This is a genomic window from Cyclobacterium salsum, assembly GCF_010119245.1.
Lineage (GTDB): Bacteria > Bacteroidota > Bacteroidia > Cytophagales > Cyclobacteriaceae > Cyclobacterium > Cyclobacterium salsum.
Window position 1 is genome coordinate 1 of record NZ_WNKG01000003.1, and the last position, 57,671, is coordinate 57,671.

General features: G+C 46.9%; 39 protein-coding genes and 1 riboswitch (1 of these 40 running past the window's edge). Of the genes, 23 read left to right on the forward strand and 16 right to left on the reverse strand.

Translation table 11 applies throughout. The annotated features are described in order from the left end of the window. Positions 1 to 324: 324 nt before the first annotated feature. From GJS45_RS05620 to GJS45_RS23930, 3 genes are all read right to left on the reverse strand, one after another. A complete protein-coding gene (locus tag GJS45_RS05620) occupies positions 325 to 1,185 on the reverse strand; it encodes an RraA family protein (protein ID WP_162340500.1) in 861 nt (286 codons plus the stop codon). A gap of 104 nt (positions 1,186 to 1,289) precedes the next feature. Further along, positions 1,290 to 2,036, reverse strand: coding sequence for a 3-oxoacyl-[acyl-carrier-protein] reductase (fabG, locus tag GJS45_RS05625; RefSeq protein ID WP_162340501.1), 747 nt, complete (start codon positions 2,034 to 2,036; stop codon positions 1,290 to 1,292). A 41-nt stretch (positions 2,037 to 2,077) separates the two neighbouring features. Next, positions 2,078 to 2,206 carry a hypothetical protein gene (locus tag GJS45_RS23930; protein WP_262887931.1) on the reverse strand — a complete coding sequence of 43 codons (129 nt, stop codon included), beginning with the start codon at positions 2,204 to 2,206 and terminating at the stop codon, positions 2,078 to 2,080. Between the two features lie 47 nt (positions 2,207 to 2,253). Between GJS45_RS23930 and lpdA the strand changes: the two genes are divergently transcribed. From lpdA to GJS45_RS05655, 6 genes are all read left to right on the forward strand, one after another. Next, positions 2,254 to 3,651, forward strand: a complete 1,398-nt coding sequence (gene lpdA, locus GJS45_RS05630; RefSeq protein WP_162340502.1) for a dihydrolipoyl dehydrogenase — start codon at positions 2,254 to 2,256, stop codon at positions 3,649 to 3,651. A 59-nt stretch (positions 3,652 to 3,710) separates the two neighbouring features. Next, a complete protein-coding gene (locus GJS45_RS05635) occupies positions 3,711 to 4,244 on the forward strand; it encodes an RNA polymerase sigma factor (RefSeq protein ID WP_162340503.1) in 534 nt (177 codons plus the stop codon). Beyond that, positions 4,244 to 5,065: an anti-sigma factor gene (locus GJS45_RS05640; protein ID WP_162340504.1), complete on the forward strand. Its 822-nt coding sequence runs from the start codon at positions 4,244 to 4,246 to the stop codon at positions 5,063 to 5,065. The genes GJS45_RS05635 and GJS45_RS05640 overlap by 1 nt, the downstream gene beginning before the upstream one ends. 95 nt (positions 5,066 to 5,160) lie before the next feature. Continuing rightward, complete coding sequence (locus GJS45_RS05645; RefSeq protein ID WP_162340505.1) at positions 5,161 to 5,610, forward strand: DUF2721 domain-containing protein; 450 nt, start codon at positions 5,161 to 5,163, stop codon at positions 5,608 to 5,610. Between the two features lie 5 nt (positions 5,611 to 5,615). Then, complete coding sequence (locus GJS45_RS05650; protein WP_162340506.1) at positions 5,616 to 6,656, forward strand: threonine aldolase family protein; 1,041 nt, start codon at positions 5,616 to 5,618, stop codon at positions 6,654 to 6,656. Between the two features lie 107 nt (positions 6,657 to 6,763). After that, a complete protein-coding gene (locus GJS45_RS05655; protein ID WP_162340507.1) occupies positions 6,764 to 8,026 on the forward strand; it encodes a replication-associated recombination protein A in 1,263 nt (420 codons plus the stop codon). A 1,065-nt stretch (positions 8,027 to 9,091) separates the two neighbouring features. Here GJS45_RS05655 and GJS45_RS05660 read toward each other — a convergent pair. Further along, the gene (locus GJS45_RS05660; RefSeq protein ID WP_162340508.1) at positions 9,092 to 9,517 is read right to left on the reverse strand and encodes a hypothetical protein; all 426 of its coding nucleotides are present in this window, start codon (positions 9,515 to 9,517) and stop codon (positions 9,092 to 9,094) included. 491 nt (positions 9,518 to 10,008) lie between these two features. Here GJS45_RS05660 and GJS45_RS05665 point away from each other — a divergent pair, with 491 nt between their 5' ends. After that, positions 10,009 to 10,926: a ThuA domain-containing protein gene (locus tag GJS45_RS05665; protein ID WP_162340509.1), complete on the forward strand. Its 918-nt coding sequence runs from the start codon at positions 10,009 to 10,011 to the stop codon at positions 10,924 to 10,926. A gap of 467 nt (positions 10,927 to 11,393) precedes the next feature. On the opposite strand, the gene GJS45_RS23935 is transcribed toward GJS45_RS05665, so the two are convergent. Together GJS45_RS23935 and topA are read right to left on the reverse strand one after the other, a co-directional pair. After that, on the reverse strand, positions 11,394 to 11,522 hold the full coding sequence (locus GJS45_RS23935) for a hypothetical protein (RefSeq protein WP_262887932.1): 129 nt from the start codon (positions 11,520 to 11,522) through the stop codon (positions 11,394 to 11,396). Between the two features lie 130 nt (positions 11,523 to 11,652). Further along, the gene (topA, locus tag GJS45_RS05670) at positions 11,653 to 13,998 is read right to left on the reverse strand and encodes a type I DNA topoisomerase (protein WP_162340510.1); all 2,346 of its coding nucleotides are present in this window, start codon (positions 13,996 to 13,998) and stop codon (positions 11,653 to 11,655) included. Positions 13,999 to 14,167: 169 nt separating this feature from the next. On the opposite strand from topA, the gene GJS45_RS05675 reads away from it, so the two are divergent. The 3 genes from GJS45_RS05675 to GJS45_RS05685 all read left to right on the forward strand — a co-directional run bounded on the left by GJS45_RS05675 (position 14,168) and on the right by GJS45_RS05685 (position 17,291). Beyond that, entirely contained in the window at positions 14,168 to 14,644 is a 477-nt protein-coding gene (locus GJS45_RS05675; protein WP_162340511.1) for a SixA phosphatase family protein, read from the forward strand. Between the two features lie 54 nt (positions 14,645 to 14,698). Then, positions 14,699 to 15,766: an agmatinase family protein gene (locus GJS45_RS05680; RefSeq protein WP_162340512.1), complete on the forward strand. Its 1,068-nt coding sequence runs from the start codon at positions 14,699 to 14,701 to the stop codon at positions 15,764 to 15,766. A 130-nt stretch (positions 15,767 to 15,896) separates the two neighbouring features. Further along, positions 15,897 to 17,291, forward strand: a complete 1,395-nt coding sequence (locus tag GJS45_RS05685) for an MATE family efflux transporter (protein WP_162340513.1) — start codon at positions 15,897 to 15,899, stop codon at positions 17,289 to 17,291. A gap of 959 nt (positions 17,292 to 18,250) precedes the next feature. On the opposite strand, the gene GJS45_RS05690 is transcribed toward GJS45_RS05685, so the two are convergent. The 7 genes from GJS45_RS05690 to GJS45_RS05720 all read right to left on the reverse strand — a co-directional run bounded on the left by GJS45_RS05690 (position 18,251) and on the right by GJS45_RS05720 (position 28,248). Continuing rightward, positions 18,251 to 19,894 (reverse strand): RagB/SusD family nutrient uptake outer membrane protein, encoded by a 1,644-nt coding sequence (locus GJS45_RS05690; RefSeq protein WP_162340514.1) that lies wholly within the window; start codon positions 19,892 to 19,894, stop codon positions 18,251 to 18,253. Between the two features lie 12 nt (positions 19,895 to 19,906). Further along, entirely contained in the window at positions 19,907 to 22,966 is a 3,060-nt protein-coding gene (locus GJS45_RS05695) for a SusC/RagA family TonB-linked outer membrane protein (RefSeq protein WP_162340515.1), read from the reverse strand. Between the two features lie 436 nt (positions 22,967 to 23,402). Further along, on the reverse strand, positions 23,403 to 25,364 hold the full coding sequence (locus GJS45_RS05700) for a CASTOR/POLLUX-related putative ion channel (RefSeq protein ID WP_162340516.1): 1,962 nt from the start codon (positions 25,362 to 25,364) through the stop codon (positions 23,403 to 23,405). A 176-nt stretch (positions 25,365 to 25,540) separates the two neighbouring features. Next, on the reverse strand, positions 25,541 to 25,843 hold the full coding sequence (locus GJS45_RS05705) for a Trm112 family protein (RefSeq protein ID WP_162340517.1): 303 nt from the start codon (positions 25,841 to 25,843) through the stop codon (positions 25,541 to 25,543). Beyond that, positions 25,824 to 26,489, reverse strand: coding sequence for a thiamine phosphate synthase (locus GJS45_RS05710; protein WP_162340518.1), 666 nt, complete (start codon positions 26,487 to 26,489; stop codon positions 25,824 to 25,826). Before GJS45_RS05710 ends, GJS45_RS05705 begins: the two co-directional genes overlap by 20 nt. Next, positions 26,486 to 27,532 carry an AIR synthase-related protein gene (locus tag GJS45_RS05715; protein WP_162340519.1) on the reverse strand — a complete coding sequence of 349 codons (1,047 nt, stop codon included), beginning with the start codon at positions 27,530 to 27,532 and terminating at the stop codon, positions 26,486 to 26,488. Before GJS45_RS05715 ends, GJS45_RS05710 begins: the two co-directional genes overlap by 4 nt. Beyond that, positions 27,529 to 28,248, reverse strand: a complete 720-nt coding sequence (locus tag GJS45_RS05720; RefSeq protein ID WP_162340520.1) for a class I SAM-dependent methyltransferase — start codon at positions 28,246 to 28,248, stop codon at positions 27,529 to 27,531. Before GJS45_RS05720 ends, GJS45_RS05715 begins: the two co-directional genes overlap by 4 nt. 71 nt (positions 28,249 to 28,319) lie before the next feature. Next, positions 28,320 to 28,415: riboswitch (TPP riboswitch) on the reverse strand. 167 nt (positions 28,416 to 28,582) lie between these two features. Here GJS45_RS05720 and GJS45_RS05725 point away from each other — a divergent pair. Further along, the gene (locus tag GJS45_RS05725; RefSeq protein WP_162340521.1) at positions 28,583 to 30,499 is read left to right on the forward strand and encodes a D-arabinono-1,4-lactone oxidase; all 1,917 of its coding nucleotides are present in this window, start codon (positions 28,583 to 28,585) and stop codon (positions 30,497 to 30,499) included. Positions 30,500 to 30,859: 360 nt separating this feature from the next. Here the strand turns inward: GJS45_RS05725 and GJS45_RS05730 are convergent, their stop codons facing one another. From GJS45_RS05730 to GJS45_RS05740, 3 genes are read right to left on the reverse strand one after another with little or no spacing between them, the layout of a single operon-like run. Next, complete coding sequence (locus GJS45_RS05730; protein WP_162340522.1) at positions 30,860 to 31,813, reverse strand: catalase family protein; 954 nt, start codon at positions 31,811 to 31,813, stop codon at positions 30,860 to 30,862. Next, positions 31,806 to 33,218 (reverse strand): Dyp-type peroxidase, encoded by a 1,413-nt coding sequence (locus tag GJS45_RS05735; protein WP_162340523.1) that lies wholly within the window; start codon positions 33,216 to 33,218, stop codon positions 31,806 to 31,808. The genes GJS45_RS05730 and GJS45_RS05735 overlap by 8 nt, the downstream gene beginning before the upstream one ends. Positions 33,219 to 33,220: 2 nt before the next feature. Then, entirely contained in the window at positions 33,221 to 34,540 is a 1,320-nt protein-coding gene (locus tag GJS45_RS05740) for a peroxidase (RefSeq protein WP_162340524.1), read from the reverse strand. Positions 34,541 to 34,812: 272 nt separating this feature from the next. On the opposite strand from GJS45_RS05740, the gene GJS45_RS05745 reads away from it, so the two are divergent. The 12 genes from GJS45_RS05745 to GJS45_RS05800 form a co-directional block, all read left to right on the forward strand. Continuing rightward, complete coding sequence (locus GJS45_RS05745; protein WP_162340525.1) at positions 34,813 to 36,687, forward strand: sulfatase-like hydrolase/transferase; 1,875 nt, start codon at positions 34,813 to 34,815, stop codon at positions 36,685 to 36,687. Between the two features lie 3 nt (positions 36,688 to 36,690). Further along, positions 36,691 to 38,904 carry a metallophosphoesterase family protein gene (locus tag GJS45_RS05750; RefSeq protein ID WP_162340526.1) on the forward strand — a complete coding sequence of 738 codons (2,214 nt, stop codon included), beginning with the start codon at positions 36,691 to 36,693 and terminating at the stop codon, positions 38,902 to 38,904. Next, positions 38,901 to 41,612, forward strand: coding sequence for a glycoside hydrolase family 78 protein (locus GJS45_RS05755; protein ID WP_162340527.1), 2,712 nt, complete (start codon positions 38,901 to 38,903; stop codon positions 41,610 to 41,612). The genes GJS45_RS05750 and GJS45_RS05755 overlap by 4 nt, the downstream gene beginning before the upstream one ends. 122 nt (positions 41,613 to 41,734) lie before the next feature. Next, the gene (locus tag GJS45_RS05760) at positions 41,735 to 42,343 is read left to right on the forward strand and encodes an RNA polymerase sigma factor (RefSeq protein ID WP_162340528.1); all 609 of its coding nucleotides are present in this window, start codon (positions 41,735 to 41,737) and stop codon (positions 42,341 to 42,343) included. 912 nt (positions 42,344 to 43,255) lie between these two features. After that, positions 43,256 to 44,293, forward strand: a complete 1,038-nt coding sequence (locus GJS45_RS05765) for a FecR family protein (protein ID WP_162340529.1) — start codon at positions 43,256 to 43,258, stop codon at positions 44,291 to 44,293. 149 nt (positions 44,294 to 44,442) lie between these two features. After that, positions 44,443 to 47,808 (forward strand): SusC/RagA family TonB-linked outer membrane protein, encoded by a 3,366-nt coding sequence (locus GJS45_RS05770; RefSeq protein ID WP_162340530.1) that lies wholly within the window; start codon positions 44,443 to 44,445, stop codon positions 47,806 to 47,808. Between the two features lie 93 nt (positions 47,809 to 47,901). Further along, positions 47,902 to 49,353, forward strand: a complete 1,452-nt coding sequence (locus GJS45_RS05775) for a RagB/SusD family nutrient uptake outer membrane protein (protein ID WP_162340531.1) — start codon at positions 47,902 to 47,904, stop codon at positions 49,351 to 49,353. Between the two features lie 11 nt (positions 49,354 to 49,364). Continuing rightward, positions 49,365 to 50,705 (forward strand): sulfatase-like hydrolase/transferase, encoded by a 1,341-nt coding sequence (locus tag GJS45_RS05780; protein WP_162340532.1) that lies wholly within the window; start codon positions 49,365 to 49,367, stop codon positions 50,703 to 50,705. A 97-nt stretch (positions 50,706 to 50,802) separates the two neighbouring features. Beyond that, the gene (locus GJS45_RS05785) at positions 50,803 to 52,686 is read left to right on the forward strand and encodes an MBL fold metallo-hydrolase (RefSeq protein ID WP_162340533.1); all 1,884 of its coding nucleotides are present in this window, start codon (positions 50,803 to 50,805) and stop codon (positions 52,684 to 52,686) included. A gap of 223 nt (positions 52,687 to 52,909) precedes the next feature. After that, positions 52,910 to 54,469 (forward strand): sulfatase family protein, encoded by a 1,560-nt coding sequence (locus tag GJS45_RS05790; RefSeq protein WP_162340534.1) that lies wholly within the window; start codon positions 52,910 to 52,912, stop codon positions 54,467 to 54,469. Positions 54,470 to 54,526: 57 nt separating this feature from the next. Continuing rightward, positions 54,527 to 56,152 carry a sulfatase family protein gene (locus tag GJS45_RS05795; protein WP_162340535.1) on the forward strand — a complete coding sequence of 542 codons (1,626 nt, stop codon included), beginning with the start codon at positions 54,527 to 54,529 and terminating at the stop codon, positions 56,150 to 56,152. Between the two features lie 1,024 nt (positions 56,153 to 57,176). After that, positions 57,177 to 57,671, forward strand: partial view of an RNA polymerase sigma factor gene (locus tag GJS45_RS05800; protein ID WP_162340536.1) — the 5' portion only. It continues 126 nt past the right edge of the window; only the first 495 of its 621 coding nucleotides appear in the window; it begins with the start codon at positions 57,177 to 57,179; its stop codon lies beyond the right edge, outside the window.

Consider the following 57,671-nt stretch of genomic DNA (forward strand, 5'->3'; position numbering starts at 1 on the left):
AAGGATATAGTTTCATCCTACGTGGTCAAATTTTATTGGATTTTCCAAGAAGCCCTTTGTAATCCCCCTAACGTATCCGCATTCCCCGAAACGATTCCGTACCCAGGATTGCAAATCCTGTTCATCTGTGGCTCGACATTGCAAATGTCGAACAGCACCGCTCCGCGTGATTTTCAATCACGTGGTACAGATAAAAGGGGATTTGTAATCCCCCTAACGTATCCGCATTCCCCGAAACGATTCCGTACCCAGGATTGCAAATCTTGCTCATCTGTGGCTCGACATTGCAACTGTCGAACAGCGAATCCGTTAAAAGACATCCTCTCAAGGCTTATTGGGGTCTACCGGCAAGCCATGCTTTTTGAAGAAAGTAGCCGGCTCCTCCGGAATTTCTACCGTTTGGTCGTAGGTTCTGCCGGTTTTTTCGAACAGCTCCCTTCTTCCTTTGATATCATCCACCAGCTCCATGTAGGCAATCTGCCCGACCCTGACAGCCACCCTGCGGGGAACGACTACCACCCCATCCGAATCGGCCACGATTACATCTCCCGGGTAGACCGTACATCCGCCCACCACCACGGGCCTTTGTACGTCGATCACTTCATTTCTTCCGATACGTTCCCCTCTTCCCCTTTTGGTATAATCGGTGTATACCGGATTTTTTTGACGGATGATTTCATCAATGTCCCTGACACCACCAGCAGAGACCAGCCCAACCGCTCCTTTCTCCTGCCAGTCCATGATGTTTTTAGAGCCGGTTGATCCGGTGTCATTATCATCTCTGTTGTCCATCACCACTACCGATCCTTCTTTGATGAATTCTCCAAAAGGCTCGGTAGATAGTTGGGAGTACCACATGCCCCGCCATTGGCGGTAAACCTCATAATTTTCAGGTTGGGTTAGGTCTGCTCCGGGATGCATGGGCCTGTTGGTCGGGCCATAGCGGACGGTAACGGCTATTCCGGAAAAGCGGTGTTCCATGGTTTCCACATCCCGCCACAAGGGGGCAATACTAGGATCCATCACTCCCACATCCATATAGCCCACCGTGACCAGGCCATCGACTACGTCCGTGACCCGGGCTCCTTTGTATAATTCGAGCAGCACCTCGTCCGATACATCGGCAGCTTCCTGAGCGTAAGCTGAAGTACCAAAATCAAGATTTACGGCTAACAATAGTACCATTAAGAATGGTATAGATTTGATAGGGAGAAATACCTGGAATGGAAAGGGTGAAAATTTCATGGTTATTTTGAGTTTAATCGTTATTAACGAGCGTTAGGGTGCCATCAGGTAAGCATGGCACCGTTGACCTGAAGGGTCTGTCCGGAAATGTACTTGCTCATATCCGAGCCCAGGAAGATACAGGCATCTGCGACTTCTTCCGGCTTTCCGCCTCGTTTCATAGGTATGGCATCCCGCCAGCTCTGAACGGTTTTTTCGTCCAATACCTCCGTCATTTCCGTTTCAATAAAACCGGGGGCAATTGCATTGCAACGGATATTTCGCGATCCCAGCTCCAGGGCTACCGACTTGCTAAATCCGATGATTCCGGCCTTGGAAGCGGCATAATTGGCCTGCCCGGCGTTGCCTTTGATGCCCACCACCGAAGTGATGTTGATAATGGAGCCGGATTTGGCCTTCATCATGGTGCGGGTAGCAGCTTTTACGGTATTGAAGCAAGACTTCAGGTTGACGTTGATGACCTCATCCCAGTTTTCTTCGCTCATGCGCATCAGCAGGTTATCCCGTGTGATTCCAGCGTTATTGACCAGAATATCCAGTCCACCAAATTCGGAAACGACATCGGCAATAAGTTGCTCTGCTGCCTGAAAATCAGAAGCATCGGAGCGAAACCCCTTGGCCTTGATCCCGTAGGTTGCCAGTTCCTTTTCCAGTGCTTCTCCTTTTTCCACGCTGGACAAAAAAGTAAAGGCCACGTCTGCTCCTTCTTCGGCGAAGCGAATGGCAATGGCCCTTCCAATGCCTTTGGAAGCCCCGGTTACCAGGGCTTTTTTTCCTGTAAGTAATCCCATATTCAAAATTTTTATGTTTTTTCTTTTTCAAAAATAGGTATTTATTCCAAAACATCGGAAAACAGCTCCCAAATAATGCTTTTGCCTTCTTTGGCTTTTTTGTTCTGTTCTATCTTATCATTGCGTTTCTGTCGGCTTTGATTATCAAAACCAAATTTTTTTCTGAACATTATTATTATAAATTTGCATAGCAAAAAAGAAAACAAAATCGAATCATATGTCTTCAACAAAATTTGATGTCATCGTATTGGGCACCGGCCCAGGAGGTTATGTAGCAGCAATCCGGGCCTCACAACTGGGGCTTAAAGTGGCCGTGGTGGAAGCAGAGGAACTCGGAGGAATTTGCCTCAATTGGGGTTGTATCCCTACCAAAGCCCTGATCAAGAGTGCCCAGGTATTTGAATACATCAACCATGCGGCCGATTATGGGATCTCTGTAGACAAGGCCAGTGTCAATTTTGAAGACATGATCAAAAGAAGCCGCGACGTCGCCAATGGTATGAGCAAAGGCGTGCAGTTTTTGATGAAGAAAAATAAAATCGAGCAGCTTTTGGGGTGGGGAAAAGTGAAACCCGGAAAAAAGGTTGAAGTAGAAGACAAAGACGGAAAGAAAACAGAATACAGCGCAGACCACATCATCGTTGCTACCGGTGGTAGGTCCAAGGAATTGCCGGCACTGAAGATCGACAATAAGAAGATTGTGGGTTATCGCAAAGCGATGACCCTCGACAAAATGCCCAAAAAGATGGTTGTGGTAGGATCCGGAGCCATTGGAGTGGAATTTGCCTACGTGTATCATTCCATCGGGGTGGAGGTGACCATCGTGGAATTTTTGGACCGCATCGTGCCAAACGAAGACGAGGAAGTGTCCAAAGCACTGGAAAAAATATACAAGAAAAAGGGCATTGAAATCATGACCAGTGCCGAAGTGACCCAGGTGGATACCAAAGGATCCGGCTGCAAGGTGACCGTCAAAACCAAAGAAGGAGAAGAAAAAATTGATTGTGACGTGGTGTTATCCGCCGTAGGCGTGGTATCCAACGTGGAAAATTGTGGTCTGGAAGATGTTGGAATCCTGGTGGATAAGGGCAAAATCAAGGTGGACGAGTATTACAACACCAATATGCCCGGCTATTATGCGATCGGAGACGTGGTAGCCGGTCCTGCTTTGGCCCACGTGGCCTCCGCAGAAGGGATCATCTGCGTGGAAAAAATTGCCGGTCAAAATCCCCAACCCCTGGATTATAACAATATCCCCGGTTGTACCTACTGTATTCCGGAAATTTCATCCGTAGGCTATACGGAAGCAAAGGCGAAAGAAGCCGGGTATGAACTGAAAATTGGTAAATTCCCCTTTTCAGCTTCTGGCAAAGCATCTGCTGCCGGTGCCAAAGATGGGTTCGTGAAATTGATTTTCGATGCCAAATATGGAGAGTTGCTGGGAGCCCACATGATCGGTTCCAACGTCACCGAAATGATAGCCGAAATCGTCGCCATCCGCAAACTGGAGACCACCGGACATGAATTGATCAAAACAGTACACCCTCACCCTACGATGTCAGAGGCAGTGATGGAAGCAGCAGCGGCCGCCTATGGAGAGGTGATCCACCTGTAATAACAGGTGTAATGCTGGAATTCAAGAAAGATTAACTACCACCTACGGAAAACGTTTTTTTGGAAGAACAGGATTTAATAAAGGGGTTACAGGTCAGTGACCGACAGGTGCAGGAATATTTATACGAGAAATATTCCAGAGCACTGTATGGCATCATCCGTCGGATTATTTTCGACCAGGAGCTGGCCGAGGAGGTGTTTCACGATGCCTTTCTCAAAATCACCAAAAAGATCGGTTCTTATGACGAATCCAAAGGACGCTTGTATACCTGGATGGCCAATATCTGTCGTAATGCAGCCATAGATAAAACCCGGTCCAAAGAATTTTCAAAAAGTAGTAAGACCAATACCATCGATGATTACGTATATGGAATGGAAAGTGAATCCGGAACGGCAGCAACCGTCGATGGAATCGGGGTCAGAGAACTTATGGAAGATTTGAATGAAGAGCAGCGGCTGGTTATGGAGTGCATTTACTTTAAGGGATATACGCATACGGAAGTGGCAGAAGCGCATGCCATTCCCCTGGGAACGGTAAAATCCCGGGTTCGCTCGGCCCTACAGGTATTAAAAAAGAAAGCTGATAAAATCTAGTGGATATCCAAGCCTACATATCGTCCGGTAAATTGGAACTCTTCGTTTTGGGAGACCTCAACGAAACAGAGCAGCAAGAGGTGTTGTCCATGGCCAAAAAATACCCCGAAATCCAAAAGGAGATAGCGGAAATTGAGGCGGCCATGTTTGCCTTCGACCAGGCATCAGGGCCCGAGCCTTCTCCTGCGGTGAAGAATAAGATTTTTGCCAGCCTGGATGCGGAACGGGAATCCGAAGGCACTTCCGATGAGTACCTGGAGAAGGAAGTGAAGTTGTATCCCGCAGCGAATCCGTGGAAACCGTTTGCCGTGGCCGCTTCCCTGACTGCCGTAATAGCAATTGGTGCTGCGGCATACTTTGGGTACCGCTACTATGAAGCGGAAGAGCGCGTTTTACTGGCATTGGAGCAGAACGCCTCCCTGGCCGAAAACCTCCAGCGTACAGAATTTAGATTGGATCAGTTGGATGCGGATACCAAACAGTTACTTTCCGGTAATTTTGACCGGGTACCCATGAAAGGAGAAGGACTTCCCATGCAGGAAGATGCCCGGGTGGATGTCTTTTGGGATAGGGAAAGCCAGGAAGTATTCCTTTCCGTAAATCAACTGGCTTCACTGGACGAGAACAGCGATTACCAACTTTGGGCCATTGGAGAAGACGGTCCCGTGGGAATTGGATTGGTCGATTCGGAGGCCAGGCTAAACCTGCAATCCATGCAGGCTGCCGGTGAAGCCCAGGCCTTTGCCATTACTATCGAGCCCAAAGGAGGCAGTGAGAGTCCTACCCTCGAAAAACTAGTGGTGCTGGGAGAGGTTTCCTGATCGGGTACGTAAAAATAATCGCAGAGACCCCGTCGAATCTTGATGGGGTTTTTATTTTGTTTTAACTTGTGGGCAGAACCTTTTGAAACCCATCCATGGAATTACAATTATCTACCCCCGGCCTGCTTTTTTCAGCCATTACCCTGCTGATGCTTGCTTATACCAACCGCTTTCTGGCCATGGCAAACCTGATTCGGGGGCTTCATAAAAAATACCTGGAAAACAGTGGACAGGAAAAGGTACTGATCGGGCAAATCAAAAACCTGAGAAAGCGACTGAACATGATCAAAAACATGCAGATTTTTGGTGTCTTAAGCTTTTTACTTTGCGTGATTTGCATGTTCCTGCTTTACCAGGAATTCATCCCTGCCGCCAATTGGGTATTTATGGGCAGCATGCTCTGCCTGCTGGTTTCGCTGGCCATTTCCCTGCTTGAACTACAAATATCCACCAACGCGTTGAACCTGGAACTGCTGGACATGGAAGATGTACTCAGTCGGCAGACGGGCTCGGGACTGGATCAATTCTTTACTAAAAAAGACTAATACGAATGGATCAGGAAGATTGGGTCATAGACCTGCGAAGCGACACCCTTACCCAACCCACCCGGGAAATGAAAGAAGCCATGATGATGGCCAGTCTGGGAGACGATGTGTTTGGAGAAGACCCCACAGTCCGCCAACTGGAGGGCAAGCTGGCGGGGATTTTTGGCATGGAAGCGGGCCTGTTTTGTCCCTCCGGTACCATGACCAATCAAATTGCCATCCGGCTCCACACGCGGCCGCAAACGGAGCTGATCTGTCACAAAAATTCCCATATTTACCTGTACGAAGGCGGAGGAATCATGTCCAATAGCCATGCCTCGGTAAAATTACTGGAGGGAGAAGCAGGTAAGATAGATGCAGAAGCCATCCGGGAAGCCATCAATCCCGATGACGATCACGCTCCGGAAACAACGCTGGTATCCCTGGAAAATACCATGAACAAAGGGGGAGGCAGCGTTTATTTTCTCGAAGAAATCCGACCCATCCGGCAATTGTGCAAGGAAACCGGCCTAAAGCTACACCTCGACGGTGCCCGTCTGTTTAACGCCCTGATCCATTCCGGAGAGCGGGCCCATGATTGGGGTAAAATGTGCGACACCATCTCCCTATGCCTCAGCAAAGGACTGGGATGCCCGGTGGGTTCCGTCTTGTTGGGTACTCAGGCAGACATAAAAAAGGCCAGAAAAATACGGAAAGCCATGGGTGGGGGCATGCGGCAGGCAGGGATGCTGGCGGCAGCGGGTATCTACGCCCTGGATCATCACGTGGCCCGGCTGGAGGATGACCACGAACGTGCCCGGGCAGTGGGGGAGATCCTGGGTAAAATTCCCAATGTGGTAGAGATTCTACCTGTGCGTACCAATATCGTTATTGCCCGCTTGGAGAAAGTAAGTCCGGAGTCTTTCCTGGACCAACTGGCCGAAAAAAATATCCAGGCAGTGAAATTTGGAAAAGACCAAATCCGAATGGTCACGCATCTGGACATAGAAGACCGGCACCTGCAAGCACTGGAAAAGCGGCTTTCAACCTGGAAAACCAGGATATGATTTTCATTTAGGCCACTTCTTTACCGATAGGCAAAAGTCAGGTTGCCAAAAAATGGTATTTCCCGGATCGGGCATGCCTTTTGATCAATTCTATTAATAAAGAAAACATGGACCAAACCCCATTGGCGGAGCGAATGCGGCCAACAAGGCTGGAAGAACTGATTGGACAGGAACACCTATCCAAACCCGGAACCTTTCTTTTCAACGCCATTCGTTCCGGTGCTGTACCTTCCCTGATTTTATGGGGCCCTCCCGGAGTAGGAAAGACCACCATCGCCAACATTATTGCCAACGAAGTAAAGGCCCCTTTCTATACGTTAAGTGCCATCAGTTCCGGCGTCAAAGACATCCGGGAAGTCATCCAGAAAGCCCGGTTTCAGCAAGGAGTGGTCCTTTTTATTGATGAAATCCATCGGTTCAATAAGTCCCAGCAGGATGCCTTACTGGGGGCGGTGGAAAAAGGAATCATTCGACTGATAGGTGCTACCACCGAAAATCCTTCTTTTGAAGTGAATGCTGCCTTGCTGTCCCGATGCCAGATTTTCACCTTAAATCCACTGGGCAGGGAAGAACTGGAAGCCATGATGCGGCAGGCCCTGGAAAAGGATGCGGTGTTGAAAAAAGTTACCGTCGAGTTAAAAGAAACCGATGCCTTGTTGCGGATTTCCGGAGGGGATGGCAGAAAGCTGCTCAACCTGCTGGAAATTGTCATCGACAGCTTCCAGGGTGAAAAGGTTGTCATTGAAAACGAAGGGGTCATGAAGGTTGCCCAGCAGAAGGTAGCCTTGTACGATAAATCCGGCGAGCAGCATTACGATATTATTTCGGCTTTTATCAAGTCCATTCGGGGCTCGGACCCCAATGCGGCTGTTTATTGGCTGGCCCGGATGATTGAAGGAGGGGAGGACGTAAAATTCATTGCACGCAGGCTTTTAATCCTTGCCTCCGAGGATATTGGAAATGCCAATCCCAATGCCCTCTTGCTGGCAACTAACTGCTTCCAGGCCGTCAATGTCATCGGTTACCCCGAATCCCGGATCATTCTGTCTCAATGCGTGACCTACCTGGCTTCCTCGCCGAAAAGCAATGCCAGTTATATGGCCATCAATCAGGCACAGGCCCTGGTCCGACAGGAAGGGGACTTGCCGGTGCCCCTGCACCTGCGAAATGCACCGACCAAATTGATGAAAGATCTTGACTACGGAAAATCTTACCGCTATGCCCATGATTTTGAAAATAATTTTGTAATGCAGGAATTCTTGCCGGATAAAATTGCGCATACCAAACTCTACGATCCCGGCAACAATCCCCGGGAAAATGAATTGAGGAAGCAGCTTCAAAAGTTGTGGGGAAAGAAATACGGATACTAGTTTTCCCGGCGGTCCCTTTTCAGGTTACCCCCAATCGATACCAATTAGTAGAAGGGGATAAGGCTGTTCGTAGTTCATTAAACGCCCTTACAGTAAATGGTTCTTTTTTTAAACCATTTAAGGCATATAAGTTTTTATAAGCCTACTAACCTAAGTTCGATCTATTTTCCGTAAAAAACTTTCTATATCGTCACTGCGAACCCTTTTAGCTGGGTGGTGAGGTGGAAAAGGGTGTGGCAGTCTGGTTAAGCTGGAGGTTACCACGGCTTTCTCGACCCAAACATAAGGCTTGAAATGACGATTTTTTGGCAATTTCCCACCCCGATCTCGGGTTTAAAAGTTTTGTCTTTTGTCATTGCAAATGGCCTTTTGAGGAATGGGTTACTCAACTAGTGTAGATTCTCAAATAAAAGGGTTTAGCTGATACTACACCTAGCGGGCTCTCCTCTGTCAATCTGGGATCGACCGTACTACCCAATTTCCAGAAGCGTTATTCTTGGGTGGCATGCCATTCATGTTCAACCCCTTCCGGGGTTGGAGGTGTTTGGTAGTGCATGAGCCGTGGGTTGCACCCACGGTTAGTGTTGTTCAGGCCCTTCAGGCCTGGCTTTTCTGAGAGAATCATCAACAGTCTAAATTGGCACCTATAGAAATTTTTCCCCATTAGCCCAATCACATTTTAGTGAGGTCCCATATAACTCCCCAGGAAATAAGCTCCTATTCGACTCCGAAGCCTGTAGGGCTTCAACAATAATAACCCCAGGCGAAACCCGGGGTTTACGTGCCGATAGATTCTTCCAGCAACCCCGGAAGTGGGTTGAATATTTTTTCCAAAAAAGCCCGGAACCTAGTACGAAATCGTTCAAACGAACCAAATTGTCCTATATTAAAATCGAACTCAGGATAGTAGTATCCCTTACATGTCCTTCCATCCCTTATAGGTTCCATTTTTTCAGAGAATTTTAGGCTCCTATAAGCCTATTCGCATTGCTAACATGTGTATATGGTTCCCTATTTCTAATCCGTTTACCTCACCCCATGATTAACCCGTATCAGTGATCCAGATTAATATTCCTTACGAAAGGTATACCGTAAGCCTACCAGTGCCCGAAAGCTAAAATGAAAGGCATAGAGCGGTGTCGCCTCCAATACCAGGGCAAATTGCCGGTGCTCTTGGATGGGTTTGATGCTCAGCCCAACCGGTACTCCAAATCTGCCTTCATCCATTTCGGAATAGCCGACCATAAGCCCCGCATGCACATTGTACCAATCGGTTTGTTTCAGATTGTAATGCCCCAGGGCTTCCAGGCCCAGGTAGGGGTTTATTTCGCCTCCTGCCAGGATACGGGCCTCTCCGAAAAAGGGATTTTCAGGATCCGTTCCCACACCAATGTGGCTTAAAATCCCTCCCTGATACAAGCCCACCTGTACCTGGGAATAAGCCGTTGAAAAAAGACCAAATACTAAAAATAACAGGAATACCTTTCGCATATAAAGTTGGATTTTGATTAGGCTGCAAATATAATGAAAAATGTCGTTTAAAGAAGTTTTTCGTTTTGGCGCACCTAATGTAGTTGGTGGTAGGAGGCTTGAGTGCCGCTCGGAATCCGTTCTTGCCAGGCTCTTTGACTAGGTCTGGCATGCGTCAAAGCTGTCAGGGGCCCAGGAAAGTTTAGTTTAAAAAGGGCTTATCGAACCAGGTGAAACTCTCCGGAGCCATTCGCCCATTTTTCTCCCGGTAAAAACCGGGATTTCGCTACCTTCAGCCGGAAGGAGGAGGATTTTAACGTAGAACTGGTTTTTTTCCGTTGCGACCATCAATTTTTTGAGCTATCTTCACTTTTCGATGCGCTTCCGACGGCGAAAAACGGTTCCATACACGTTTTGCGCTTAGACGAGAGGGCGAACTTATAAAATTCTTATTCTACAAAGCATTAGTAGATTTACTAACAAGATAACCAATGATTTACCAGGTAATGACAATGAAAAAGACAATTTACACCTTACTTTTCTTTCTTTTTACGGGCAGTATATTTGCTCAGAGCCAAAAAGATTTTCCAGTAACGGAGGAATGGCTTGAGAAAATAGAATCATTGGCCCCTTCCGATACAAGAATACAAGCATCGGTAAAAAAGGTGCTGGTTTTTTCCCAACACACCGGATTTTATCATTGGACGATTCCCCATAATGATGAACTGCTGAAAATAATGGCCAAGAAAACAGGTGCTTTCGAGATTACCATCGCCCGGGATATTGACAGTTTCGACAAGAAGAATTTAAAGCAATACGATGCCGTCATCCTTAATAATTCCAACCCTTCCGGTCCGGATCGGGACCTTTTCGCAGATCTCCTGAAAAAAAATTCCAGCTATGATGAGGCGACCATCGCTGAATTGTCTGCGCAATACGAGAATAACCTAATGGAATATGTAGCCAAAGGTGGGGGATTAATGATCCTGCACGGAGCGATCACGGTGCAAAACAATTCGGAAAAGTTCAGCGCCATGGTGGGAGGGAGCTTTGACTACCACCCCAAGCAACAAGAGATGCACGTGAAAGAGGTAGACTCGAATCATCCCCTGGTACAAGCCTTTGAAGGCAATGGCTTTACCCATATTGACGAACCCTACTTTTTTAAGAATGCCTATTTTGATTACAATTTCAGACCGCTCTTGTACATCGAAGCCGATCAATTAGAAGGAAAAAGAGCGGAAGTCAGCAACAATACCATTTACGTAGCCTGGATCAAAAAACATGGTAAGGGACGGGTGTTTTATACTTCCCCTTCTCATAACGCCCAAAGTATGGACAATCCGGAGTTGCTTCAGTTTTTCCTGGATGGCATGCAGTACGTAGTGGGCGACCTGAAAGCAGATGACAGCCCGATGGAGGTTAATTAAGCTAGCGTTTTCAAATAGAGAGCGAAGGCATTGGTTTCGTGCATCGATCTAACCCGCCAGACGACGGGTCTTTTAGGAATTCGCTTGATTCCTTACCCTTATTTCATCAAAGAGCCGCATCCTTGTTTAGGGGCGGTTTTTTGGTTTTTGCGGTTCCCAACGCCAGACATTCAGACAGGGTACCTCGTCTACTCAGTCCACAAAGGTTTCTTTGATTACCCCCTTCTGGGATCAATAGTATGACCCAATCTCCAGAAGAGTTATGCTTACAACGCATGCAATTCCGATTCAACCCCATCCGGGGTTGGAAGACATTTGGTGATCCACGAGCCGTGGGCTGCACCCACGGTTAGTATTGTTCAGGCCCTTCAGGCCTGCCTTTACTGAGGGAATCAACAAGGACTAAGAAAAGTTTCTAGAAAAAATTACTTCCTATTGAGCCCAATCCAATGGAGTGAAGTCTCGCATCAATTCCCCGGAGACAAGCCGCCATTCGCCTCCGAAGCCTGAAAGGCTTCAACAACAATAACCCCGGGCGAAACCCGGGGATCATGAGCCGGTCTATCCTGCCCGCAACCCGGGAGTGGGTTAAACATTTCGAAAAAGCATTGTATTTTTCGTAACTTTCTTTAAACGCTAACTCCTTGATCTAATGAGCGGTTACAGACAAGTACACTACCCTTCAGTAGTAGGAAATAAAAATAGAAACGAAACCATTCCCAATACTCATTTCTTCGTCTTCTTTTTCGATGCAGCGGCTTTCTTGGGCTTGGCTTTTCCCTTTTTGGCCTCTCCCTGGTTCTCGATTATATCTATGGTTTCGGCATAGGTAAGGGATTCCGCCTCTTTGTCTTTGGGGATCTTGAAGTTGTTTTTACCCATTTTGATATAGGGTCCCCAGCGACCGTTCAGGATCTGTAGTTCGGGGTTTTCGTCAAAGGACTTGATATGCTTTTTGGCATCGGCTTCTCGCTTAGCCTTGATCAGTTCGATCGCTTCCTCCTCGGTGACGGAAAGGGGATCGTATTCTTTACCCAGGGAAACAAACTTCCCATCGTGCCGGATATAGGGACCAAAACGGCCAATGGCCGCTACAATCTTCTTGTCCTCAAAATGCCCCACATCCCGGGGTAATTTGAAGAGTTCCAGCGCATCTTCCAGGGTCATGCTTTCGATAAACTGCCCTTTCAGCATGCTGGCAAATTGTTTTTCCTCGTCTTCCTGCTCACCAATCTGCACCAGCGGGCCAAATTTACCCAAACGGGCAATAATCTTTTTGCCGGTTTTGGGGTCGATACCCAGTTCCTTAGAGGAATTGACATCGGTACGTTTGATGTTTTCCGTTTGCTCTACCTTGGAGTGGAAAGCTCCATAAAAGTTCTGTATCATTTCCTCCCAGGGCTGCTCACCATGGGCAATGTGGTCAAATTCCTTTTCTACCTTGGCGGTAAAGGAAAAATCAATCACATTGGGAAAATGTTCGACCAGAAAATCGTTGACCACCATGGCAATATTGGTGGGAAAGAGCTTGTTTTTCTCTGTCCCGGTGGTTTCGGTTTTATCTGCAGAGATGAATTCCCCGTCTTTGATCACCATTTCGCTGTACTTTCGGGGCGTTCCTTCCCTGGATTCCTTCAGTACGTAGTTTCGCTTTTGAATGGTGGAAATGGTCGGTGCATAGGTGGACGGACGTCCGATACCCATCTCTTCCAATTTTTTTACCAAGGAGGCTTCCGTGTACCGCGCAGGTGGACGGGTAAAGGACTGCCGGCCCTTCATTTCGATCAGTTCCAATTCCTGTCCCACGGTCAAAGGTGGTAGCAGGCCTTTGGCGGTGGATTCTTCCTCGTCTTCCTCGTCCGTGCTTTCCAGGTACACTTTCAGGAACCCCTGAAATTTGATAACCTCTCCGCTGGCGCTCAGGGTTTGATCAGCATTGGAGATGGCGATGGAAACATTCGTTTTTTCCAGTTGGGCATCTGCCATCTGGGAGGCAATGGCCCGCTTCCAGATCAGTTCGTACAGGCGCTGCTCGTTGCGGTCCTTACCGGCTTCGGTGACCGAAAAGTCGGTGGGACGAATCGCTTCGTGTGCCTCCTGCGCTCCCTCGGATTTGGAAGTGAATTTGCGTTTGTGGTGGTATTCATTTCCAAAAGCACCCTTAATTTCGTCCTCAGCACTTTTCAACGCATCCTCGGAAAGGTTCACGCTATCGGTACGCATGTAGGTGATCTTACCGGATTCGTAGAGCTTCTGGGCAATGTTCATGGTCTGTGCCACCGAGAAGTACAGCTTTCTACTGGCCTCTTGTTGCAGGGTAGAGGTGGTAAAGGGGGCGGCCGGTGTTTTTTTCGCTGGCTTGGTTTCCAGGGATTTGATGGAAAAATCGGCCTCCAGGCAATTTTTCAGAAAGGCCTCTGCCTCTTCCTTTTTATCGAATTTCTTGGGCAATTCCGCCTGCAGTTGCTTGCCTTCCACATCAAACAGAGCGGTAATTTTATAAGAGGAGGTGGCATCGAATTTTTCGATTTCCCGCTCCCGGTCCACGATAAAGCGCACGGCTACGGACTGCACCCGGCCAGCGGAAAGGCCCGCTTTTATTTTTTTCCATAATACCGGGGAAAGCTCAAAACCCACCAGCCGGTCCAGAATACGTCGGGCTTGCTGGGCGTTGACCAGGTCCAGGTCGATTTGACGGGGAGATTCCAGGGCCTTGATAATAGCGGTTTTGGTGATTTCCCGGAATACAATTCGTTTGGTATTTTCGTCTTTTAGGTTGAGAACTTCCTTTAAATGCCAGGAAATGGCCTCTCCTTCGCGGTCATCGTCACTTGCCAGGAAGATGGTCTCTGCCTCCTTCACTAATTTTTTTAATTCCCGGATTACTTCCTTTTTATCCGGGCTGACCTCGTAGGTAGGCTTGAATTTATTTTTGATGTCAATCGCATTTTCTCCTTTCGGCAGATCCCGAACATGCCCGTAACTGGAAGTGACTTTAAAGTCCTTTCCAAGATAACCTTCTATGGTCTTGGCTTTTGCAGGGGACTCGACAATGACTAAATTCTTTGGCATGGTTGATTTCGTTAAAGATAAAAGTACATGGGACCAGGTAATTCTCCGCTAATTAAGGCCTAAAAATAGATGTCATATAATTAGCTTCCAAATATTCCTCCCATCCAATTTTTATTGCCCACGTAAAATCTACATATTTAATTTTCAAAGAACAGACCAACGAATGCTTATGGTTAAGGAACTACTATTGGCCCGACACGGGCAGGCGGAAGCTCCCTCTTTCGCAGTGGACGATAAGGACAGGAAACTGACTTCTGCCGGTATGCAACAATTACAGCGGCTGGGGAAATTGCTGGCCATCAACCGTCAAGCCTGCGATTACCTGGTCCACAGTCCTGCAACACGCTGCCGGCATACGGCCGAGATCCTTGCGCGGGAATTGAAAGTCAAAACCCTGGTTTCCGTTTCCAGTATCTATCGGGCCGGGCGGGAAGAATTGCTACGGGTAATCACTGATTTTCCTCCGGGCGTAAATCATGGGATCCTGGTAGGGCATAACCCTGCCATTAGTCAGATGGCCGCCTACCTTACCGGCGAATCCCACCTGGTATTCTCTCCCGGGATGATGGCACGCATACATTTTCAGGAGCTGGATTGGGTCGCGGTATCCAAAGATGCAGGTACCCTGGAGGAAATCCTGCAATAACCCACTTCAGGTTTCTTCGGTTATTTTTCAATTCGTTCAATACAATCCACACACATGTCAGATAGAAATGCGCCTATTACTAATTTTGACCCAAATGGCTTGGGGATCTCAGGAAAATTGTTTGGACTTCCCTTCGAGCCCGAAAACAGCCAATTGACGATACTACCCGTGCCCTGGGAGGTGACGGTGTCTTACAGCTCGGGTACGGCAAGGGGAGCCGCAGCCATTCTTGAAGCTTCCGTTCAGGTGGATTTGTTTCAAGAAGACATCCGCGATGCCTGGAAGCTGGGAATCTCCATGCTGCCGATAGATCAGGATATCGAAGCAGCAAATAACAAGTACCGATTTCTGGCCGAAAACTACATCCAATGGTTGCAGGCCGGTTCGCAGCCGGATCAGGACGAACGTTTTGCAGCCGTTCCGGAAATTATCAACGGTGCCTGCCGGGAAATGAACGATTGGGTGTACCGGCAGGCAAAAGGTCAATTGGATCAAGGCAAATTGGTGGGCTTACTGGGTGGGGACCATAGCACCCCCTTAGGCCTGGTCCAGGCCCTGGCAGAACGAGACGAAGCTTTTGGTATCCTGCAAATCGATGCGCACGCCGATTTGCGGACGGCTTACGAAGGCTTCGAATTTTCCCATGCGTCGATTGCCCACAATTTTCTAAAAATACCGCAGCTGCAGCGACTGGTACAGGTTGGGGTTCGGGATTTCTGCGAACAGGAATGGAATCTCAGCCAAGCCGATGCCCGTTGCCGGATGTTTACCGACAGCAATTTAAAGGAGCAATTGTTCCGGGGCAAAACCTGGGATACCCTTTGCCAGGAAATCATCGCAGAATTGCCGGAGCAGGTATACCTTAGCGTCGATATAGACGGGTTAATTCCCCAGTTGTGTCCGAATACTGGCACCCCGGTGCCCGGTGGACTGGATTACCAGCAACTGATGCATTTAATTAAATTGTTGGTCACATCCGGCAGGAAACTAATTGGATTTGACCTGGTAGAAGTAGCACCTGGTACGGATGGAGGGGAATGGGATGCCAACGTCGGTGCCCGTGTCTTATACCGGATCGCCAATCTGGCCGCCGTCTCGCAGGGCAAGTTGGATTGGGCTTAGTGAAAAAATCCCTCCCGATCAGTGTCGGGAGCGATTTAAGAACGTAATCCCAGTTAATCTAAATTTCCTTTCCTGTGACAAGAGAAAATCCGGCGCAATATTCCGATATTTGCTGCTCAATTTTTTTCTGATGAAAAAGCGCGTTCCTTTCTGGCAATTAATCAGCGAATCCATTCGGGGTAAGGAGCAGGACTATACCCGTATCTCCATAAAAACGGGGATTGTGCTGCTGGCGGTTCCCATGATTCTGGAAATGATCATGGAATCCCTGTTTGCCGTGGTGGACATATTTTTTGTAGGCAGGCTGGGAGAGGACGCCGTGGCCACAGTGGGACTTACCGAGGCCGTACTCACCATTATTTATTCGCTGGGAGTGGGCATCAGTATGGCTGGAACGGCCATGGTGGCCCGCCGCTTTGGTGAGAAAAACTATAAGCGGGCCGGTACCGTTGCTTTTCAATTGCTGCTGGTAGGCGTGGTCGCCTCCCTGGCGTTGGGGATGGGAGGATACGTTTACTCCGGGGAAATACTGGCCATCATGGGAGCGGAATTGGAGGTGTTGCAAATAGGAACGGCCTATACGGAAATCATTTTTGCTGGAAATACGGCCATTATGCTCTTGTTTCTAATCAACGGGATTTTCAGGGGTGCCGGTGCGCCCCATCTGGCCATGCGGGCACTTTGGATTTCCAATGGCTTGAACATCGTTTTGGACCCCCTGTTGATTTTTGGCCTGGGTTCCTTCGAAGGCTTTGGCCTGGTAGGTGCTGCCTGGGCCACCACCATCGGAAGAAGTGTGGGCGTGCTGTACCAGGTATACCATTTGGTGAACGGCAAGCACCGCCTGGTCATTGGCCGGCAAAACCTGAAAGTTCGTTGGGTAACCCTTCAGAAAATCATTCGCATATCCGTCGGGGGAATGGGGCAGTTTCTGGTGGATTCGGCTGCCTGGATCGTGCTTACCCGAATCGCCGCAGAGTTTGGCAGTGCTGCGGTGGCCGGATATACCATTGCCTTCCGGATTTTGCTCTTTAGCCTGATGCCAGCCTGGGGGCTCTCCTCGGCTGCTGCCACGCTGGTGGGGCAGAACCTGGGGGCTGGGAAAGCCTTCCGGGCAGAACTTGCTACCTACCTGACAGCCCGCTACAACTTTATCTTCCTGGCCTGCGTCACCCTTGTTTACCTGCTGTTTGCAGATAGTCTGGCCGGCATATTTGTGCAAGGAGAGGAAGTGAGGGAAATTGCCGCTACTGGATTAAAAGTAACCGTTTTGGGGTATATCTTTTACGCGGTGGGCATGGTCATGGTACAAGCTTTTAATGGCGCTGGAGATACCAGAACCCCTGCTTATATCAATGTGGGAGTGTTTTGGTTGCTGGAAATCCCCATGGCTTATGTCCTGGCAATTACCTTCCATTTGGGTACGCTGGGAATTTTTAGCACGATTGCTTTTTGCCATTCCCTTCATGCTGTAATTGCGTTATGGTTTTTTAGAAAAGGGCGGTGGAAGTTTGCGAAGGCCTGAGCGTATTGAGAGAGGGGCTGACTTTGAGAAATGGAGACAAAGGGGCTGAGTGATTAAGAGAGGGGGAGACGGAGTGACTTTGATTCAGTGGGACTTATAGACAGTGACATGATCGGCGCCCGTGGTTCCTGAGCTTGTCGGACTTTGACGGGCTCAGCCTAAAAAGGAAGCAGAGTCGGACTTCGACAGGCCCAGCGTAAAAAGGCATGATGTGGTGATTGGATGAGCTGACAGTGGCGTCACTGCGAGAATTAACATTTTAAAAAACGCAGAAATCGGGATGACGGTATAATTTTGAAGTGATTATATCATATTGAAAACCAAATACTTATAAAATACGTCATCGGTAGGGTGCAGACGTGAATTAATTCGAATGGTAGTGAACACTCCAGCACCCGCGGCAGTCTGTCGGGGTATGTGCTCGTCACTCGATCTCTATTTCATTTCTAGGACCTACTTGTGGATACGCTTCGGTTCAGATTGCTTCGCTGCGCTCGCAATGACGGTAAGGAGACTAAGAGATGCTGGGACGTAGGGACTTAGCGAGGGGGAGGGGCTTGGCTGCCACAGATAGCGAATAGGTGACGAACAAAAAAACAACCAAAGCCATTACCCGTTGACTTGTCCTCCTGAAACAAACGACGACGGGGTAAAAACAAAACTACCGATCGTTCAGCAGATCGGTAGTTAGGTTAGGTAAAATAGGTATTGATAAGGTAAATAGCTTTGTGAGTTATATCCTTTCAACAATGTAAAGCTAACCAATACGAATGGATTCGGGGGTACTCATTTGTAACCAAATAGGGTATAAAATGTTGCATTGGGCCGAAAAAGGCTGTTCGTTGATTCTGATTGACTTTTGAAAATGGCTAGAATTCGTTTTGAGCTGCTTGCAAAAAAAGCCGACTTACAGGACGAAAGTCGGCTTTGATGTTAATTTGATGAATTAACTCAGGGGTTTAATACCCCTCATTTTGTTCAAGAAAACCGGGGGACCCGCTGGCTGCATCAATTACTCCTTGAGGAATGGGGTATAGCCTGCGGATTGGATTGGAGCTGCTTTTATCAATCCAGGCATTTTCCCATTTTCCAAAGCGGATGGCATCCGTTCGAGCCAGCATTTCGGTGTAGAGTTCGAAGGTTCGCTCCCGGTGAATGATATCAAGGTCTACCTCGCTAAGAAGCTCCGCTCCCCTCGCGGTGCGCAGGGCATTCAAGTCCGCCAAAGCGGCTACCGGATTTCCATTTCTGAATTGGCCTTCGGCTCGCATCAGGTACACGTCACCCATTCTTAAAATGGGAAGGTTTACCCGGCTGCAGCATTGTCCGGTTTGGGCTTCAGGATCGAAGTCGATTTTAAAGGCTCTGGGACCGTTGCTATGCCCCCTGTTGTCACCCAGATCGACTTCGATGGTATACACTACATCTTCACCGGTACGGGTTCGGTTGACCAGTTTTTCGATAACCAGCTCCCCATCCGGCGTGCGTTTGAAGCGGTTGCTCTCGTCCAAAACGATGCCGTACTGCTGACCGAATTGGATGCCTCGGTTCCAACGAAAATCGGATTCCGGGATGGATCCGCCATCAGGCAAATTGCGTTGAAAGAAACGGGGATCTTCGTGATTTCCTTCCCATTTGTTAAAGAAATCGGTTGTCAGGGACACGCCATCGCTGCCCACGGCAAGGATATTGGTCAGAGAGCCGTGGCGGCTTCTGGAAGAGCCAAACCAGGCAAGCCGATTGGAACCACCGGTTGCCAGCCGTTGATCAAAAGCAAAGACATGCTCGGGATGGTCGTGGTTGTCCACGTTCCAGATAGAAAAATAGTCCTCCATTTCTAGCGCATAGTCTCCAGAATCGATAATCTGGCTGGTTAAACTAATAACTTCAGTCATATCTGATTCATCAAAGGTAAATGTGGAGGCATACCGGTCACTGTAGACGGCTTTGTTGAGCAAAAGGCGGGCTTTTATTCCCCAGGCGGCTGCCTTTGAAAACCGTACCGATCCGACCTCTGCCCGGCTGCCCAGCGCAGGCTCTGCCGCATCCAGTTCAGTTAAAATAAAATCAATGGCATCCGCTCCCCGGAGAACCCGGGATAATTGCGGAGTTCCCACGTCTTCCGGTAGTTTTTCAAATGAAACACCGTAAAGGTCCAACAGGTGAAGGTTATAAAAGGCACCCATGGCACGGGCCTCGGCAAGGTACCGATCGGGACCATTGATTTCTTCCAGCGTTTGTCGGGCACCGGCAGCACGGGCCACGCCCTGGGTCAGGTGAGACCAAACGTCCCGAACAGTACTGTGAAATGGCGTCCAACTGTGCTGGTGCATTTCAATGAATATGCCCCCATCAAACCAGTCAGTGCCTCCCCGGAATGGTACAATGGATTCATCTGAGGCAATGGATTGAAGGTTAAACAGCCAATTGTGCTGCCCATAAGTGGAGTTTAACCGGGCATAAACCGGAGCCATCACCAGATCGGGTGCTTCCGGTGCCTCCAAGACGCCTGTGCCTACTGCTGTGTCCAGTATTTCTTCGGATAAATCCGTACATCCGAAGCTAAGAAGTCCTATAAACAAGAGTTTACTAATATTTTTCATGTGGATGGTGAGTTAGAAAGTACAGCTTAGTCCTAAAATAATCGTTCTGGCCGTGGGGTATCGCGTACCGTCGATTCCGGTAGACACAAAGCCTCCGTTTGAGCGGGGCGTATCGACTTCAGGATCGAAACCGGGGTAGTTGGTAAAGGTCAAGAGGTTTTGGCCGGTTAGGGAGAGACGTAACTTTTGAAGCCAGTCTATTCCCATTGTATTAAAGGAATACCCCAAACTTGCGTTGTTCAGGCGTAGGAAATCTCCGTCGTGTATAAATCGGGTGGAGGGAGAGGCCGAGTTGGTACGGCTTTCCTCCGGAAAATCCAGCACGTTCGTGGAGACGTTGTTTCCGGCGACCAGTCGAGGCAGGTTGAAATAGGCATTTTCATCGTTCCAATAGATCTGATTTCCGGCGACCCCGTTAAAATTCAAAACCAGGTCGAGGTTTTTGTACACGAGGCTACTGTAAAAACCGAAGGTACTCGTGGGTAAACCCGATCCGCCGTTAACAAAATCAGCATCGGTAATCAAACCGTCCCCATCCAGGTCTCTGAAGCGGTTGTTTCCGGCTTCATCAAAACCGATCCAATCGTGCACCCAAAAGGTTCCGACCGGTAGCTCGTTCAGGAAACCATTTACCTGTACCCCGGAAAGGCCGGGGCCACCAATCCCTCCGGTACGCAATATGGTGACAGGAAGATTGGTGACATTGTTTCGCAAGAAACTGATGTTTCCTCCCAGGTCCATGGTGAAATCCCTACCGAGGTCTTTTCGGTAGCCCAGGGAAATTTCAATTCCGGAATTTTCGATTTCCATGGGATAGTTGCTCCAAAAGGAAGAAGTCGCCACAATGGGATCCACTCCTGTTTGGGTTTCCCATAGGATATCACTGGAGATTTTCCGGAAAACATCCACCGTCCCGTAGAGGGATTCATTTAGAAAACCAAAGTCCACCCCTACATTGGTTTGAGAGGAAACTTCCCATTTGATGCCCGGATTCTGGAGTCGCACAAAGTTAATCCCCGGAGATACGGGTGCGTTAGGCCCCAAACCTAAGGCATAACCTGATCCGGAGCCGGTATTGACGGTCAGCAACTGTTGGGTAATGTAGGAGGGAATGTCCTGATTCCCCGTTTGTCCCCAGCCAGCTCTCATTCTCAGAGAGGACAAGGAAGAACTGGACTTCAGAAACTCCTCGTTGGATAGCTGCCAGGCAGCGGAAAAGGAGGGAAATATTCCGTACCTATTATCGCCCCCAAACCGGGAGGATCCATCCGCCCGAACCGTACCCGTGAAATAATACTTTTCGTCAAAATTGTAATTGACTCTACTGAAGAAAGATTGCAATTCATTTACGGAAGCCCCTCCGCCAGGGCGGTTATTTCCGATGGTTAAATCTGAGCCAATGCCCGGATTTCTGTAGGCTTCTATTTCGGTAGTAGCAAAATTATTAATGGTCCAATACCGGAACGAATTAGTGAACTCTTGATAGGAATAGCCAAGCAACACGTTGAAATCATGGGATCCACCATCCAGAGCAAACTGGTAACTCAGGAAACTTTCGGTAAGAAAATTACCATTTTCATTGCTGCTGTCCTGTAGTCTGCCCCCTGGATGAGGAAGCCGCTGCACCGAATGGCGGCTGATTTGGCTGATGCGAGAGCCGGTGGCATTATCCACGGCTACATTCAGTTTGTAGGTCAATCCCCGGGTGATTTCAAAACCCAGATCGATATTGCCTAGCACGCGGTTTACCTTCGCAAAATCCGTGTAAATCTCCATCATCATCAGAGGGTTGATTCCTTCTGGAAACAAAAAGGTGGACCCGTCCGGGTTTCGGGTAGGATAGGTCGGATTGGCTGTCAGGGCATTGGATAGGGCATCTCCTCCCACTCCGGCATTATCACCAATGGGCGGGGAGTCGGTTCGGGTATGACTAGTGGTCAAATTGATGCCTAAACTTAGCCTGTCATTGATAAAAGACTGGTTCATGTTCATCCGGGCTGTATACCTTTTCATAGCACTCTGCTTTACCACACCTTCCTGATCAAGCGCGCTGAGGGAGGCATAAAAGCTTCCATTTTTCGTCACCCCACCGTAGGATACATTGTGGTCGTGCGTAAAAGAGGACCGGAAGATTTCATCCTGCCAGAAAGTGGAAGCGGATCCAATATTGCTCGGATCCCCAAACTCATTGGTAAAGTCGGTGAATTGATCTGCATGGAGTACGTCGATGGTTTTATTTACCCTTCCGAAGGAAAAATTGCTGTTGTAATTCAATTGTGGGCTTAGGCCAGCTCCTTTTTTAGTGGTAATAAGCACGACACCGTTGGCTCCGCGAGACCCATAGATAGCAGTGGCAGAGGCATCTTTCAGCACGTCAATCGATTGGATGTCATTGGGATTTAAAAAGTTTAAAGGGTTGGAGGGTGCAGAAGACGATGCCCCCAGGTCTGCCCCGCTTGTGGTAGGCGAAGAATTATCCAGGGCTACTCCGTCTACGACGTAAAGTGGCCCGCTACCACTTCGTACTGTTCCGGGACCTCGAATGGTCAGTTTCATGGCAGCACCCGGAGCACCACTGGAAGCCGTGACGTTCACACCGGCAATCTTACCTTGCAGCAATTGTTCCGGAGAAACAATGACACCTCGGTTAAAACTTTCTTCTTTTAGCGATCCGACCGATCCGGTCAGATCCGATTTACGCTGAAAACCGTATCCTACTACCACGACTTCTTGCATGATGGATTGGTCCGGAACCAGGTTAACGGTCAGGGAATTTTGATTGTTTACCTCCAGTCGTGAAGATTGGTATCCAATAAAGGACACGACCAGAACCTCGTTTCCCCTTACATCCAGGGAAAAGTTTCCGTCAATATCCGTAACAGTACCTCGCGTGGTACCCTCTACAGTAATAGTGGCCCCCGGAAGCGGCGACTGATTTTCGTCATATACATTGCCAGTCAGCGTGGTGTTTTGCGCAAACAGGCAGGGAGTCGAAATAAACAGGAACAGCAGTAGTCCCAACAGTATGTGTGTAATGGACCGGCTGGGTGGGTCCGATAAGTTCTGATTCATTGGTTTTGTGAAAAGGGTAAATGATTACTTAAAGTTCTTTGGATGGATGGTAAAGAGTAAATGAAGTGCTGGATGGTCCTTGGTAAATCTTTTAAGAGGTGTCAAAATAGGCCATTTCTGGGTTGGTTAAGGAAGCGAATAAATAATATAGCAAGCCATTAATTATTTTTCAACCAGGCTGGATTTACTGGTGAAAAAAAAATATTATTTCAGAGATAAGTAGGGAAACTTTAAATCAGTAAAGGAATATATTTTCCAATATAAGTATTTTATTAATCGAATGTACAATAATTATGGATATTAAACGTTATCTGTGATTTACGTTATTATTGCGTAACTATTAAGCGTTTAACTGGAGAAGCATCAAAAAGTTAAAGGCTAGGATTTCCAAGGGTTTCCCAAGCAATAAAAATCGGGGGATTATCTAAATTGAGTATTAGTAAACCGTGGTCAACACCACCAATCGATCTTGTTCGGAAAGAACGATCTTTCGGTTCTTGTCCGGATTGAGGAGCAGGTGGTTTTTTCTGCGTGGTTTCGGCTGCAGGGCCAGGCCAAGGGCTGTTTCTCCATGGGATGCTGCCAGGGATTCGATTTCATGGAAAGCGATTTCTCCGGGGGAAATGCCATAGGTGCAGATTTCTCTAAAAATAATTTCCGCTCCTCCTACGGTAAATAATTCGTTATAAATACTACTTAGCTCCCGCTGCAGGGCAATACCTGCCAGCAGGTGACTTAATACCATCGGGCTGATAATTACCTCACTTTGATAGCGCCGGATCAGGGATTCATTGCTGGGATCTGCCAGTTCAAGCAATACCGAAGGTCTTTTTTTGGCTTTTTCCAATACTTCCTCCAGTAAAACATACCCTACCATGGTACGGGCATCGGCCTCTTCCTCCTCTTCCATGCGGTCGCTACTGATCATCAGTATGTGGTCAAAGGTTTCGGCTCCGGTTTTTTGGATTTCCGACTCCCGGATATAATCGGCTACCACATGTTCGAGTGAAACCCTATTAGGGTTTTCTTTTAGAAACTGCAGTTCCTTTTCCCTTTCCATGACGGGTCGCATGGCCACCAGGCGGACAAAGTAGGTCTCCTCTTCGTAAGAACATAATTCCTTGATCAGGGAAGGGACATGCTCATTCCAACCCAAAATCAACACCCGGATGGTTTCGCTCGTTTCCTCGGGTGCTAATGGGGATCGAAGGAACGAAGTAGGTACCTCTTTGGAAAGGGAAGCGGTTTTCCAAACCAGGTCCTCAGAATTCCGGGCCATTACCACTAGCCGCTCCCCCTTTTCCAGAATGTGACTTTCTGGAATATTCAACTTCGGAATGTATCGATCCGATGAATTGCTTACTACCCCCATCACGACGGCTTTGGTAAAAGCTTTTTTTATACTTCCCAGGGAATACCCGATGAGATCGGGGAAGTTTTGGCAAAAAAGGTTGTTGTTTACGATCTGGGACAGGATTTCATTGTAAACTTCCGAAAGCCCCGGATGCCGGATATTCTGCGCCATCAACCTGCTGATAATGGTATTGCTACCGACTACCTCCAGGGGCCCCGAGTAAGCTCTGTACGCGGCCTTTACCTTATATTCATCCTGAATTTCAGCTACCACATAGGGTAATTTATGTCTCCGATGTAGGCTGGCTTCTGCATTGAGGGAAAGCAGGCATTTAATGGTTTCAATATCCGGACTGATCAGCTCCCGTTTGCCATAAGCCAAACTGGGAATAATGATGGCTGAGGCATTCAGGCTGTCTACCCGGCGCAGGTGTTCCCGGTCTATTGCCAGCCCGGTGCGTAAAACAATTTCATTCGCCCGTTTCCCGATGATGGGATGGTCTTTAAGTTCCTGCAATTGGAAAGGCCCGACTTCTTCCGAAAGGATAATTAGTTGTAGTTTTCGGGCACCAAAACGAATTAAAAATCGCTTGATTCTTCCTACCGACTGAAAAATTTCCGCTGCGATATGGATGGTACGGTTGGACCAACCCAGAATCAATAGGTGGTTATTTGCCGTGACCGGAGTCAGTCCCTGCTCCAGATGCCGGATCTTTCGGTTCATCCAGGTAGTAATGATGGCGACCAGCGAACCCAGAAACACCACGTAACCGGCAACGGTGATCAGCGTGGAAATAAACCGCCGCCAGCCTCCCTCATCATCCCCCAGGTAACCGGGATCGGAAAGGCGTAAAAAGGCCCACCAAACCGATTCTCCAAAGGTGGAAGTGGGAGGTCCGGATGGCATGACCAAAAGCCCCCCGACCAGGGATATGAGCCCAATAAAAGCCGCGACCAGTAACAGCTGGAATTGGGCACCTTTTACCAATTGCCGTTCAAGGGTGAAAAGAATCTTTTGGCGAATACGGAGTTTTTTGAGTGGCATAGGGGTAGTTAAAGGTGGTTGGTTTTTCTGCCCCAATATACCTAATTCATCAGATTAAACGAATCGGTTTTAGCACCAGATCTCGTTCCACCCCAAATCCCATTATTTTTAACTCGAATTCGTGCATAGCGGGAAAGCAGCGTTATAGGGTGTCCTGTCGCTAAGAATAAATCTAATCAGGGATTGTCCGTCGTATCCGCCTCTTCCTGCTCCTTATCCAGTAGCTTGAAATTTTTCACCTGCTTTCCTTTCAATTGCTTTTGCCAACGCTCCAGGAGGGGCTTTTCCAGGCTAAATTCCCGGTATTCATCCGGATTCATGATGGGAATGCCTTTTACAATGGGGTACATCCGTTTGCATTGCGCACAATACAGCCAACCCTCTTCTATCGTACCATCCAGGTCCTCGGTAATTCGCGTCAATTCCAAATCCGATCGGTCAAAGGGACAACATAATTTTTCAATCGTTGTTAACTTCATTACTTTTTTTCGTTTTAAGTAGGTATGAAAACTGTTCCATGGCTTTTGCCGGGTTGGCTTGTCCCATGATGCCGGAGATCAGGGCCAGTCCCTGGTGGGGTATGGATGCCAATTCGCCGAGGTTGTCCGTCCGGATTCCCCCTGCCAAAAAAAACGGTAAGTTGCTGCATTCAGCCGCTTTCCGAAGGGTGCCCTTGCTGACCAATTCACAAGCTCCCGCATTGGCAGAAGGGAATACCGAACAGAAGGAGAGGTAGTCGAAACCCTTTTCTTCTGCTTTTTGAAGCAAGGACAAATCATTTGTACAGGTCAGTCCCAGGAGGGTATTTTTCGGCAAACGCTTTCTGATAGGAGTAAAATCGGCAGGAATTTGATCAAAATGAACCCCATCGAGTGCCGTTTTATTTACCCATTCCCAGGAATTATTGATCAAAACCGGAAAGAGATAGGGATTGGCCAACTCACAAACATTCTCAATGAATGCTCTTGCATCCTGTTCCGGGCTAAAATGATCCCAAATTTGTACGGCAATGAGCGGATACTGAAACACCCCTTTTAAATCCTGAAACAATTCCTCTTCGGGTTTTGCCTGTGGGTCAAGGACCAGGTAGATTCCTTTTTCGGAGCTTAGGTTTAGTCTTTTCATTTCCATCCTTGTTTGCTGGCTTGAAAAAAGGCCGCCCAGTACGGATCTTTTTTCTGATAAACGAGTGCGTTGCCCTGGCCATTTTCTGCTAGCACCATGCCCTGGCTGGCATCGGTCAATTCTCCTACTGCTGCGCAGGGGATACCCGCTGATAGTAGCCTTTCCTCCACCGATGCGGCATTTTCCTTTTTGCAGGCAATGATCATGGAGCCCGCCCCAATACAATGCAGGGGGTCCAAATCAAAAACATCACAGACAGCAGCCTGCGCGGGTCCAACCGGAAGTTTGTCTTTGTCTAGATGCACGCCACAACCGGCAGCGGTTGCCAATTCGTAAATGGCTCCCAGTATTCCTCCTTCGGTGACATCGTGCATGGCGGTAACATCGCTAGCGGTTCCTTTTGCCTCCAGGCCATCTTGCAGAGAGGAAGTATCATAGAAAGCGCCATAGGCCGCTAGGTATCGTTCCCGGCCTATCCGATTCTGGATGGTTTCCGGAAAACTCATCGCCAGAATGGCAGCAGAAGAAATGGCCGCCGATTTGGTCACCAGCAGTACCTCGCCTGCCTGTGCTTTGTCAGCGGTCAGCGCTTGATCAGCGGGAAGAATGCTGATAAAGGTACCCCCTCCGGCGATGGTAGAATTTTGCCCGGCAACAAATCCGGTATGCCCGCCGGTGATGGCCATGCCCATTTTCTGGCAAAAAGTGTGGATATGCTCCCAGTAGGTTTTAAAATCCTCCTGGCTAAACTCAGCAGGAAGGTTTAACACAAATTGACCGTATTGAGGGGCAAAGCCAGTGGTAGCCATGTCATTGGCCATCAATTGCACCGATAGCCAGGCGGACTCCTGCAATCCCAAACCGGGGATCAGCGATAGGGGATCGCTGGTTAGGGCCATGACCTGATTTCCAGGCAAGGCCACCAACGATACATCCAGGCCAAAACCCGGTTTCACCAGCACTTCCGGCCGTTTTTCTCCGCATCTTGAGGCGATAAAGGTCTCCAGAAACGTTTCATCTATTTTTCCAATCGTATTGCTCATTCGTCATGTAGTTGTATGTATAATCCAAAGAAATCGCCATAAGGTATTCGCCACTGCTGTACCGGAAACCACTTGGGCAGGCCGGTGCAGCTCCATTCGATGGTATAAGATCTTCCTTTTAAGGCTTCCTCGATTAATGCTATTAGTTTTTCAGGGGTATAAAAGGTAGCCGTCACATAGAAAGGGTTCTTTCCGAAGAGTTGCTGAACTCTGCGCCTTAGTACCTTTGGCGAATTGCGGTTCATCATGCCCATGGCAATGCCATACCGGGCCACCCTTGCCGCTTCCCGGATAACCCGTACCGGGTCTTGGTAATATTCGAAAGTGGTGATAAAAGCCAGGGCATCAAATGTATTGTCCTTGAAGGGCATGTGATGGGAATCGGCCATGACCAGATCCCCTTCAAAAAGGTGGATGGCCTGTGAAAGCATCAATGGGGAAATGTCCCCTCCCGAGGCTTCAATGCCGATCTCTTTCCACCAGCGGGTAAACCGGGTGGTGCCGCAGCCAAACTCTAGTAGCGTTTGGATCCGCTTGTCTTTGGAGACCAACTGCTCCATTACCTTTTTTTGCCAGATTTCGGCCCGCTTGTACCGGCCTTCGTACCAAAGTTCGTAGGTATCGGTATGTTTCCGGTTAAAAAACCATTCCGGCCGGTTTTGCCAGTTTTGCTGTTGTTGGGGGATCAGTTCTCCTCCTGCCTTTTTTATTTCCATAGTTGCATTAACATAAAAATTCCATCCGATTGGACTGGCCAAAGGAATGGAGCGGCAACTAACACGATGGAAATTTGGCTGGCTAGCATCCCTACGTTGGCATTATCCAAATCAGGTTTCGGGTTTGATCTCAGCCTGACATTCATCAAGCACCCCGTGCGATTATTTCAATAGTCAAAAGTATTCAATTTATCCGGTGAAGCAAATAATTGGCTTTTTTTTAACAAATGACTCCTTCTTTTTTGATTCACCCAAAAAACATGGCTCTACAATTTTTTATCTTTTCAGAAAATACTTATTATTCCTAAAGCATTGAAAAGAAACCCCTTAACCCATGACTGTTGTATCGAAATTTCTTACTTGGAAAAAAGGAAATGCCCATGTTTCCTGGGCACTATTACGCCTGGTGACCCAGGTAGTTTTCAACCGGGACAATGTACCCAAACACATCGAAATCCTTGATGATACCCTGACCAATCACTGCTCCCGGCAAAAACGAAGTCGCTGGGTAAGAACGATCAATTTTCTGGTCACCCCGCGCGTTGTGCGGAGGTTGATAGAGAATAGGCTGAACAAAAACATGGCAACGCACGAGCGGGTGGTGCTATCCCTGGATAAAGAATTGACCCAGGAGGACATCTTTTCAAAAGATAAAAAAGTTCGGCAAAAATGGGGTAATTGGTACGGCAACCATTTTTCCGAACCCCTGCGGTTTTTTGTACCAGGCAACGGCGAATACGAGCATTTTTCGCCTAAAAATGAAGCTTGCACCGGATACGATTACCAGGGGCTGGAAGAAGTGGTGGAATTGGTTAAGCTGGCTGAAAAAAACGACAAAAAAATCCGGGCCGTAGGTTCAGGCCATGCGCTGACAGCCGTGGCGCAATGCGAGGATTACCTGGTTTGCACCCAGCACATGAACATGACCCAACGGCCTGCCGAGGACTGTATTAAGGAGGCGTACCGGGTTGGCTTTGAAGTGACGGTTAATTACGAAAACAAGAAACGCAAGGAAAGGCATTTCCTGTTTGAAACCGGGGGCGGAACCAAAATCAGGCATTTGATCCAGGCACTGACCTATCATGGGTTTGCCCTGATCAATCAGGGCGGATCCAGCATCCAATCCATTTCCGGTGCCATTGCTACCTCCACCCACGGATCAGGAATCGGTATTGGTCCGGTTTCAGCATTTGTAAAATCCATCACCGTGGTCGGAAAAGGAGGGAAGGTCTTTCGCGTAGAACCTACCGATGGGGTCACCGACCCGGAGCTATTCGCCAAGGATAAAATGGCTATCAAACACAAAATAACCCTGATTCAGGACGACGAGAAATTCAATGCGGTCATGGTGGGCATCGGCTCGGTGGGCATTATTTTTTCCATGATCCTGGAGGCCCAGCCGGAATACCGGCTTATGGAAGAACGAATCATGCGAAATTGGGAGGATGTCAAAGCGGAAATGCAACAGGATATGTATCGATATATTAATGCCCACAGGCATTTTGAGGTACTGATCAACCCTTACCGGGACATGGAAGCGGGAACGGAAGAAGAGCGAAAACGAAAATGCCTGGTAACCACCCGGAATTACAGCCAGCAGCAACACGAAAAGCACCATGCGGGAAGGGAGCGGAATTACATTTCTACTTTTATATCAGGCATTGCCATTTCAGGAAGACTTTCTCCCTGGGTGTTTAATAAGAACCATTTATCGATCCCCCGGATGACGAACAACTCCATAAAAAGACTGGTGGACCATACCGGAGATGAGGGGGGAGGCTTCGAAGACCTGGCGAGAAACGTTCTGGATCAGGGCCTGGGAGAACTGAAGTTCTATGGGTATGCCATCGAGTTTGGATTTCCCCTGGACAAGGTTTTTGAGGCAGTAAACCTGATTATTCGGGTTTGTGAGGAGTCTCAGCGCTACGATCACCTGCTGGCCGCTCCGTTTTCCCTGCGTTTTGTAAAACAATGTCCGGCGCATTTGTCCATGATGCAGCAGTCTGATATGTGCATGATTGAGTTGGTAAGCGTCAAAGGGGTTACGGGCAGTCTGCCATTGTTCATGCGACTGGAGCGGGAGCTACTCGCTGCGGGCGCCATACCGCATTGGGGGCTATCGGTAGAACCCTGGCACCGGGAAATGGTAGAAAAAGCCTTTCCCGGATTCAACGACTGGGAAAAAGAACAGGAGTTTTTTGGAGGGGCCACCTTCCGAAATGCTTTTCTGGAGCGGATCAAACAATCGTAACGGTCAGGGATTAGTTCACGTTCGGATTTACAGTATCCAAAACCCTTGCCTTCACTTTCACTATTCAATATATTGATTTATTGATAGTTACGTAACAAAATCCCCCTTGTCAAGGGGGAATTGTAACCGGTTGGGATTACTGAATTCATAAACCTTGCCGTCATTCAGCCCAACTACATCACGCAATTTCAGCAAAAAATTTCCATTTCAGCAAATCCCCCTTTTCCAAAGGGGGTTGGGGGATTTAGGGACGGAAATCACAGAAAATTACAATCTCAAAAACGGAATGACTCGAAAAAATCCCCCTTGCCCTCCGCCGCGGAGGGAATTGTAACCGTTTGGGATTACTGAATTCATAAACTACCTATTCCGGAAAGCCGCCAATTCTTTGTAAACCCTTCTTCTGGCCCGGTTGATGCCGCCGACCGGCGCATGGTCTGCCAGTCCTATCCAGGGTGAAAATTCCATTTTTTCTCCCAGAGCGTTCCTTTCGGGAGTATCAAATTCCTGTACGGGAAGGGTTAAGGTGGCCAAGGGGATCAAATCTGCTTTCCAGGCCTTTGACGTATTTTCCAGGGGATGTTGGTCTTCATTTTTATGAAGTTGAATGGAAAGGGTGAACGCATGAATTTTCCTCTTGCAGTCTTCCACCAGTTGCTCTTTTAGAAAGGAATCTGATTTTTCTTTTTCCAGGGTGTAACCGAGAGAGGGATCATGAGGGCTTAAGACAAATTTGACAAATGAATCCGGGCCAAAGCGAAAAGCTCCTCCGGAAAAATAGGTTTGGGAAAGCAGGTTTTCGTGTTTGGCCGAATATTTCAGGGTAAGGTAGATGCTCCGCCAATGTTTTGGGTGGATCGCAAATCGTAGTTGTTCCCAAAAACCAAATAAGACGGCTCGAATGGCTTTTCGATACAACCGAATGTTCCAGGCCGAAAGAATGGGGCTGGTTGTTAATAAAAAGTTTTGGGTAGGCACCCCAATCGGGTCTTCTTCCAGCATTTCTCCATCCACATCGAGTACCTTGATGGCCAGCCCTCTCCCGGATGCTGGTTTGTCGGATTGTACTTTGGGGGGCGCATTGGACAAGCGAATCCAGGCTTCATAACGTTTGGTTTCCTTGAATAATCCCTTCCGGAGGGCTTCGGGGATATCTGGCTTTATGGTTAAGCTCCCTTTCAGCAAGCCATGCATTTTAGGATGAAAATTTCTCCGGATGGAACCCTGGGGATATTCCTTTTTGAGGAATTCTTTCATATCCCCCAACAAATCCTGAATGTCTTTTTCTTCTTCGGGTGTATAGAAATCAGTCATTTTCAGTCAGGTATTGCAGTGCCCGGATTCCGGGAAAGAAGAAATAGGCCCCGCCTTTGATATGCGTAAAATTAGGTAAACTCCTGTGTATTTTCCTTACCGGATATTCCGGAATGCTGAACGAATCCGTCTTTCGGCGTTCGTTTTGATAGTGATTGCCGATAATGGGATCCGCATCGTTTTCCAATCCTCCGAATTTATGAAAGTTCACCCAGTTGTTTTGGACAAATTCAAATTGCCTCCGGATATCGGTGACCAGGCAGATAAAATGCAGGCCTCTTTCTTTCCCGTCATCGGGCTTTTGCATGATTATTTCCGGATCTAGTTCCGGCGTTAGTGGAGGTCCGTAGGGTCTGCCCTTTCGTAGCATCCGGTGTTTGGCAGCCATTTCCCGGGAATCTTTTCTACTTTTCTCGGTGACCAGGTGATCCCGGGGATTGGTACGGCGTATATGAGCACCAATGGGACATTTCAATCCCGCTTTATCCTGCTCCCAGTATTCAAAGTCATTGGTATCAGACTGGGAAGGGTCCGGCTGGAACGGGCAAAGGGTCAATGGGGAACCGTCTGGCCATCGGCCGACCATTTTACTGGCCAGACCAATCGCTGCGGATGGGTCGGTGCTGTTGGCTTTCATATACTCCCAAAAAATGGGTACATGTTGTTTCATCTGCCTGAACACGAGGTAGCAGCCATTTTTTCCCAGGTCCTTCAGGTTAGAATCATCCCGGTGTTCAGGAAGCCTGTTGTTGGGGTCCAACTGCGGCGGAACCGTCGGCGAGGGGGCAAGTTCATCGTAGAGATTATCGTACCCCATGATAAACTCTCCGGCGGGAAAGGTGGTGTCCGGATCCTGGGGCGGTTGGGATAGCAATTCCCGGATGATGGGTCTGGAGATATCATCCCGAAACCCAAAATGTTCTTTTTGGCCTTGCAGCAGGCCGGTGGGTAGCGCGTGCAGTTCTGTGACGCCTTTCGCATTCGAAAGCTGCCGAATGCCGGCCAGGGTTTCGTTCAATTGATTTTCATCCTTTCCGTAAACCAGCAGGAGAAAATGCAAGGGTTCGTTTCCCCAATCCCAATGTGGGGGGGCATTTTCGCCGGTATCGCCCAGAACGAATTGCCGCTGCAATTCAGCCATGCCTTCCTTAAACTCCCGGCAAAAGCTATCCAGCACGGGGGCTGGGAGCTCCAAAAAGGCCAATCCCTCGTAGGTAAACGCCAGGTGCAAGGCTTCATTTTCAGGCTTTTCTGAGGCTGGGGTGATTTTTGGGATAAGTTGCCGGATAAATTCCAGTGTTTCTTCGCGCTGGCTTCCAGTATACAGCAGGTATTTGGCACTAGGCAGGTTCCCGTATCCGCGAACCAACAAGCCTTGAATGTCTTCTTTTTCCAGTTTACTCATGGTCAAATGGTTAACAGCCAGTCTTTGATGGCCGGATCATCCATCTTTTTGAAAAGCCCCTCTCGGAAAGCCCTGTTTCGTTTCAGGTTTTCCACACTCAAATTTCGATTATGGCTGTACCAAAACTGGGTGATTTTTTGATGGGCGCGGACACCTTTCATGTATTCGCTTCGGTGATTGTATTGCTTGTGCACCAACCAGCGGGTCGCCGGGAAACCAAAAGCGTGGCTAAATATTACGGCCATGTTCATGGACCTCCGTTCACTATCTACAAAATCATGCGCATAGGCTTCGGATAAATTATCAAAATTGGCGATAAAAACGAGTCGTTTGCCTTTATCCATTTGTAGCCATCGGGCGGTATGCACGGTGGGGATGTAGGCAAAATAGGCCACCAAGCCGACCAACTTCAGGGTAAGGGCCAGAAAAACCCTTCGGACCCAGCCTTTTTTCAAAGGGGCGATGACAGTCATTTCGTTAATTACCGGGTTGGTTTCCAAGGCTACAATCTCCCGCACTTTTTCATCGGAAAGTTCAGGCGAGGGTTCGTGGGGATTGTTTTCATTAAGCCGAAGCAATAAAAAAAGGGCACCTGTTACCAGCAGGAAGGCAGGGAAGATCCAGGCCAGCCACCTGAAAAGCAAGGCATCAGTAAATAGCAAGGCAATCAGGGATACGATGGAAGCAAGCATCATCAGCCCAAAGGCGGCCAGAGGCCAAAGCATCTGAACTTTGTTTTGGCTACTAAAAGGAATACCGCCTGAGGCCCAATGTAGTTTGGGATGGCTGGAGACGAAGGATTCGATGGCTTTCTTGACGGCAGTGGGTTCACTGGCCGGGCCCAATGATTCCTGTTTTTGCATGTAGGAGAGCACCTCGGATTTCAACTGGGCTTCCTGATCCACTTCAGCAGTGCTGATGAATTTGAAACCCGAATAAAAAGTATTGGGAATGCTTTTCTGATTTAAAAATTGAACTAATTTTTCTTCGCTGGGTTCCCCGGAAGGAAATTCAACACTTTGACTAAATACTTGTCTGAGTTGGGGGGCTAAAAAAGCGGCCAATTCTTTGAGGTGCCGGGATTTGCTTCCGACGTAACTGGTCAGCAATAGTATTCGTGCCGGCAGGGTTTCCTGGTCTTGATAAAGCTGAGTGGGCAGGGTAAGCCAGCTGATAAAGAAGGTGCCAGGTAAGGATTTTTGGTATTTTTCCTGATAGAGGCGGAGGTCTTTCCGGTATTCCGACAGCAGCCCGTTTACATAGGGAATTTTTTGTTCGTCCAGCGTGACGGTAACGGTAAGGCCTTTGTGTACTGTGGACATACGCACGAAACTATTTTTTATCCAATATATAAAATTAAAATTAGGTTTTGAAATTCAGCGCTGCAAAAATCTTTGTTGATACGGGAAATTTTTCCATGAATATTTCTTTATATAAAAATCAAAGGTTGTTGCACCCATAAATCCAGTAGCAATGTTCCCTGGAAAAACGAAGTGAATTTCACTTTCGGGCGGGTTTTTTGATTTTTGTTACCTAAAACCATTAAATTTCATTTAATTTATAGTATTCGCAAGTAAACCAATCGAAACCCAAAATGAAGTATCTTATCTACTGCCTCTTTCTGTTGTGCCTGATATCCTGTCAATCTTCCAGGGAAGAATTACCACCGCCCAATATCTTATGGATAACCAGTGAGGACAATAGCCCCTTTGCCGGATGTTACGGAGATGAATTTGCCACCACGCCGAACATGGATGCCTTGGCCGCAGAGGGTTTTTTATACACCCATGCCTACGCAAACCTACCCGTTTGTGCACCTGCCCGAAACACCATTTTAACCGGAGTCTATGCCAATTCGGGTGGACACCAACACATGCGTAGCTACTACGATAAATCAGGTGAAATTGGATTTTATCCCCGAATGATGCGAGAGGCAGGGTATTATACCACCAACAATTCCAAGGAGGATTACAACATCAATCCAGAGCAAAACGAGAATATCTGGGATGAATCCAGTAATAAGGCCCACTACAAAAACAGGCCCGAAGGGAAGCCTTTTTTCGCCGTTTTTAATACCACCATTTCCCACGAAAGTTCCATTCATAACTCCATTCCTACAGCGGAGCTGCGGCACAAGCCCGAGGACGTGAACCTGCCTCCCTACCATCCGGACACTCCCGAAATGCGACACGATTGGGCACAGTATTACGACAAAATAGAGGACATGGACCAAAAAATCGGCGAGCTGCTGCAGGAACTTGAAGACAGCGGAGAAGCAGAAAACACCATCGTTTTCTATTATGGCGACCATGGAGGGGTACTTGCCAGAAGCAAAAGATACGTGTACGAGACCGGAACCCGGGTACCATTTATTGTAAGAATTCCTGAAAAGTACCGACACTTGTATCCCGCCGAAAAACCTGGGACCCATGTAAACCGAATGATAAGCTTTGTGGATCTGGTGCCTACCCTGCTTAGTCTCGTTGGTCAGGAGATTCCGGATTATTTGCAGGGCAAGGCATTTTTGGGAGAGCAGAAAACGGAAGATCCGGAATATGCTTTTATGTTGCGTGGCAGAATGGACGAGCGATACGATATGAGTCGATCGGCACGAGACGCTAAGTACCGGTACATACGCAATTACATGCCTTACCGGGTGTACGGTCAGTTTTTGGAATACCTCTGGAGGGCTCCTTCCATTCAATCCTGGGAAGCGGCCTACAAAGCCGGAGAGTGTAATGAAACTCAGTCCAGATTCTGGAATACCAAGCCTGCCGAGGAATTATACGATACCGAAAACGACCCCTGGGAGGTAAATAACCTGGCCGATGATCCGGAATACAAAGAAGTACTGGAGCGCATGCGGGCGGCAACCAAAGAATGGATGCTGGAAATCAAAGATACCGGCTTTATCCCCGAGGCGGAGTTAATCGACCGTACGGAAGGTACCACCGCCTATGATTACATGAGGGATTCCGGCATTGATCTCAATGCCCTGATAGATGGTGCCAATCTGGCTTCCAACCCCAGAAAGGGTGATATTTCGTTCCTGGAAGAGATGCTAAACGAGGAGGAAGCAGCTAGCCGCTATTGGGGAGCGACAGGATTGTTGATACTGGGCGAGGAGGCAGAAGAAGCCGCAGAATCACTTCGAAATGCCCTCTCAGATTCTTCTCCCAATGTAAAAGTGGTGGCGGCAGAAGCCATGTACCATTTAGGGTATACTGAAGAGGCCCTGAAGGCCTTGTACGAAGTCCTCGAAACACCCAATTCGTTTGCCCGGACGCATGCCCTTAATGCGATCGATAGTATAGAAGATAGTGCCGAATCCACCCAACAGGCCGTTCTGGATATGATCGGTATGGTGGGGGAGTTTAACCGGAGTCATTATGACCTCAGAGCGGCCAAAGGGCTTTTGACTAAATGGGACGTGGACCCCATGGATCATGGCTACGATATGAATTGGTAAGGAATGAAGCGTAGGAAATTTATTTCGAGGGTAGGAGCAGGTTCGTCCTTTTTTTTATTGGGGTCGGCAGCTGTAAAAACACAGCAGCAGGGGCTTCCTCCCTTTCAGTATGCCCAGCCTACTCGTTTTTCAGAAGTCCTGAACCAAAATGGGCAGTTCCAGGTACGCCTGGAGATTCGGACAATGGATCAGCTCGCTCCCAAAGAAGTGCGGTTGGAGGTAAGAGAACCAGGGGCACAACAATCCAGGGTAAAAGCCTATCCCTTCGCAAACAAGCCGGAAAGGGTAGACGAAGCGAATCGTACCTATACCTTTGAAGTGGGAAAAGCGTTTCCTTTCGTTTTTGCCGTTTGGATTGATCGCCCGGAACCCGGGACGAATGTGAATCTGGTACTGAATGGCAAACCAATGGAGTTTACTTTAGGCAACTTGGTAGAGCGGCGGCAACTTTCCTATCAGGAGGATGGGATTCAGCTAAGCTGTAATTACCTGTTGGATAAAGAAATGGGGGTGTTGGACCCGGCAAAATTAGGATTAGCAAAAGGTCAGAAACAGTTTTCCTTTGTCATTCTTGCAGATCCGCAGGGTGGAAATCCGGATACTCCCAAGGCACATCCAACACGGATGAAGATCCACAATGCCTTTATTTGGGACAGTGTGAACCGTGTCAATGAGTTGACCCCTCAACCTGCCTTTTCGCTGGTGTTAGGCGATATCGTGGACAACCAGGGGGAGGCTGCCCATTTTGAAGCCATGCACGAATACTTGAAAGGAATTCGTTCTCCGTTACTATACGCCATTGGGAATCACGAAACCCGCTACCAGGCATCGTTTACACCCGGCTACCGGATGGAGGAGTTTGATGCCTATTTCAGTGCACAAAAGGCCATGAATGGGATGGAGTGGCTGCTGTATAGTTTTGATCTGGGTGACTGGCATTTTATTGTCTGGCCGGATCCCTTGCGCAGTAATTTCTTTGAAACCCACCCGCATTATTTTGATTGGTTGGAAGAAGATCTGGAAAAGAACAAAGACAAGCCCACTTTATTCTTCCAACATGTGCCCACCCATCCCATTGGAATTGACCCCCTGATCAATTATGCGGAATCGGTGGCAGTAAAGCGGTTGGTTTTGGATATTTTGGCCAAACACGGCAACGTCCGGTATGTTTTTAGCGGTCATGTCCACATTCCCATCAGGGCTTCCCTAAAAACCGCTACTCAATACAAAGGGATGCGAATGATCAATTTACCCGCCGCCGGGTACCGGCCCCGGGCGTTTGGGGAGGAAGAGGTACATGGAGGCCCCTCCCAGGGAATCCTGGTGGTGGAGGTCAATGGCACTACCTGCAACGTGTACTTCAAAACGGTTATGGAGGAAGTCTATTCTTATCCGGAATCCTTGCCGGAATTTAGCGAAACAAAATTCCCACTATGGTTAAATTATAAATGGCAACTGGAAGCCAGACCTGAAATTCGAAACGGGGATTTTTCACAAGGTCTGGCATTCTGGAATACCCGATACATTTACGGCGAAGATGAAAATCCATCCAACCGGATGGAAGTCCGGAAGTTTCAGGGATATCAGACCTTATACCTGTTCTCCTCCAAACGAAAGTACCACATTCCCGGACAGGACCGGCTTCCCCAGACCATCAACCACCTGTGTCAAACCATAGCGATTGGAGAGGATCCTTTTTTGATTCGGTTGGACTACTGCCTGGACAAGGAGACCGCCGGGCTGCCGGATAGTTGGGCAGGTGGTTTTGTTTGGCTGGAGGGGTTTCAAGGTAGCGTCAAACTGCTTAATCTGGCCTATTGGATAGGAAAGGGTAACAGTCAATTATCGGATCGGTTTACAGATAGTGAGGAAGTTCCCTTGTTGCATTACGAATTGCCCGCCTCTGATGAGCGCTGGCAAGAGGCGCGACTAAACTGGCGGCAGGATTATGGGGATCAGGGTCTGGACCTATCGGGATTGGACCGTTTGGTGATCAATCTAGGCACCTGGCACATTAATGATGGAAACAGTCCTGGGTTTGGTGTTTATTTCACCAATCTGAAACGGATTCCGGATTTGGGAGAATCGCAGGTAGCAGGAGGTAAAATCAGGAACATGCCGGATGAAGCCCTGTGGCGAATGAATAAATACGAGCCTTTTGTACACATTGCCGGAGAGCACCGGTACATCATGTCCACCCAAAACCCTAAGCAATGAAGCGCCGTTATTCCCTTCTTTTTATTATCATTTCCCTTTGCTTTTCTTGCAATCCAAAACAAAAATTTGAAGTCCTTTCACTCAAAACCAGCCATATTGATCGGCCATTGGGTTTGGAGGAAAGACCGGTTTTTGGCTGGCAAATCCAGGCGGACGCTGGTTTCAAACAACGTGCTTATCAACTTTTGCTAGCCTCTCAACCGGATAAATTGGAATCCGGGAAGGCGGATATCTGGGATTCCGGGAAGGTCTCTTCCAGCCAGTCCCAGGGAGTAAACTACCCCGGGGAAAAGCCTGAGGACGGGCAAAGAGTTTACTGGAGGGTGATCGTTTGGGACCAGACCAACGAGCCTGTTTCCAGCGAAGGTACCTGGTTTGAAATGGGACTGACCCAATCTTCCAGCTGGAAAGCCTCCTGGATTTCTTCCATACCGGAGGTGGATAGCGTTCCACCCTTACTACCTGCTCCCTATTTTCGCAAAACGTTTCAAATTAACGAAGGCATTCAGCAGGCAAGACTTTACATTTCCGGGTTGGGGTATCATCAGGTGCAACTCAATGGTCGGAAGGTAGGGGATCATGAATTGGATCCGGCCCTAACCCGCTACGATAAGCGCGTTAAGTACCTGGTACACGATGTCACGGATTTGCTGAGGGCCGGCGACAATGCCATCGGGATTGTCCTGGGAAACGGTTGGTACAACCAACACACCCGTGAGGCCTGGGATTTTGATCAGGCCCCCTGGAGAGCTTCGCCAGCGGTCATGGCACAATTGGTAATCGTCGACCAGCAGGGTAGGGAACATTTGGTCAAGACCGATGCCACCTGGAAGGTTACCCAATCCGGCCCCATTATTTTTGACGGGGTACACAATGGAGAGACCTATGATGCCCGAAAAGAATTGGGAAACTGGTCCGAAGCAGCTTATGAGGATGAGTCCTGGCAAGCGGCGATACCTATCGGAGGACCTCAGGGCAAATTATCCGCCCAGGTGATGCCGCCCATTCGGGTGACGGGGAAGCTGAAACCCAAAACTAGTTGGGAAGTAAACGACAGCACGTTAATGCTGGATTTCGGCCAAAACCTTACCGGTTGGGCCAATATCCGGGTAGCAGGGCCGGCAGGGTCACGCGTAAAAATGCGGTATGGCGAACGCATTTATTCCGATAGTACGCTGGATGTGGAGGAACTCAGCCGCTTTATCTGGACGGGTGATACCCAGACCGACCGGTATTACTTGAAAGGCGGTGGAGAAGAATCCTGGCATCCCATTTTTACCTATCAGGGCTTTCAATATGTGGAAATAACGAGTAGTGATCCCGAAGTGGAGCTATTGGCAATACAGGCCGACGTGGTCCACACGGATCTTGCTGAAAGGGGTTATTTCAGAAGTTCGAATGACATGTTCAACCAGCTACAGGAAAATTTTGAATGGTCTTTTTTGGGCAATTATCATGGCTATCCCACCGATTGTCCCCATCGGGAGAAAATGGGTTGGTCCGGGGATGCCCTGTTGGTGGCCGAAACGGGACTTTACAATTTTGACCTGAGCAGGGCTTACCTGAAGTGGATAGATGACTTTGTAGATGAGCAGCGACCAAATGGGGATCTTCCCGGAATCATCCCTACAAGTGGTTGGGGCTATACTTATAACGGGAGTGAAGATCCGGAACGCGGGTATGGACCCCAGTGGGAAGGCGCCTTTCTCGAAGTCCCCTGGCAACTGTACCGGTTTACGGGTGATTCTACCATAATCAGAAATTACTATCCGGCCCTAAAGAATTACCTGGATTACCTGAGTGCGCATGCCGATGGATACCTCTTAAATTTTGGTATTGACGACCACAAGCAGCTAGAAAATAAAACCCAGGGGCCGTTTCTGGCCTCTGCCTTTTTTTACTATTTCAGCAACATGCTTTCCCAAATGGCAGCAATCGTCGGGGAAGAGCAGGATCAGGAGGCCTTTTCCGATCTTGCCAGCTATATCAGGGAAGCTTTTAATAAGCGGTATTATGATCCTCAAAGTGGAACATACGATCATGGGGGGCAAAATGCTCAGGCCGTCCCCTTGTTTGTGGGGTTGGTGGAAAAGGACCAGGAAAGCCCCGTCCTGGCCAGGCTATTGGAAGCCATTCAGGAAAAGGAAGGTCATATAGATGCCGGTGTGGTAGGCACCAAGGCACTGATACAGGTGTTGATGCGTTACGGGCATGCCGATGTGCTTTATGAAATGGCCAACAAACGCACCTTTCCCGGCTGGGGCTACTGGGTGGATGAACTGGGAGCCACGACCCTTTTTCAGAATTGGGACGGGTCCCAATCCAGAAATCACATTATGTTTGGGACGATAGGGGATTTCTTTTACAAGGGGCTTGGCGGCATTCAGCCAACGGATGAAGCGGCGGGATTCAAGCGGATACATCTCAAGCCATTTTTTCCCGATGACCTGGAATGGGTAGAGGCCGGGCATCATTCCCCCTACGGCTGGATCCGGTCCCATTGGAAAAAGCAAGGGGAAACGATTCGCTGGGAAGTAGAAGTGCCGGGCAACACATCGGCAGAAATCCGTTTACCGGACGGGGTAGCAAATGATCTGCGGCTAAATGGAAGGCCGATAGCTGCATCGGATCTGGTCAGCGGGGCCGATACCGCCGGAGCTTATAGCGGGCTGCTGGTGGGTAGTGGTAGGCATGTGCTGGAGTTTTGATGGCTGTCCTATTAGCTAACCTGATAGGCTAAAAGAGAAAAATATGCCATATTCATTGGTAAAAATTAGGAAATGCCTTATTTATGGGTAAATTTAACTGGTAATTACCAATAAACCCTATCATGCCTCTCTCTCATTTCAACGTTTTGAAGCAGTTCCCTGCTGAAAGAAACAAAGCCCGATCCGTTGATAAAATTCCGGATGCAACCCTTTGGAATCAATTCAGAAATGGCAGCGATGCGGCCTATATTGAGATTTACGAGCTGTATTTTGATCGGCTTTTTGCCTACGGCATGCGATTGACCGGGGATGAGTCCCTTACCAAAGACGGCATTCAGGAGGTGTTTTTCGATTTAAAAAATCTCCGCAAGAAGTTGGGTCCTACGGATCATATCCGGTTTTATTTGCTAAAATGCCTGAAACGAAAGCTGTTCCGGCAGCGTTCCGGATGGGAGCAACGCCGGGCGGATTTGTCGGAGAAGGAAGGGTTCGGGTTTGAGTTGTCCCACGAGCAGATCCTGATAGATCAGCAGCTGGATGCGGAGAGGATGGAAGAGCTCAACCAGGCCATTGCCGAACTAAGTCCCAGAAAGAAAGAAATCATCTATTATTTTTTTTACGAGGATCTTTCCTATTCCGAGATCCGGGAATTGATGGGAATGGACAGCGACCATACCACCCGAAACCTGATGTACAAAGCATTGGCTTTTTTGCGGAAAACGTTGCGGTAATCTTTCTCGATCAGATCCTTTAAAAAGATTCCTAAAACCGAGATACCCGTTTCAGTTTTTTTGCCACGAAGGCCTCAAAGAACCTCAAAGCGCACAGAGGCTTATTTTAAAATGCTTCGTGTCCTTTGGGCATCCTTCGTGCGCTTTGTGTCAAAAAATCTCGGAATACGATGCGTTATTCTTTGTCACAAAGGCCTCAAAGAACCACAGAGGACTAAGTTTTTAAATTTACCTTACTCGTCATCGGTAGCGCAGCGAAGCAATCTGATTCGAAGCGGGCACCCAAGAAATTTGTGGAATGATAATAAATAAGGTAGTACGGATACATATTCCGACAGACTGCCGCGGGAGCGTTGAGCGTTTTCCGTAGGTTTATTTATCCAAAAACGCTCCCTCGCAGTGACGAAGACTGCACATACCGACCAAAAACACCGTCATTGCGAGAATTAACATTTTAAAAAACGCAGAAATCGGGATGACGATGTGGATTTTTAATATATTGATTTTCAGCGATTTGATAAATACGTCATCGGTAGCGCAGCGAAGCAATCTGATTCGAAGCGGACACCCAAGAAATTTGTGGAATGATAATAAATAAGGTAGTACGGATGCATATTCCGACAGACTGCCGCGGGTGCAGGAGCGGATACCGCCATACGATTGAATCAGATCTGCACCCTCGCAGTGCCATCACATCACCACATCATCTCTTCGTCTCTAAGTCTCCCACTCTCTAAGTCTCTAAGTCTCTGAGTCTCTCAGTCCCCCAGTCTCTAAGTCTTTATGTCCAAAATTTTTGGAATGCGACAGGACATTTTTTAAATGCTGGCAATATTTATTAAAAAAAGTAAATTTTTTAGGTGTTGTTTTGGTAACTGACAGCATTTACAGTAAAGAAGGAACTAATACGGCATGAAAACCAAAGAGGATTTTTTAACTGATCCAGAATTTATTGCCTGGGTGAAGCAACCTAACCAGCAGTTGGACAGCTATTGGTCCAAATGGATGGTGGCCAACCCGGAGCAGGTGGGGGAGTTGAAAAAGGCCAGGGAAATTTTACTCCGGGTCCGGTATCCGGAGCACAAAGCTCCCGAAGGGGCCCGGGAGGCTATCTTGCAGGAATTACTTCGTGAACCAAAACGGCAAAAGGAGATTGAAAAATCCGCTTTGAAAAAGGACCCTTCGTTCCGTAGGCAACCCCTGGGGCAAATGCATCGCATCGCAGCCATCCTACTCCTTTCTTTTGGATTGGCTTGGTGGCTATCGCCTATGCCCACCGATACGGCACCCGGGGCAGCGGCTAATGAAACCGTTTGGATCGAAAAGAGCACCCAGCCGGGAGAAAAATTGCAGTTGACCTTGGGTGATGGTAGTCGGATTTGGCTGAATGCCAATAGTCGCCTCTTCTTTCCGGAGCGGTTTGACTACCTGGAGCGAAATGTTAGGCTGATAGGAGAGGCCTATTTTGAGGTGGAGAAGGACAGTTTACGGCCCTTTCGGGTAGAAACCAATGGGTTGGTGACCACCGTATTGGGTACCACCTTCAATATCCGCAACCTGGAGGGGTCCAACATTGATATTTCCCTGGTTTCCGGGTCGGTGAAAGTAACAGAAAAAGCCCTGGCCGATCCGGTTTGGCTGGAGCCGGGCCAGTCCATGCGTCACGATGTCCGGACCGGAAAAAACAAGCTAAGAAATTTCAATCCGGATGTGGTGCTGGCCTGGAGGGACGGTTGGATCCGGTTTGACCGGGCATCTCTGGAAGAGGTGATGCAAACACTGGAAAACTGGTATGGGGTAGCGTTCCACGTGCAAGGTTCGAAACCCGTCGCCTGGGAGTTTTCGGGGGAGTACAAGGAACAGAGCCTGGAAGATGTATTGCGTAGTATGGCTTACATACAGGGCTTCCAATTCAGTATAGAAGAAAAAATAGTTCACTTAAAATTTTAGACCGATGGTATACATACATGCGCCATAAAAAAAACCGGTTGGATAAAACCAACCGGCTAAGGGCTGGTCTGATGATGGTGTACATTGGGGAATGGGGCCATCAAGAGACCAGGCTTATTGAAATCAATTTCCAATAAACATTCAAAACTATGAAAAATAAATTACTAAAGGCAATACTCATGTTGTCCAAAGGCTTTTTATATGGCTTAATTTTGCAAATGCTGCTGGTTAATTTTGCCAGCATCATGCAGGCAAAGGGACAATACAAGCGGATCGACGAAGTCAGCATTCGCCTATCAGCTCCTTCAATGAATGTGCGGCAATTTTTTAATGAAGTAGAACGGAAAACGCCTTTTAAGTTTGCCTACGACAATAAAAAGCTGGACAAATCCCAGCTTTTGGTATTCGACTCGGAATCGGGTACGGTAGAGGAGCGTCTCCAAGTAGCAGGACAGCAATTGCAGGTGAGTTTTAGGCAAATGAACCACACCATTGACGTGGTTCCCACGGGTCAAACGGTGGTTCAGGTTATGGCCGAAGTGGAGCTAAGACCCATTACCGGAACGGTTACCGATGAAAATGGGGACCCCATTCCCGGAGCTACCGTGCTGGTAGAAGGAACCAATACCGGCACAGCGACCGACATTGATGGCAATTTCAGTCTGGAAGCAGAAGAAGGTTCGGTTTTGTTGATTTCCTTTATCGGGTACCAGTCCCAGCGCATTACGGTTGGGAACCAAACGGACCTTTCCATCACCCTCCTGGAGGATCAATCGTCCCTGGAAGAAGTGGTGGTAGTGGGGTATGGAACGCAGAAAAAAGCTGATATTACTGGTTCTGTCGCCTCGGTATCAGAAGACCTCCTACAATCCAGACCTGTGGCCAATTTTGAGGATGCATTGCAAGGACGGGCAAGCGGGGTTCAGGTAAGACAAACAGGGGGAGATCTCAATGGAAAATTTTCCATTAACATCAGAGGGATAGGTTCTGTAACAGGCAGTAATGATCCTTTAATCGTTGTAGATGGTGTACCGCTTTTCAGCTCGGATTTTTCAACAATAAATCCAAAAGACATTACGGCAATAGATATTCTAAAAGATGCTTCCGCAACGGCAATATATGGGGCAAGGGCTGCAAATGGGGTAGTCATTATCACTACCAAAAAGGGACAGGCAGGAAAAACTCAATTCACCTTCAATGCAGATATTGGCTTAGAAGAAATCACCCGAAGGTTTGATGTAATGAGTTCACAGGAGCAAAGGGAGTTGTTTGTAGAAGCTTTTAAAAATTCAAACCGGAATATATCCGTATACGATGATCCTAGTCACCCTTCCTGGCAAATAGATAACGACTGGCAGGAACTTGGGACTCAGACTGGGGTGAGGCAAAATTACAATCTTGGTTTTAGTGGAGGATCTGAAAAAACCCAATTCTCCGGATCTGCCTCCTACCTGGACAGAAAAGGTACTCTTATTAATTCTGATTTAAAGACCTGGTTTTTAAGATTGAATGTAAGTTCGGAAATCAATAAATGGCTTAAAGTATCTACCAATATGACTGGCAGCCATCAAAAACAAAATGTTCAGAACAACGACAATTGGGGTTCAACCGGTTACCGAAGTCTGGCTTTTCAACATTCTTACACCCCAGCTTATGATGATAATGGCAATTTGACCGCCATCAATACAACCGCTGCTCCTTATTTTGGTGCGAATGATAATCCTTTAATTGATCTTCTTTTGCCCACCCGTGAGGAAGATGTTACCCGATTGATGGGAAATACTAAGTTTGATTTCAAACCCATGGATGATTTAACAATTTCTGCAAATATTGGAGGGGACGTGATATTGGGCAGCGGTTATACATACATGCCGGTTTATCAAATCGGGAGGTTTACCCGCCCGGAGGGAAGCGTAACTGTACCCAATAGGCAGGAAATCAATTGGGTTTCAGATGTCACTATCAATTATGAGAAAAGAATTAATAATCATGATTTCAAATTATTAGCCGGATTTTCTGCCCAGCAGTTTATTTTTAATAATAGTTCAATATCCGGTTCAGGAACTGTCAATAATTCCTTAAATCAACTCTCCAACCAAATTAATTTCAATGCTAATGGATCCAAGGTAAGTTCTGGATTAATTTCCTCCTTTTTCAGGGCAAACTATTCCTATAACGATAAATTACTTTTAACAGGAACAGTTAGGAGGGATGGTTCCTCGAAATTTGGTCCTTCCACTAGGTTTGGTGTATTCCCATCCGGATCCATTGCATGGAGGTTATCAGAAGAAGAATTTTTAAAATCTTCTAATTTTATTGATGATCTTAAAATAAGAACCAGTTATGGACTTACAGGTAATCAGGAAATTGGAAACTTTGCTTTCCTTACCCGAGCTGCATCCACTCCCTATGTATTTGGAAACAGTTTGGTCATCGGAAATTCTCCTCAAAATATTGGGAATCCATTTTTACAATGGGAGAGTACCAGACAATTTGATGCAGGAATTGACATTTCCATCTTAGAAGGTAGGATTTATGCTACTACGGATTATTATAACCGGGTTTCTCAGGATTTATTGGTATCCACTCCTATCCCATTAACGGCAGGGGTTGCACAGGACCCTGTTGTTAATTTGGGCTCGGTTTTGAATTCAGGGTTCGAGTTTTCGGTCAATTCGAGAAACACAGTTGGAGAAATAGCCTGGAGCACCAATTTCAACGTCTCTTTTAATAAAAATGAGGTATTAGATATTGGCACTAATTCTATTGGAGAATCTCTGGAAATTCCAGGCCAAAACATACCCCTTTCTAACCAACCTGCCAATTTATCAAGAGCAGGACATCCAGTGGGGTCATTTTATATGTGGCAATATGATGGTGTCTGGCAATTGGGCGAAGAAGATGAAGCCCTGAGCTGGTCTGGTGCAGTACCGGGTGACCCCAGGTACAAAGACAATAACGAAAATGGAGTATTCGATGCAGGCGATAAAACCTTTGTGGGAAATCCCCATCCAAAATATTTTGGAGGAATAGATAACTCTTTCAATTATAAGAATTTTAATCTTTCGGTGTTTTTTGATTTTGCCGGCGGATACCAGGTTTATAATACTGCAAGAAACCTGTTGGCCAGGGGAGTGCCTTTTGTTCAGAATTTTGCCGAGGTAAATGGTTTCTGGACACCTGAAAACCCGAGTAGCACAATTCCCAGGCCTTCACAGGGAGGTAATACTACGACCCTGGTGACCATGGTGTCGGATCGGTTTCTGGAAACTGGAGATTTTATCCGGTTAAAAAACCTTAGTTTATCCTATAATTTTCCCATCGAATGGTTTGTTGGAAAATCCATTCAAAGCACCAAATTGACGTTGACAGGTACCAATTTATTAATGTTCACCAATTACTCTGGACTGGATCCAGAAGCTTCCAGCAGGACTAGTTTGTTATCTTCGGGAATAGATTATACTCCTTATCCACAAACCAGATTGGTATCGTTGTCTGCCCAGATGACCTTCTAGATTTTCTAATTTTTCATAAAAATAGAAATTAAAAATACGATGAAAAACAATAAATTTCTCAAAAATATAGGAATAGTATTAACTGCTTTAACCATGAGCTGCGAATCTATTCTGGAACCCGCACCCGAGGGCCTTGTTCCAATGGCCGACCTATTTACTACCGAAAGTAATATCATTACCGCAGTGAATGGGGTTTATCAGCCTTTAAATCCTTTGTACCAAAACGTTATGTTTCAACTTACTGATCTGGCTAGCGATGATGGATGGACTTGGAGAAAGGAAACTGAGCCGGATATCTTTAACGTAGATCCAACATTAGGCTATATTGAGACAACATGGAGTTTGCACTATACGGGAATTACCCGAGCCAATACTGTCCTGGATAATATATCCAGGGTAGAGGATTTCTCAGGTCCGGTCATGGAAAATGCCATAGAAGGACAGGCTAAATTCATGAGGGCATTGTATTATTTTAATTTGGTCAGGTTATTTGGGGAAGTGCCTTTAATTATCAATGAGATTCAAACGCGCGAGGATGCTGAATTGCCTCGGGAAAGCGTATTGACGCTTTACAATCAAATAAAATCTGATTTAAATGATGCCATCAGCTTATTGCCTGAGAGTTATTCCGGTGGTATTGGAATGGAATCCGGCAGGCCAACATCAAATTCGGCAAGCGCACTTTTATCTGCTGTTCATTTGGAACTGGAAGAGTGGGAGGAAGCATCACAGGTCACAAGTAACCTCAAAGAAAAGGGTGCCTTGTTAGAGAATTATGCTGATAATTTTAATGGTTCTCAGGAAAATAGCGACGCCTCTTTTTTTGAAGTGCAATATGGTGGCGTAATTGGGCAGACCACCACTTCAATAAGTGTTGGTTTCGCTCCACCTGATTTTCTCGGTGGAGCAGCTTTCCTGTTGCCTACAGATGATGATTTGAATGGTGAAGGAGGAGGATTGTCTTCAGGAAATGGGCTCATCCAATTATTTGAAACTGGTGATAACCGCAGGGGGGTGATTGTAGCAGACTACGGCTTGTCCAATTTTATTGACCCTTCCATGCCTGACGGTAGCCTTAACTATATTAATAAGTATTATAATACCGATGATCCCAGGTCACTTAGTACCTGGAATTTTCCTTTGATCAGGTATGCTGAAATTTTATTGAACCGGGCTGAGGCATTGAATGAAATCGGCTACCAGTCTGATGGAGAAGCATTTGAACTGCTGAATGAAATCAGGGTCAATGCTGGACTTTCCGCATTGAGTGCTGTTGACCTTCCTAATCAAGAGACCTTTAGGGATAGATTACGGGATGAAAGAAGAATAGAGCTTGCCTTCGAAAACAAAAGGTATTTTGATTTGAACCGATATGGGATTCTTAGAGAAGTCATTCAGAACCAGATGGGATTTACTGGACTTAATTTTCCTCAACAGCGCTTGGTGGACCATCCAATTACAGGAAAGGAATATTTTCTTTACCCAATCCCTTCTATAGAATTTGTAAATAACGCCCAACTGGGTGAACAAAACCCGGGATATTAATCACAGTTAATATGAAAAAACTCATTTATGTGATGGGGCTTTTGGCTTTATTGGGTTTGGGATGTAATTCCCAACCCAATAATGAAGATGATACCCAGCAGGAAGGTACCCTACCTAATGTGTTACTGATAATGGCAGATGACATGGGTTATAACGACCTGGGCTGCTATGGCAATGCTACGATCAATACCCCAAATATTGACCGCTTGGCCGCTTCGGGGATGAGGCTTACAGATTACCATAGCAATGGGGTGGTATGCAGTCCCACCCGGGCCGCACTTTTAACTGGCCTTTACCCTCAGGAAGCTGGAGTAGAAGGAGTTGTAACTGCCAAAAGTCATAGGGCCAGCGGTATGTCTCCAGGTAAATTTACTTTGGCGGAATATTTAAAGGAATCTGGTTATACCACAGCATTGTTTGGAAAATGGCATTTGGGTTATCAGCCAGAATTTGGACCAAATGTACAAGGCTTTGACCAGTTTAAGGGATTTGTAAGTGGGAATGTAGATTATTTCAGCCACATCGACCAGGAGGGATTTGAGGATTGGTGGAACAATAACCAGCTTCAAAACGAAGCTGGTTATTTGACTGACCTGGTTTCAAAAAATGCCATTGAGTTTCTGGAAAAAAAAAAAGACGACAAACCCTTTTTCTTGTATTTGGCCCATGGAGCTCCCCATTATCCTTATCAGGGACCCAATGATAAGGCAGATAGAACCGTTGGCGGCAGTTTTCCGATACAAGGTAGCCGTGAAGATAAAAAGAACGCTTACAAGGAGATGATAGAATCCCTAGACAAGAATGTGGGAAAGGTAATTGACTACTTGGATAAGAATAAGCTTACAAATAATACCATTATTATTTTCTGTTCAGACAATGGAGGTACCAGAAATGTGGGCTCAAATGCCCCTTTAAGCGGGTATAAAGGTCAGGTGTACGAGGGAGGGCATCGAGTGCCAGCCATTTTCAACTGGAAAGATAAAATAATTCCCGGAGAGTCTGAAGAATTGGTATTGTCTATGGATTTGTTCCCAACCATATCCAGCCTGGTGGGTTTGGAGGTGCCAAAAGATTTGTCTGGCAAGGATTTGTCTGTGATTTTTGATCAAACAAAGGCTGATAAAAATATAGAGGAGAGGACTGTATTCTGGAGATTTAAAAATCAGGGTGCCGCTCGAAAAGGCAATTGGAAACTGTTGAAAATAGATGGAGAGGCGAAACTATATAATCTCTCAACAGATATTAAGGAAACAACTGATGTAAAAGAAGAATTCCCAAAAGTATTTCAGGAATTAAATGGTGCCTATAAAGAATGGGAATTCGGTTTAAATGAAGAAATGATCCTCAGCTAAATAGTTTGTATTATCCGAAGCGTTCCTTTATTTGATGAAAAACGGTTTTTATTACTTGTCCTCCCTAATACTTTTCTGTGCATCATTTACGGCATTGATGGCTCAAACTTTCCCAAACGAGTATTCGGAGGGAAAGTTTGAGCAGGTTGATACCCATATTTACCTTTGGAGGGATGTCAGTAATGTTTACGTAATAAAGGATAACAACAGGGCTTTATTAATTGATTTGGGAAACGGATCTGTACTCGATCATTTAAGTGACATTGGGATAGAAAAAGTAGATTGGGTCCTGTTTACCCATCATCATCGAGAACAGAGCCAGGGATACCCCCTTTTAAAGAAATGGAAAGCAAAGGTTGCGGTTCCCGAAGAAGAACGTCTGCTTTTCGAAAAACCTACTTCATTTAGAAAAATGGTTCCGTCCAATAGTGATCCCTTTTCCGTGGTGGGCGCTAGTTATGTTAGGCCTGCATTATTCCCTATTCAGGTGGATCGTTCTTTTGCAAAAATGGATACGTTTACCTGGCACAATTTTGAGTTTCGGTGTATGGAAACCAAAGGAAACAGTCCCGGATCCATGTCATATTTCCTCAAAACGGAAAGAGGGTGGAATGTATTCAGCGGTGATTTGATGTTGGATGGGGGGCGCATGCATAATTTTTTCGACACTGATTGGGATTATGGTTTTGCATCTGGAATTTATGCGCTGCACAATGCCGCAGCCATGGTCAAACAATTCACCCCCCATTTATTACTTCCTTCGCATGGTGCGATAGTGGAGGATCCAGTGAGACAATTAGAAGATTACCAGGCAAAATTAGCCAATATGGCCGATTTATTGGTTCAGGGATATCCGTTATTTACCTATGCAGCGTCTATTGAGGACGAGGTGTCTGTCCCTACTAACATTCCTTTTGTGAATCAAGTGTCCCCGCATGTGTATAAATTCAAGGGGGATGCCAACTTCTTCCCCAATTTCACGATCATCATTGCTGATAGCGGAAAGGCATTGGTCGTCGATTGCGGATTGATCGACGAAGGTTTATTAGAAACTGCAATCCGGCAGATGGAGGAGAAGTTGGGATTAAAAAAAATTGACGCCGTTTTGATTTCCCATATGCACGGAGACCATTTTCTGCAGGTACCATTTTTAAAAGAAAAGTATGGAGCAGAGGTTTGGGCGCTGGATCGGATGGTACCTCAAATCGAAAGACCGCTTGATTTTAATTATTCAGCAATGATTCCGGGATATAATAAAGGTTTTCGTTCGTTAGAGGTTGATCGGGAGTTTAAAGACGGAGAAACCTTTGAATGGGAGGAATTTACTTTTACCGTTGATTGGATGCCCGGACAAACTGAATTTGCCATGTGCCTGCAAGGTATGATTGATGGCAAACTTGTAGCTTTCACCGGGGACAATATCCGTCCTTCCCCCAATAACAGGGGAAATCCTGCTGTTGTGGCCCATAACAGTACCGTTTTAGAAGAAGGATATATTCATGGAGCAGAATATTTAGCAAACCTTAATCCCGACCGGATTGTTGGGGGGCATTCGGTGGTAATCGACCATCCCCGGGATTTAATAGAGAGATACCGACAATGGTCCTATGAGTTACGGGAAGCCTTTCAAAGCCTGAGTATTTTCCCCGATTATAGGTTTTGGTTTGACCCTTTTTGGGTGAAAGCTGAACCATACAGGAAAAGACTGACCAAAGGAAAACCAGGAAGAGTTAATGTGGTCATCCGAAATTTCGTGGAGCATGAACAAATCTATAAGGTGCACATCAAGGCACCAAAAGGAATCATTTCAGATCCTGAGGTAATTGAGGTAAAAATTTCCGACCCAGGAAATAAATCTTTTCCGGTTGAACTTGAGGCAACGGAAGCAGCTGCAACCGGGGTCGGAATAATAAGTTTTGATCTCACCTTAAACGGGGAGCTGATTGGAGAGTGGTTTGATTCCATCATTTATGTTGAATAATATCCACGATTCACCTAAGCCTTTATATCAGGAAAAATTTAACCCTGATAGTTAAAAATGTATAAAATAAAATCAATGTTTCCGTTCGCGTTTATTTGGGTTTTGTTTTTGGATCATGTGTCCCATTAAAATCCAAAAAATCCAATTAATGGGATATCCTGCTATCGCAAAGGAAATAAATGGAAAATTAAAAACAACAATCTTAAAACTAAATTAATCAACTATGCATATAATAGAAAAAACCCAAATTTTGTTTTTATTTGTTTTATTGGTTGTCTCTTTTCAGATCCGTGCCCAAACTTCCAATTCGACAGATCATCCCAATATCGTATACATATTAGCCGATGATTTGGGAATTGGGGATGTTTCTGGCTATAATCCTGATTCAAAAATCCATACAAAAAACATTGATCGGTTGATTAACGGTGGATTGAAATTTACCGATGCACATACCAGTTCTGCGGTTTGCACCCCTACCAGATATGGAATCCTTACCGGCAGATACAACTGGCGATCTACCTTAAAAAACGGGGTTTTGGGAGGTTATTCCAAACCCCTAATACCCAATGATAGACTTACCGTGGGGAAGTTGCTTCAAGAAAAAGGGTACCATACGGCCTTTGTGGGGAAATGGCATCTGGGATGGGATTGGGCATTTGAGGAAAATAACAGCAATATTGATAATTTGGCCAATAACTTTGAAGTTGATTACACAAAACCCATAAAAAATGGACCAAAAGATCTTGGATTTACTTACTCTTATGGGTTTAGCGGGTCATTGGATATGCCTCCTTATGTATATGTAGAAGACAGCAGGATTACCGCTGTTCCGGATAGGGTTACTGTCAATGTTGATGATAAAGGGTTTTGGAGAGAAGGTCCAACAGGAAGTAATTTTGATCATGTTCAGGTGTTGCCCCACCTGACCCATAAGGCGGTGGAATATATCCAAGCCAAGTCCAATGCCCCTGAACCGTTTTTTCTGTATTTTGCCCTTCCTGCCCCACATACTCCTATATTGCCTACAACCGAATTTATGGGGAAAAGTAATACCAATATGTATGGAGATTTTATGTTACAGGTAGACGAAGTCTTGGGTCAGGTAATGCAGGCGTTAGAAGAGCAGGGAGAACTGGACAACACGATTCTTATTTTTACCAGTGACAACGGCTGTTCCCCGAAAGCCAGTTTCCCGGAACTTGAAAAGGTCAACCATGATCCAAGCTATATCTATCGTGGACACAAAGCGGATATATACGAAGGAGGGCACCGGGTTCCTTTTATTGTTCATTGGCCTGAAAAAACACAAAAAGCCCAAACCACATCCACCACCATATGTACCACCGACTTGATGGCAACGGTTGCAGAACTTGTTAATTACAAATTACCAGAACAGGCAGGGGAAGACAGTTTTAGTTTTTTACCACTATTGACCAGTACTGATGAACCTGAACCATTGAGAGAAGCAACTGTACATCATTCCATAGATGGGAGTTTCGCGATCAGAAAAGCCGAATGGAAACTTATATTATGCCCGGGGTCTGGTGGTTGGAGTTTTCCGAGAACCCCTGAAGAATTAGAAGGATTGCCAGCCATGCAGCTGTATAATCTTGACAGGGATCCTGGAGAAGAGCAAAATTTAATTGCTAACCACCCTGGCAAAGTGGAAGAATTGAAGTCCCTTCTTACCGCTTATATACAAAATGGGAGAAGCACTCCGGGAGCACTTCAGAAAAACGATGGACCGGAAACCTGGAAGCAACTTCACTGGATGACGGATTGATCTGACTGGAAACAAAAAAGGATGTATATAAAATGGTACCAACTTAAGGCGTCAAAAATGTTAAAAAAAAATATTTTAGTTTCATTTCTTTTCCTGGCTATCGGTTTTCTGTCTTGTAACCTGGAAAATAAAGATAAACAACTTCCAAATATTGTAATTATTTATGCCGATGACCTGGGTTATGGGGATGTTCAATCCTATAATCCGGAGAGGGGGAAAATTCCCACCCCACATATAGACCGACTGGTTTCAGAAGGAATGTCTTTTACAGATGCTCATTCTTCATCAGGGGTTTGTTCTCCATCGCGGTATACCCTGCTCACCGGCCGTTATCACTGGCGCAGCCAGCTGCAAAGGGGGATTGTGGGATTGTACGGAGAACCTCTGATCACCCCAGACCGATTGACCCTGGCTAGTCTGGCCAAACAAAACGGTTACCAGACCGCCTGCATTGGCAAGTGGCATTTGGGTTGGAACTGGCCCATCCCCGAAGAGCAGATGGAATTATTCCGGCCAGGTGAGAAGGATGTAACGGCAACGGAAGAGCATCGCAATACGTGGCGTGAGGTCTTTTCCCTCCCTATTCCAGGTGGACCGATGGAGGTGGGATTTGATGAATATTTTGGGACAGACGTACCTAACTGGCCTCCCTATTGTTTTATCGAGAATGACCGGACGGTGGGAATTCCTTCTGAATTTGGGGCCCCGCGGTTATTTGGGCGAAACCAGGCTAGCACCCAAGGGCCGGCAAGAGCGCTTTGGTCGCTTGAAGCGATTTTGCCTGCTCTAGCTGCCCGGTCGGCAGCTTTTATTGAGCGGGAGAAGGAAACATCCCGTCCTTTTTTGCTTTACCTGCCCCTGACCTCCCCGCATACCCCTCTTTCCGTAAATGATGAGTGGTTGGGCGAAAGTAACCTATCGCTTTATGCCGATTTGGTCATGGAGACCGATGCTGTGGTTGGAAGAGTACTCGAAGCCCTTGAAGAAAGCGGCGCAGCGGAGAATACGCTGGTAATATTTACAAGTGACAACGGTTGCGCCCCTTATGTTGGAAACACCACAATGGAGGAAGCCCATGACCGTGGCATGAAGAGTTGGCCCTGGGATCGTAATCATCCTCCTGTCGCCGCCATGGAAGAGAAAGGCCACTATCCCAGCGGACCTTTTCGCGGATATAAATCGGATGTATGGGAAGGCGGACACCGCGTCCCATTTATCGTCAGATGGCCTGGCAAAGTACAACCCAGGAGTTCTTCTGAACAGTTGGTTCATCAGGCTGATCTGATGGCTACCATAGCCGAGATCATAGGAGCCGAGATTCCTGACGATGCAGGCGAAGATAGCTTCAGCCTGCTTCCCTTGTTAAAGGGTGGTAATCAGGCGGTACGTCAAAATGCAGTAAGCACTTCGATAACTGGCCTACCCGGCTTGCGCCAGGGGAACTGGAAATACATCGCAGGTCCCGGGTCAGGTGGCTGGACACCCGGAGAAAGCGAATTGCCCGTACAACTATACGACCTGGCTGCTGATCCCAGTGAAACTCAAAACCTGGCCAGCCAGGAACCCGATCGGGTAAAACAGATGGAAGACCTGCTGGAAAAACTTATCACTGAGGGCAGAAGTACTCCCGGACCCACCCAGGAAAATGATGTTGAAGTGATCCGATATCCTGAAAAACAGTAAATTAGAATTACCGAAGATTAAACCATTTATAATAGTGGAAAACAGGTAATTTATATGAAATCAAGACTTGCTAAGACAGGCTGGCATATGACCGTTGATAAACAATTATAAACACATGAATCGAGCATGACGCAAGCGACGCACGGAGGGATGATTATCATGGCGAGATTCCATGTGACCTCTTAAAAAAAAATATAAACATATGAAATCGAGCACGACGTACCCGCCACCCACCGGGATGATTATAAGGCATGCGAGATTCCATGTGACCATTAAAAGACAATTAAAAATACATGAAATCGACACGATTAAAATCATCATTAAACACACAGGGCAATGATTATTTTAATCGTCAAAGATTCCATCTGACCAATAAAAAAAAATTATAAACAGATGAAATACAGGAAGCAGTAATTTATTCTTTTTCATTTTTTGTTTTAACAGTATTGATTCGTTTGGTCAACATTCAGATCTCCCCCAACAAAATCCTAATCATGACCCATGACCTGGCCTGGAGGATTTACTCTGTACATCTCAATTCAAAAAACCGTGTACCATGATCGAATGTACATTCAGTGAAAGCGTTTTTCTGAAACCCAATCGCCTTAGGTCATTTGTATGCGCACCTGATTTGCCCATCACACCCTTCACCAACTCTAACTCTATAAGTGGCCACTTAATTTCCTGATACCAAATTGAACGGAATAAGTGGGAGGACTTATATACAATTTTATTCCAGGTCCTGCCGGGAATCAGCGCACGTAAAGTTTAAGCACAATAACCATAAAATGAAATGATGAGTAGCGGTGCAGATAGATGATTGCCTTAGATGTGCCATTCCTTTTCCTATAATCTATTTTTTTGGGTTTAAATATTTTTGACCTGCATCGGAACCTTCTAATTAACCTGTTTAGGGAATCAAAAGTATTTCACTTCTTTGTGTAAACAACTTTACTACCCATAATACTGGTTTGGTGCCAAATTTTTTTCTATTATTGAATACTAAACCCAAATTAACTCAAAAGTGAGCCAACCTCATTCGCATATTGATGATAGGACTGTTGCTGAAAGCAAGGATTGCTGGAGGCGTATTCAGCGGGATGACAAAACAGGTTTAGAGGGTCTTTATGCGCTATTTGTCGGTGAAATGATGGCTTTTGGCCTTTCCATTGTCCCTAACCGGACGCTGATCAAGGATTGCATTCAAGAACTTTTTATTGAGATTTGGCGGTATAGGAGAAACGGGGCAGCCGTCAAAAATGTGAAAGTTTATGTCTTTAAGGCCCTTTCCAATAAAATCAAAAAGGAATCGGCCAGGGAAAAAAAGCGACATGCCAACGATCAGGAACTAGGTGCAAATTCGCTTTATTATCAAAATGAAGCGGAGTCTGGGATCATCCACATCCATCCGGAAGAAGGCAACAACCGGAGATTGTCAGAAGCCCTTTCCAAACTTTCAGCCAGACAGATGGAAGTAATCCGCTACGTGTTTTTTGAAAACCTCCCCAATGAACAGGTT

What these genes read in the sequence shown, in the direction of transcription:
- GJS45_RS05620 (WP_162340500.1), bottom strand. Translation starts at nt 1,185, where the DNA reads ATGGTACTATTGTTAGCCGTAAATCTTGATTTTGGTACTTCAGCTTAC.
- fabG (WP_162340501.1), bottom strand. Translation starts at nt 2,036, where the DNA reads ATGGGATTACTTACAGGAAAAAAAGCCCTGGTAACCGGGGCTTCCAAA.
- GJS45_RS23930 (WP_262887931.1), bottom strand. Translation starts at nt 2,206, where the DNA reads ATGTTCAGAAAAAAATTTGGTTTTGATAATCAAAGCCGACAGAAACGC.
- lpdA (WP_162340502.1), top strand. Translation starts at nt 2,254, where the DNA reads ATGTCTTCAACAAAATTTGATGTCATCGTATTGGGCACCGGCCCAGGA.
- GJS45_RS05645 (WP_162340505.1), top strand. Translation starts at nt 5,161, where the DNA reads ATGGAATTACAATTATCTACCCCCGGCCTGCTTTTTTCAGCCATTACC.
- GJS45_RS05650 (WP_162340506.1), top strand. Translation starts at nt 5,616, where the DNA reads ATGGATCAGGAAGATTGGGTCATAGACCTGCGAAGCGACACCCTTACC.
- GJS45_RS05655 (WP_162340507.1), top strand. Translation starts at nt 6,764, where the DNA reads ATGGACCAAACCCCATTGGCGGAGCGAATGCGGCCAACAAGGCTGGAA.
- GJS45_RS05660 (WP_162340508.1), bottom strand. Translation starts at nt 9,517, where the DNA reads ATGCGAAAGGTATTCCTGTTATTTTTAGTATTTGGTCTTTTTTCAACG.
- GJS45_RS05665 (WP_162340509.1), top strand. Translation starts at nt 10,009, where the DNA reads ATGAAAAAGACAATTTACACCTTACTTTTCTTTCTTTTTACGGGCAGT.
- GJS45_RS23935 (WP_262887932.1), bottom strand. Translation starts at nt 11,522, where the DNA reads ATGTTTAACCCACTCCCGGGTTGCGGGCAGGATAGACCGGCTCATGAT.
- topA (WP_162340510.1), bottom strand. Translation starts at nt 13,998, where the DNA reads ATGCCAAAGAATTTAGTCATTGTCGAGTCCCCTGCAAAAGCCAAGACC.
- GJS45_RS05675 (WP_162340511.1), top strand. Translation starts at nt 14,168, where the DNA reads ATGGTTAAGGAACTACTATTGGCCCGACACGGGCAGGCGGAAGCTCCC.
- GJS45_RS05680 (WP_162340512.1), top strand. Translation starts at nt 14,699, where the DNA reads ATGTCAGATAGAAATGCGCCTATTACTAATTTTGACCCAAATGGCTTG.
- GJS45_RS05685 (WP_162340513.1), top strand. Translation starts at nt 15,897, where the DNA reads ATGAAAAAGCGCGTTCCTTTCTGGCAATTAATCAGCGAATCCATTCGG.
- GJS45_RS05690 (WP_162340514.1), bottom strand. Translation starts at nt 19,894, where the DNA reads ATGAAAAATATTAGTAAACTCTTGTTTATAGGACTTCTTAGCTTCGGA.
- GJS45_RS05695 (WP_162340515.1), bottom strand. Translation starts at nt 22,966, where the DNA reads ATGAATCAGAACTTATCGGACCCACCCAGCCGGTCCATTACACACATA.
- GJS45_RS05700 (WP_162340516.1), bottom strand. Translation starts at nt 25,364, where the DNA reads ATGCCACTCAAAAAACTCCGTATTCGCCAAAAGATTCTTTTCACCCTT.
- GJS45_RS05705 (WP_162340517.1), bottom strand. Translation starts at nt 25,843, where the DNA reads ATGAAGTTAACAACGATTGAAAAATTATGTTGTCCCTTTGACCGATCG.
- GJS45_RS05710 (WP_162340518.1), bottom strand. Translation starts at nt 26,489, where the DNA reads ATGAAAAGACTAAACCTAAGCTCCGAAAAAGGAATCTACCTGGTCCTT.
- GJS45_RS05715 (WP_162340519.1), bottom strand. Translation starts at nt 27,532, where the DNA reads ATGAGCAATACGATTGGAAAAATAGATGAAACGTTTCTGGAGACCTTT.
- GJS45_RS05720 (WP_162340520.1), bottom strand. Translation starts at nt 28,248, where the DNA reads ATGGAAATAAAAAAGGCAGGAGGAGAACTGATCCCCCAACAACAGCAA.
- GJS45_RS05725 (WP_162340521.1), top strand. Translation starts at nt 28,583, where the DNA reads ATGACTGTTGTATCGAAATTTCTTACTTGGAAAAAAGGAAATGCCCAT.
- GJS45_RS05730 (WP_162340522.1), bottom strand. Translation starts at nt 31,813, where the DNA reads ATGACTGATTTCTATACACCCGAAGAAGAAAAAGACATTCAGGATTTG.
- GJS45_RS05735 (WP_162340523.1), bottom strand. Translation starts at nt 33,218, where the DNA reads ATGAGTAAACTGGAAAAAGAAGACATTCAAGGCTTGTTGGTTCGCGGA.
- GJS45_RS05740 (WP_162340524.1), bottom strand. Translation starts at nt 34,540, where the DNA reads ATGTCCACAGTACACAAAGGCCTTACCGTTACCGTCACGCTGGACGAA.
- GJS45_RS05745 (WP_162340525.1), top strand. Translation starts at nt 34,813, where the DNA reads ATGAAGTATCTTATCTACTGCCTCTTTCTGTTGTGCCTGATATCCTGT.
- GJS45_RS05750 (WP_162340526.1), top strand. Translation starts at nt 36,691, where the DNA reads ATGAAGCGTAGGAAATTTATTTCGAGGGTAGGAGCAGGTTCGTCCTTT.
- GJS45_RS05755 (WP_162340527.1), top strand. Translation starts at nt 38,901, where the DNA reads ATGAAGCGCCGTTATTCCCTTCTTTTTATTATCATTTCCCTTTGCTTT.
- GJS45_RS05760 (WP_162340528.1), top strand. Translation starts at nt 41,735, where the DNA reads ATGCCTCTCTCTCATTTCAACGTTTTGAAGCAGTTCCCTGCTGAAAGA.
- GJS45_RS05765 (WP_162340529.1), top strand. Translation starts at nt 43,256, where the DNA reads ATGAAAACCAAAGAGGATTTTTTAACTGATCCAGAATTTATTGCCTGG.
- GJS45_RS05770 (WP_162340530.1), top strand. Translation starts at nt 44,443, where the DNA reads ATGAAAAATAAATTACTAAAGGCAATACTCATGTTGTCCAAAGGCTTT.
- GJS45_RS05775 (WP_162340531.1), top strand. Translation starts at nt 47,902, where the DNA reads ATGAGCTGCGAATCTATTCTGGAACCCGCACCCGAGGGCCTTGTTCCA.
- GJS45_RS05780 (WP_162340532.1), top strand. Translation starts at nt 49,365, where the DNA reads ATGAAAAAACTCATTTATGTGATGGGGCTTTTGGCTTTATTGGGTTTG.
- GJS45_RS05785 (WP_162340533.1), top strand. Translation starts at nt 50,803, where the DNA reads ATGGCTCAAACTTTCCCAAACGAGTATTCGGAGGGAAAGTTTGAGCAG.
- GJS45_RS05790 (WP_162340534.1), top strand. Translation starts at nt 52,910, where the DNA reads ATGCATATAATAGAAAAAACCCAAATTTTGTTTTTATTTGTTTTATTG.
- GJS45_RS05795 (WP_162340535.1), top strand. Translation starts at nt 54,527, where the DNA reads ATGTTAAAAAAAAATATTTTAGTTTCATTTCTTTTCCTGGCTATCGGT.